Annotated in this window: 58 protein-coding genes, 12 tRNA genes and 1 riboswitch (1 of these 71 running past the window's edge); of the genes, 60 read left to right on the top strand and 10 right to left on the bottom strand. The window is 48.5% G+C overall.

The genetic code is table 11. The features are described from left to right. The 4 genes from ATH33_RS13000 to ATH33_RS12985 all read left to right on the top strand — a co-directional run. On the top strand, positions 1-7 hold the end of the coding sequence (locus ATH33_RS13000; protein ID WP_121874498.1) for a response regulator transcription factor. 701 nt of this gene lie to the left of the window's left edge; only the last 7 of its 708 coding nucleotides appear in the window; the start codon falls outside the window, past its left edge; its stop codon occupies positions 5-7. Next, positions 7-1092 (top strand): sensor histidine kinase, encoded by a 1086-nt coding sequence (locus ATH33_RS12995; RefSeq protein ID WP_121874497.1) that lies wholly within the window; start codon positions 7-9, stop codon positions 1090-1092. The genes ATH33_RS13000 and ATH33_RS12995 overlap by 1 nt, the downstream gene beginning before the upstream one ends. Before the next feature lie 170 nt (positions 1093-1262). Then, positions 1263-1493 (top strand): DUF5957 family protein, encoded by a 231-nt coding sequence (locus ATH33_RS12990; RefSeq protein WP_062843392.1) that lies wholly within the window; start codon positions 1263-1265, stop codon positions 1491-1493. A 35-nt stretch (positions 1494-1528) separates the two neighbouring features. Then, on the top strand, positions 1529-2053 hold the full coding sequence (locus ATH33_RS12985; RefSeq protein ID WP_062843391.1) for a hypothetical protein: 525 nt from the start codon (positions 1529-1531) through the stop codon (positions 2051-2053). A 12-nt stretch (positions 2054-2065) separates the two neighbouring features. On the opposite strand, the gene ATH33_RS12980 is transcribed toward ATH33_RS12985, so the two are convergent. Next, positions 2066-2662: a LysE family translocator gene (locus ATH33_RS12980; RefSeq protein WP_062843390.1), complete on the bottom strand. Its 597-nt coding sequence runs from the start codon at positions 2660-2662 to the stop codon at positions 2066-2068. A 185-nt stretch (positions 2663-2847) separates the two neighbouring features. Then, positions 2848-3044, top strand: a riboswitch (Lysine riboswitch). Positions 3045-3145: 101 nt separating this feature from the next. Here ATH33_RS12980 and ATH33_RS12975 point away from each other — a divergent pair. Beyond that, complete coding sequence (locus ATH33_RS12975) at positions 3146-4600, top strand: amino acid permease (protein ID WP_062843389.1); 1455 nt, start codon at positions 3146-3148, stop codon at positions 4598-4600. A gap of 42 nt (positions 4601-4642) precedes the next feature. Here ATH33_RS12975 and ATH33_RS12970 read toward each other — a convergent pair whose 3' ends face one another. Further along, positions 4643-5095 (bottom strand): DUF2269 family protein, encoded by a 453-nt coding sequence (locus ATH33_RS12970; protein WP_062843388.1) that lies wholly within the window; start codon positions 5093-5095, stop codon positions 4643-4645. A gap of 14 nt (positions 5096-5109) precedes the next feature. Then, positions 5110-5397 carry an antibiotic biosynthesis monooxygenase family protein gene (locus tag ATH33_RS12965; protein ID WP_062843387.1) on the bottom strand — a complete coding sequence of 96 codons (288 nt, stop codon included), beginning with the start codon at positions 5395-5397 and terminating at the stop codon, positions 5110-5112. Between the two features lie 155 nt (positions 5398-5552). On the opposite strand from ATH33_RS12965, the gene ATH33_RS12960 reads away from it, so the two are divergent. From ATH33_RS12960 to sigB, 13 genes are all read left to right on the top strand, one after another. Continuing rightward, positions 5553-6467: an ABC transporter ATP-binding protein gene (locus tag ATH33_RS12960; RefSeq protein ID WP_037997126.1), complete on the top strand. Its 915-nt coding sequence runs from the start codon at positions 5553-5555 to the stop codon at positions 6465-6467. A 7-nt stretch (positions 6468-6474) separates the two neighbouring features. After that, entirely contained in the window at positions 6475-7560 is a 1086-nt protein-coding gene (locus tag ATH33_RS12955) for an ABC transporter permease (protein ID WP_242062492.1), read from the top strand. Next, positions 7561-7941, top strand: coding sequence for a holo-ACP synthase (gene acpS, locus ATH33_RS12950; protein WP_037997131.1), 381 nt, complete (start codon positions 7561-7563; stop codon positions 7939-7941). Between the two features lie 42 nt (positions 7942-7983). Then, entirely contained in the window at positions 7984-9522 is a 1539-nt protein-coding gene (locus ATH33_RS12945) for an NAD(P)H-hydrate dehydratase (protein WP_121874496.1), read from the top strand. A 95-nt stretch (positions 9523-9617) separates the two neighbouring features. Then, positions 9618-10598, top strand: a complete 981-nt coding sequence (locus tag ATH33_RS12940) for a LolA family protein (protein WP_131470885.1) — start codon at positions 9618-9620, stop codon at positions 10596-10598. A gap of 40 nt (positions 10599-10638) precedes the next feature. After that, positions 10639-11136 carry a YdbT family protein gene (locus ATH33_RS12935; RefSeq protein WP_131470884.1) on the top strand — a complete coding sequence of 166 codons (498 nt, stop codon included), beginning with the start codon at positions 10639-10641 and terminating at the stop codon, positions 11134-11136. Continuing rightward, complete coding sequence (alr, locus tag ATH33_RS12930) at positions 11129-12337, top strand: alanine racemase (protein ID WP_232335531.1); 1209 nt, start codon at positions 11129-11131, stop codon at positions 12335-12337. Before ATH33_RS12935 ends, alr begins: the two co-directional genes overlap by 8 nt. Positions 12338-12560: 223 nt before the next feature. After that, on the top strand, positions 12561-12812 hold the full coding sequence (locus tag ATH33_RS12925) for a CopG family ribbon-helix-helix protein (RefSeq protein ID WP_175413226.1): 252 nt from the start codon (positions 12561-12563) through the stop codon (positions 12810-12812). A gap of 5 nt (positions 12813-12817) precedes the next feature. Then, on the top strand, positions 12818-13168 hold the full coding sequence (locus ATH33_RS12920) for a type II toxin-antitoxin system PemK/MazF family toxin (protein ID WP_037998060.1): 351 nt from the start codon (positions 12818-12820) through the stop codon (positions 13166-13168). Positions 13169-13441: 273 nt separating this feature from the next. Continuing rightward, positions 13442-14503, top strand: coding sequence for a PP2C family protein-serine/threonine phosphatase (locus ATH33_RS12915; RefSeq protein ID WP_062843383.1), 1062 nt, complete (start codon positions 13442-13444; stop codon positions 14501-14503). After that, complete coding sequence (locus tag ATH33_RS12910) at positions 14500-14835, top strand: STAS domain-containing protein (protein WP_037998057.1); 336 nt, start codon at positions 14500-14502, stop codon at positions 14833-14835. The genes ATH33_RS12915 and ATH33_RS12910 overlap by 4 nt, the downstream gene beginning before the upstream one ends. Then, a complete protein-coding gene (gene rsbW / locus ATH33_RS12905) occupies positions 14832-15320 on the top strand; it encodes an anti-sigma B factor RsbW (protein WP_037998054.1) in 489 nt (162 codons plus the stop codon). Before ATH33_RS12910 ends, rsbW begins: the two co-directional genes overlap by 4 nt. Beyond that, positions 15283-16068, top strand: coding sequence for an RNA polymerase sigma factor SigB (gene sigB, locus ATH33_RS12900; RefSeq protein ID WP_062843382.1), 786 nt, complete (start codon positions 15283-15285; stop codon positions 16066-16068). Before rsbW ends, sigB begins: the two co-directional genes overlap by 38 nt. 172 nt (positions 16069-16240) lie before the next feature. On the opposite strand, the gene ATH33_RS12895 is transcribed toward sigB, so the two are convergent. Then, positions 16241-17521, bottom strand: coding sequence for a Glu/Leu/Phe/Val family dehydrogenase (locus ATH33_RS12895; RefSeq protein WP_037998052.1), 1281 nt, complete (start codon positions 17519-17521; stop codon positions 16241-16243). Between the two features lie 688 nt (positions 17522-18209). Here ATH33_RS12895 and ATH33_RS12890 point away from each other — a divergent pair. From ATH33_RS12890 to ATH33_RS12865, 5 genes are all read left to right on the top strand, one after another. Further along, complete coding sequence (locus tag ATH33_RS12890) at positions 18210-18770, top strand: class I SAM-dependent methyltransferase (protein ID WP_062843381.1); 561 nt, start codon at positions 18210-18212, stop codon at positions 18768-18770. Between the two features lie 319 nt (positions 18771-19089). Continuing rightward, a complete protein-coding gene (locus ATH33_RS12885; protein WP_037998069.1) occupies positions 19090-19815 on the top strand; it encodes a response regulator transcription factor in 726 nt (241 codons plus the stop codon). Positions 19816-20011: 196 nt separating this feature from the next. Continuing rightward, positions 20012-21238: a HAMP domain-containing sensor histidine kinase gene (locus ATH33_RS12880; protein ID WP_170151268.1), complete on the top strand. Its 1227-nt coding sequence runs from the start codon at positions 20012-20014 to the stop codon at positions 21236-21238. Between the two features lie 74 nt (positions 21239-21312). Then, positions 21313-22287, top strand: coding sequence for a hypothetical protein (locus ATH33_RS12875; protein ID WP_231855205.1), 975 nt, complete (start codon positions 21313-21315; stop codon positions 22285-22287). A 326-nt stretch (positions 22288-22613) separates the two neighbouring features. Beyond that, a complete protein-coding gene (locus ATH33_RS12865) occupies positions 22614-24755 on the top strand; it encodes a Tex family protein (protein WP_121874495.1) in 2142 nt (713 codons plus the stop codon). 35 nt (positions 24756-24790) lie between these two features. Here ATH33_RS12865 and cmpA read toward each other — a convergent pair whose 3' ends face one another. Next, positions 24791-24925 carry a cortex morphogenetic protein CmpA gene (gene cmpA, locus ATH33_RS12860; protein WP_121874494.1) on the bottom strand — a complete coding sequence of 45 codons (135 nt, stop codon included), beginning with the start codon at positions 24923-24925 and terminating at the stop codon, positions 24791-24793. Between the two features lie 128 nt (positions 24926-25053). On the opposite strand from cmpA, the gene ATH33_RS12855 reads away from it, so the two are divergent. Next, a complete protein-coding gene (locus tag ATH33_RS12855; RefSeq protein ID WP_062843378.1) occupies positions 25054-25956 on the top strand; it encodes an NAD(P)-dependent oxidoreductase in 903 nt (300 codons plus the stop codon). A 25-nt stretch (positions 25957-25981) separates the two neighbouring features. Here ATH33_RS12855 and ATH33_RS12850 read toward each other — a convergent pair whose 3' ends face one another. Further along, positions 25982-27010: a ThiF family adenylyltransferase gene (locus tag ATH33_RS12850; RefSeq protein WP_062843377.1), complete on the bottom strand. Its 1029-nt coding sequence runs from the start codon at positions 27008-27010 to the stop codon at positions 25982-25984. Positions 27011-27141: 131 nt separating this feature from the next. Between ATH33_RS12850 and ATH33_RS12845 the strand changes: the two genes are divergently transcribed. The 23 genes from ATH33_RS12845 (at position 27142) to ATH33_RS12740 (ending at position 36032) form a co-directional block, all read left to right on the top strand. Continuing rightward, a complete protein-coding gene (locus ATH33_RS12845) occupies positions 27142-27471 on the top strand; it encodes a hypothetical protein (RefSeq protein WP_037998138.1) in 330 nt (109 codons plus the stop codon). A 116-nt stretch (positions 27472-27587) separates the two neighbouring features. After that, positions 27588-28292 (top strand): Bax inhibitor-1/YccA family protein, encoded by a 705-nt coding sequence (locus tag ATH33_RS12840; protein WP_231564650.1) that lies wholly within the window; start codon positions 27588-27590, stop codon positions 28290-28292. After that, positions 28292-28456: a hypothetical protein gene (locus ATH33_RS13655; RefSeq protein ID WP_170151267.1), complete on the top strand. Its 165-nt coding sequence runs from the start codon at positions 28292-28294 to the stop codon at positions 28454-28456. Before ATH33_RS12840 ends, ATH33_RS13655 begins: the two co-directional genes overlap by 1 nt. 28 nt (positions 28457-28484) lie before the next feature. Beyond that, positions 28485-28559, top strand: a tRNA-Asn gene (locus ATH33_RS12835). Between the two features lie 3 nt (positions 28560-28562). After that, a tRNA-Ser gene (locus ATH33_RS12830) sits at positions 28563-28656 on the top strand. Positions 28657-28663: 7 nt separating this feature from the next. Then, a tRNA-Glu gene (locus ATH33_RS12825) sits at positions 28664-28740 on the top strand. A 4-nt stretch (positions 28741-28744) separates the two neighbouring features. Beyond that, positions 28745-28820 (top strand) — tRNA-Val (locus ATH33_RS12820). A 17-nt stretch (positions 28821-28837) separates the two neighbouring features. Beyond that, positions 28838-28914, top strand: a tRNA-Asp gene (locus ATH33_RS12815). A gap of 12 nt (positions 28915-28926) precedes the next feature. Next, a tRNA-His gene (locus tag ATH33_RS12810) sits at positions 28927-29002 on the top strand. Between the two features lie 4 nt (positions 29003-29006). Next, positions 29007-29081, top strand: a tRNA-Gln gene (locus ATH33_RS12805). Positions 29082-29091: 10 nt separating this feature from the next. Then, positions 29092-29167, top strand: a tRNA-Lys gene (locus tag ATH33_RS12800). 154 nt (positions 29168-29321) lie between these two features. Beyond that, a tRNA-Leu gene (locus ATH33_RS12795) sits at positions 29322-29406 on the top strand. A gap of 12 nt (positions 29407-29418) precedes the next feature. After that, positions 29419-29505: transfer RNA gene (locus ATH33_RS12790), tRNA-Leu, on the top strand. Positions 29506-29523: 18 nt separating this feature from the next. Beyond that, positions 29524-29600 (top strand) — tRNA-Pro (locus tag ATH33_RS12785). Positions 29601-29611: 11 nt separating this feature from the next. Beyond that, positions 29612-29685: transfer RNA gene (locus ATH33_RS12780), tRNA-Gly, on the top strand. A 75-nt stretch (positions 29686-29760) separates the two neighbouring features. Beyond that, positions 29761-30759 carry a thiamine-phosphate kinase gene (thiL, locus tag ATH33_RS12775; protein WP_037998141.1) on the top strand — a complete coding sequence of 333 codons (999 nt, stop codon included), beginning with the start codon at positions 29761-29763 and terminating at the stop codon, positions 30757-30759. A gap of 5 nt (positions 30760-30764) precedes the next feature. Next, positions 30765-31223, top strand: coding sequence for a tRNA (adenosine(37)-N6)-threonylcarbamoyltransferase complex ATPase subunit type 1 TsaE (gene tsaE / locus ATH33_RS12770; protein ID WP_037998151.1), 459 nt, complete (start codon positions 30765-30767; stop codon positions 31221-31223). Beyond that, positions 31220-31945 carry a tRNA (adenosine(37)-N6)-threonylcarbamoyltransferase complex dimerization subunit type 1 TsaB gene (tsaB, locus tag ATH33_RS12765; protein ID WP_037998144.1) on the top strand — a complete coding sequence of 242 codons (726 nt, stop codon included), beginning with the start codon at positions 31220-31222 and terminating at the stop codon, positions 31943-31945. Before tsaE ends, tsaB begins: the two co-directional genes overlap by 4 nt. After that, entirely contained in the window at positions 31938-32435 is a 498-nt protein-coding gene (rimI, locus tag ATH33_RS12760) for a ribosomal protein S18-alanine N-acetyltransferase (RefSeq protein WP_037998146.1), read from the top strand. Before tsaB ends, rimI begins: the two co-directional genes overlap by 8 nt. Next, the gene (tsaD, locus tag ATH33_RS12755; protein ID WP_062843376.1) at positions 32398-33423 is read left to right on the top strand and encodes a tRNA (adenosine(37)-N6)-threonylcarbamoyltransferase complex transferase subunit TsaD; all 1026 of its coding nucleotides are present in this window, start codon (positions 32398-32400) and stop codon (positions 33421-33423) included. The genes rimI and tsaD overlap by 38 nt, the downstream gene beginning before the upstream one ends. Positions 33424-33573: 150 nt before the next feature. Continuing rightward, complete coding sequence (gene pxpB / locus ATH33_RS12750) at positions 33574-34326, top strand: 5-oxoprolinase subunit PxpB (RefSeq protein WP_069201568.1); 753 nt, start codon at positions 33574-33576, stop codon at positions 34324-34326. Next, the gene (locus ATH33_RS12745) at positions 34283-35086 is read left to right on the top strand and encodes a LamB/YcsF family protein (RefSeq protein WP_052186916.1); all 804 of its coding nucleotides are present in this window, start codon (positions 34283-34285) and stop codon (positions 35084-35086) included. The genes pxpB and ATH33_RS12745 overlap by 44 nt, the downstream gene beginning before the upstream one ends. Beyond that, a complete protein-coding gene (locus ATH33_RS12740) occupies positions 35079-36032 on the top strand; it encodes a 5-oxoprolinase subunit C family protein (RefSeq protein WP_062843375.1) in 954 nt (317 codons plus the stop codon). Before ATH33_RS12745 ends, ATH33_RS12740 begins: the two co-directional genes overlap by 8 nt. 42 nt (positions 36033-36074) lie before the next feature. Here the strand turns inward: ATH33_RS12740 and ATH33_RS12735 are convergent, their stop codons facing one another. Beyond that, positions 36075-38063, bottom strand: a complete 1989-nt coding sequence (locus ATH33_RS12735; protein WP_231855204.1) for an ABC-F family ATP-binding cassette domain-containing protein — start codon at positions 38061-38063, stop codon at positions 36075-36077. Between the two features lie 94 nt (positions 38064-38157). Between ATH33_RS12735 and ATH33_RS12730 the strand changes: the two genes are divergently transcribed. The 8 genes from ATH33_RS12730 (at position 38158) to xylE (ending at position 45938) form a co-directional block, all read left to right on the top strand. Next, positions 38158-38742 carry a 5-formyltetrahydrofolate cyclo-ligase gene (locus ATH33_RS12730; protein ID WP_037998281.1) on the top strand — a complete coding sequence of 195 codons (585 nt, stop codon included), beginning with the start codon at positions 38158-38160 and terminating at the stop codon, positions 38740-38742. An 89-nt stretch (positions 38743-38831) separates the two neighbouring features. Next, entirely contained in the window at positions 38832-39509 is a 678-nt protein-coding gene (locus tag ATH33_RS12725; protein ID WP_052186911.1) for a redox-sensing transcriptional repressor Rex, read from the top strand. Between the two features lie 33 nt (positions 39510-39542). Next, a complete protein-coding gene (tatC, locus tag ATH33_RS12720; RefSeq protein ID WP_037998282.1) occupies positions 39543-40289 on the top strand; it encodes a twin-arginine translocase subunit TatC in 747 nt (248 codons plus the stop codon). Between the two features lie 92 nt (positions 40290-40381). Next, a complete protein-coding gene (locus ATH33_RS12715; RefSeq protein ID WP_037998284.1) occupies positions 40382-40615 on the top strand; it encodes a hypothetical protein in 234 nt (77 codons plus the stop codon). A gap of 239 nt (positions 40616-40854) precedes the next feature. Next, positions 40855-41139: a co-chaperone GroES gene (gene groES / locus ATH33_RS12710; protein ID WP_037998287.1), complete on the top strand. Its 285-nt coding sequence runs from the start codon at positions 40855-40857 to the stop codon at positions 41137-41139. A 56-nt stretch (positions 41140-41195) separates the two neighbouring features. Then, the gene (gene groL / locus ATH33_RS12705; RefSeq protein WP_121874493.1) at positions 41196-42836 is read left to right on the top strand and encodes a chaperonin GroEL; all 1641 of its coding nucleotides are present in this window, start codon (positions 41196-41198) and stop codon (positions 42834-42836) included. 261 nt (positions 42837-43097) lie between these two features. Continuing rightward, positions 43098-44423 carry a xylose isomerase gene (xylA, locus tag ATH33_RS12700; RefSeq protein WP_037998292.1) on the top strand — a complete coding sequence of 442 codons (1326 nt, stop codon included), beginning with the start codon at positions 43098-43100 and terminating at the stop codon, positions 44421-44423. Between the two features lie 87 nt (positions 44424-44510). Further along, positions 44511-45938: a D-xylose transporter XylE gene (gene xylE / locus ATH33_RS12695; protein ID WP_037998304.1), complete on the top strand. Its 1428-nt coding sequence runs from the start codon at positions 44511-44513 to the stop codon at positions 45936-45938. A 92-nt stretch (positions 45939-46030) separates the two neighbouring features. Here xylE and ATH33_RS12690 read toward each other — a convergent pair whose 3' ends face one another. After that, positions 46031-47503, bottom strand: a complete 1473-nt coding sequence (locus ATH33_RS12690) for a glycosyltransferase (RefSeq protein WP_147437084.1) — start codon at positions 47501-47503, stop codon at positions 46031-46033. After that, positions 47421-49688 carry a polysaccharide deacetylase family protein gene (locus tag ATH33_RS12685; RefSeq protein ID WP_121874491.1) on the bottom strand — a complete coding sequence of 756 codons (2268 nt, stop codon included), beginning with the start codon at positions 49686-49688 and terminating at the stop codon, positions 47421-47423. The genes ATH33_RS12690 and ATH33_RS12685 overlap by 83 nt, the downstream gene beginning before the upstream one ends. A 455-nt stretch (positions 49689-50143) precedes the next feature. Here ATH33_RS12685 and ATH33_RS12680 point away from each other — a divergent pair, with 455 nt between their 5' ends. After that, positions 50144-51166, top strand: a complete 1023-nt coding sequence (locus ATH33_RS12680; RefSeq protein ID WP_052186915.1) for a murein hydrolase activator EnvC family protein — start codon at positions 50144-50146, stop codon at positions 51164-51166. A 31-nt stretch (positions 51167-51197) separates the two neighbouring features. Here ATH33_RS12680 and ATH33_RS12675 read toward each other — a convergent pair whose 3' ends face one another. Then, the gene (locus ATH33_RS12675; RefSeq protein ID WP_121874490.1) at positions 51198-52157 is read right to left on the bottom strand and encodes a phosphotransferase enzyme family protein; all 960 of its coding nucleotides are present in this window, start codon (positions 52155-52157) and stop codon (positions 51198-51200) included. A 225-nt stretch (positions 52158-52382) separates the two neighbouring features. Here ATH33_RS12675 and ATH33_RS12670 point away from each other — a divergent pair, with 225 nt between their 5' ends. From ATH33_RS12670 to ATH33_RS12655, 4 genes are all read left to right on the top strand, one after another. Further along, entirely contained in the window at positions 52383-53282 is a 900-nt protein-coding gene (locus ATH33_RS12670) for a cation diffusion facilitator family transporter (RefSeq protein WP_052186774.1), read from the top strand. 121 nt (positions 53283-53403) lie between these two features. Further along, positions 53404-55017 (top strand): thiamine pyrophosphate-binding protein, encoded by a 1614-nt coding sequence (locus tag ATH33_RS12665; protein WP_170151266.1) that lies wholly within the window; start codon positions 53404-53406, stop codon positions 55015-55017. 181 nt (positions 55018-55198) lie between these two features. Further along, positions 55199-56662, top strand: a complete 1464-nt coding sequence (putP, locus tag ATH33_RS12660; protein ID WP_121874488.1) for a sodium/proline symporter PutP — start codon at positions 55199-55201, stop codon at positions 56660-56662. 325 nt (positions 56663-56987) lie between these two features. Beyond that, the coding region (locus ATH33_RS12655) for a hypothetical protein (protein WP_211330151.1) at positions 56988-57374 on the top strand (387 nt) is incomplete at its 3' end.

The raw sequence follows: 57374 nt of genomic DNA, 5'->3' as shown, positions 1-57374 counted from the left end.
ACGGTGATGGATCTCAAACACAAAATATCCCTCCAGTTTGTGGCGGTTTTGCTCGCCATCGGAGGCGTTCTTTTGCTTTCGGGGCTGACGGTGGTTCCGGTTGTTGTCATGGGGATTCACAAACTTCTTCAGATCCCGGTGGGAACCCGTGTCCCTCTGTTGATCGGTTTGTATTTAAGTTCCTTTATCGTGATATTTATGATGATCGGGATCTTTTTGGGGCGGAAAATCAGCAAGCCGCTCTTTTTTCTGATTCAATGGATTGAGAACCTTTCGGAAGGGAATTATCAAAAGCCGGATTTTCCAGACCTGGCTGCCCGGAAGTTCGGGGTGTTTTTGGAATTGGAATCGAAACTGGACAATTTGACCGCCCGGCTTCATTCCGTCGAACAAGAGCGCAAAGCACTTGAAGAATCGAGGAGAAGCTGGGCCTCCGGCATCACCCACGATTTGAAAACCCCTTTATCTTACATCAAAGGGTATGCAGCGATGCTCCGCTCGGATCATGCTTGGGAAGAAGCAGAAGTGAAAGAGTTCAGCCGGATCATTGAGGAAAAATCGATCCATATTGAGCAGTTGATCCAAGACTTGAGCATCGTTTATCAATTGGAAGAAAGTCAAATCCCCTTGAATGAGCGCGTATTGGACTTGATTTCCTTTTTAAAACGGGTTTTGGGCGATCTTAAAAAACATCCCCTGGCAGACCGGTATGAAATTCAATTAAAATCTCCGCCCGGGGAGATCCGGTGGACGTTTGACGAACATTTGCTCAAACGGGCACTGGAAAACCTCATCATGAATGCCATCCACCACAATCCCCCGGAAACAACCATTCAGGTGACAACCGAATTGAAAGAAGACAGGCTTTTGATTGTAATTCAGGACAATGGCACGGGAATGGACCAAAAAACCATTCAACATTTGTTTGACCGTTATTACCGGGGAACCCCCACCGACCGGACCGCGCTGGGTTCCGGGCTCGGCATGGTGATTGCCAAGCAATTTATCGAGAGAATGCGGGGCATAATCCAAGTGGAAAGCAAGCGGAATGAAGGCACCCGGATCACTCTTTGGTTTCCATATAAAAATTAAGGTGCTGTTAAGGTTGCGTTTGAGTGGTGTTTATTTTGGTTTGCTAAACTGCATTTGAAGCGGTTGAGAGAAAAGCACCGCCCAGAATCAAAAGATTTTAAAGGGATCAGGCGTTTTTCATGCATCGCTTGCACCGCTTTTATGTCATAACCGGAAGGAGGGGAAAGGGGATGAGAACCATGATTGCCGCTGTCACGGGAATCTTTGGCGGATTTATCATCGGCGTTCTGTTGTCCAGCATCATTGGCATTCTCAGTTTCCAATTATTTTTCAAACCGTTTGGAATTCCGTTTCTTCCCTATCTCTGTGCGCTGGCGGGCGCGGTTGCCGTTCCCGTTATTGACCGGCGCCAATGGCAACATCGCCGTTCATCCAAGAATGGATCGGCTGAAAATAAGTGAAGTTGGAGGAATGAAGCAGAAAGGAGGAGATTTTAGTGCGTTACCGGTTAAATATGAGAAAAAAGAATTTATTGGTTTCCATTCATGTGCTGGGGGCCATGGCATGGTTTGGCGGTACGCTGGGGATGTTGATCCTGGGGATTTACATGGGAAATGCGGAAAATGGAGAACAGCTTTATTACACGCTTTCCAGTATGCACATGATTGATGGCACGCTGATCAAGTATCCGGCCATGGTGGTTCTGATCACCGGCTTGATGCTGTCGGTCTGGACCCATTGGGGGTTGACAAAGCATTACTGGGTATTGATCAAGTTGGTATCGACTTTCTTCATAATAATGCTCGGTATCCTGTTTCTGAGTGACGGGTTGTCTTTTTTGATCGCGACTGCGGAGAAGGATCATTTGGCGGCTTTGCAAAACGCCTCTTTTCATCGGACCAGCATTTCTTTGACTTTAGGCGCAATCTTCAATGTGGCGGCGATGGTCATGATGACCCTGGTCACCTATTATAAACCTTTCGGGAAGATTAAAAGAAAACCAAAACCTGAAAGCCGGTAATGACGGAAAGGATTATTGAACAAGCATTTTGAAGCCGAACCAAGCCAAAAAAATGCCGTAACCACAAAGAATGAGACCGGAAATTAGTTGGAATCCCCGGATAAAGGCCGGCTTGATATAATGCCGGCACCAACTGACCGACAAAGATAAGAGGAGGTTCCACATTCCGCAACCGATCATCAGATAAGCAAATGCCGTGATCAGAAACGACAGGGGTTGCTCATGAATGGTGCTGTACACACCGGACCAGGAGAGAAAATCCATGGGATTGATGAAACCAAGGACAAATCCCTTGGCAAGGAGATGGACAGGCCGGGGCCATGAGGAAATCGACACCTTGGTTTTCAGATTCGACGACCCCAAATAAATCAGGTAAGCGCCGCCTGCGATCGCTATGAACGACAGATACGACAAATCCATAATGCCGCTGGAAAAGCCGGAAAAAATGATGCCGACAATCAACAGATTGGAGATCACATCTCCCAAGCCGACCAGCCAGGAAGGATAAAAACCGCTTGAAATCCCTTGCCGGATCATCTCGATGTTGACCGGTCCGATTGGGGTGGACAAAGCAAATCCCAAGATAAAATAGCCCATCCACGTTTCCATGCATACGACTCCTTTATGACAACTTATCACTATATTTATGCTTGTCTTGGGAAAAAACAACAACAAAATCGATCAGCATGGACGGGATGGAAAGGGGGTTGAAGGAATTACCATTGTAAATTCATATGTTTTTATTTATACTAATAATAACTAACAAGTGCATATTCACCCTCATCGATTTCTCTCGGTGAGGTAGAGGTTGCGGCTTTTATCAGTACTTTGCACGAGAATTTGGAGTTTCATTTGATGACTGCAAGGGAAAGGAAAAGTCGCCGAAGTTTGTTCGCCCGCTCCAGGCGGACAAGCTGGGGCTGATTCCAAACAGGGTCAGCACTGTCACGTTTGTTCTTTGCCCAGACAAACGTGGTGCGCTATCTTGCGGGGGTTTGGTGTGGGTTTCATCATACCGTCCCATCCAGAAGTGACGGTTTTTTTGTTTTTTCCTGCCGGACCTCGGCTGAAGAAAGGGAGAGATACTTTTTTATGTCCAATTCAAGTGATGACCAACAATTAAAAAAAGGATTAAAGTCCAGGCATATGTCGATGATCGCCATTGGCGGATCCATCGGGACAGGGATCTTTCTCGCCAGCGGAGCGGCGATTCAGGAAGCCGGCCCGGGGGGCGCGCTGGTTGCTTATATGGCGATCGGCATGATGGTTTACTTTTTGATGACCAGCCTGGGAGAAATGGCTGCTTATATGCCGGTTTCCGGTTCTTTCAGCACGTATGCAAGCCGGTTTGTGGATCCGGCATTGGGATTTGCGATGGGATGGAATTATTGGTATAACTGGGCCATTACCATTGCAGTTGAATTGTCTGCCGGCGCGTTGATTATGAAATATTGGTTCCCGGATGTGCCGGGTGTGATTTGGAGTGCCATTTTCCTGGCATTGATGTTGGGATTGAATCTTCTTTCCGTCAAAGGGTACGGGGAGTCAGAATATTGGTTCTCTTTTATCAAAGTATCGACCGTCATCATCTTTTTGGTTATCGGATTTTTAATGATTCTCGGTATCATGGGAGGAGAACCGATCGGCTTCAAGAATTTCACCATCGGTGACGCTCCGTTTCATGGCGGATGGGTGGCCACTGTCGGCGTGTTTATGATTGCAGGTTTTTCATTCCAGGGAACGGAGTTGGTCGGGATTGCAGCGGGAGAAAGTGAAAATCCCGGCAAAAACATCCCGAAGGCGGTCCGACAGATTTTCTGGAGAATTTTGCTTTTTTATACACTGACCATCCTTGTGATCGGTTTGATTTTGCCTTACACCCACCCGAATCTGGCGGGCGGCGATGTGGATCAGGTTGCCAAAAGCCCGTTTACCATGGTTTTTGAACGTGCCGGTTTTGCCTTTGCCGCTTCGGTGATGAACGCGGTGATTCTGACGGCGGTCCTTTCCGCGGGGAATTCCGGCATGTATGCATCCACCCGGATGTTGTGGCAGTTGGCGAAAGAAGGAAAAGCGCCGAAAGTGTTCAGCAAGGTGAACCGGCGTGGAGTGCCTGTTTATGCATTGCTTTTAACGGCACTGGTCGGGGCGTTTGCGTTTTTGGCTTCGCTGGTCGGTGACGGAACCATTTACATCTGGTTGCTCAATGCTTCGGGGCTGTCCGGATTTTTGGCTTGGCTCGGCATTGCGGTCAGCCATTATCGGTTCCGACGCGCTTTTGTTGCCCAGGGAAAAAGCCTGGATGTCCTTCCTTACCGGGCCAGATTGTTCCCGTTTGGGCCGTTGTTTGCCTTCTTCCTGTGTTTGGTGGTGATCCTGGGACAAGATTATCAGGCTTTCACAGGAGAAGCCGTCGACTGGTACCGGCTCGTGGTCTCCTATATCGGTCTGCCGATCTTTATTTGCCTGTGGCTCGGTTACAAATGGAAAAATAAAACAAAAGTGGTTCCGCTTGAATCTTGTCAACTGGAACCGGATCAGGAGTAAGAAAAAACCTGCTGACTTTGGTCAGCAGGTTTTTTGGGGTCATCAGAGTTTGACCGATGCAAAGAATATTAAAACCGCCATGCACAAAACCGAAATATTCAGCAGCATGATATAGCGTTTGACGGTTCCGATCACTTGTTCTTTTTCGATGCCGTCGGATTGGACTTTTGCCAACGCCTTGCGGCCGTACAAGACAACGACGAGAATGAACGCAAGGATAAACAAACCTCCAAAACGTTCTTTCACCAACAGCCACAGCGGCTTGTCCACGGCGAATTGCAGCGTCATGTAGATCCCCGTCAGGAGAACAATGACAGAGATGGGGACAAACATGGTCAGATTCCAGCGTTGGGCTCGATTCAACGCATGATCCATCCGTCCCGTCTCGCCGGTGCGGATGGCATCCCTTAAAAGCATGGCCATCAGTGAGGCTCCGCCAAACCAAGTAGCAATAAAGGCGATATGCAAAAACTTGATGATACCGTAGGCAGTCACTGGATAAACCCCTTTCATTCCACGATGATATGATAAGCGGACAGTTCCTGCCGTTCGACATCCCCTTTGCGCCCACCGTGTGCTCTTTCGAAATGTTCGCTTTGGATCCAATTTATAAAATCCTCTTTGGAAGCAAAGACGGTTTCGGCAACGACATGCGATTCATCTTCAGACAGAAGCAGACGGAAAGAGACAAAACCCGGTACTTGTTTCATGGATTCAGGAGCCCGGCTGAAACCTTCCTTCAAGTGCTTCAAATGCTCTTCGGATTGGATCTTGATATGATTGTTGACCAGATACATGTAGGTCCTCCTTCCCGGGACAAAATTAGTCATTCATTTATAGTATATACCATTCTCCTCCCCATAATCAAAAAGATTTAAGAGAACAGAACCCATTTTTAAGAGAGACGGGAAAGTGTATACTGAAATAAAAAATGAAACAGAAGTGATGGGAATTGATCAAGGTTAAAAATTTAACGAAAAAATACGGGGATCAGGTGGTTGTCAACGGCATTTCTTTTACAGTGAAAGAACATCACATTTTTGGATTGCTGGGCCCCAATGGTGCCGGAAAGACAACGACCATGGAAATGATGGAAGGATTAAGGAATTCCGATGATGGAAGCATTGAAATTGCCGGGGTGGATGCGGTCAGAGACCGGGATCGGTTGAAGCAAATCATCGGTGTGCAACTGCAGTCCACCGCATTGTTTGAGCATTTGACCGTCCGGGAAAGTCTGGAGCTTTATGCCGGTTTTTACCCGAAAGCCCGTCCGGTTCTGGAACTTCTACAATCATTTGATCTTCAAGAAAAGGAAAAAACACAGGTGAAACATCTGTCCGGAGGGCAACGGCAAAAACTGGCGATTGCGATCGCGGTGGTGCATGATCCCAAAGTGATTTTTTTGGATGAACCCACGACGGGACTGGATCCCCAGGCAAGACGGCGTTTGTGGGATCTTATTTTTCAGCTTCGCGATGAAGGAAGAACCATTGTTTTATCAACCCATTACATGGAAGAAGCGGAAGTCCTGTGTGACCAAGTGGCGATCATGAGTCAAGGCCGGATGCTGGAGGTGGATTCTCCTGCCGGTTTGATTCGCGGCTTGGCTTCCCAAAGCCGGATCGAATTTGTGCTGCCGGACTCCGGTTTGGATCAAGAATTGTCTGAACTGCCGGGGGTGATGAAAGTCAGCCGGGAAGAAAATGAAGTCGTGTCCATCCACACCAATGATTTATCCCAAACCCTGCAAGAGCTGGTTCCATGGGCAAACCGCCATTTGATTCCGTTAACCGGGCTTCGCACAAGAAGCGCAACGCTGGAGGATGTGTTTCTCCATAAAACGGGAGAGAGGTTGAGAGGGAAATGAAAGCATATTGGCAGTTGGTGAGGGCGCAGCTTCTTTTGTTTTTCCGCAACAAAAACACAGTGATCTGGTCCTTTTTTTGCCGGTTTTGATGATGCTTGGCCTGGGATTGTTTTTAGGGGACGGGAGTTCCCAAATTTCTTTGAAAGCCGGAGTGGTGGATCTGGATCAATCGTCTCTGTCCGAAGAATGGAAGCAAAATTTTTTCCGGCAGGAAACCGTCAAACCGGCATCCGGGTCCGAGGCGGAACTGATGAAGAAGTTGAAATCCGGGGATGTTGATTTTGTGGTGAAGATTGAAAAAGGATTTGAAAAAGCTTATCAAACCAAACAAAGCGCGAAAAAAGTGTTGATCTACATGGATCCGGTGAACAAAACCCAAGCGGACATGGCCCGGCTGCTTGTGGATCAGACAGTGGATGCCATGAATAAAGAAAAAACCCGCTTTCAACCTGTAATTTTGACGGAAGTGGTATCCATTCAAAGCAGGACGCTGTCGTATATCGATTTTTTGGTGCCGGGCATCTTGTCTTTAATGATGATGAGCAACAATTTAAACGGTGTCGCCGCCACGATCGCGTCTTGGCGGGAGCGCGGGATTTTGCGCCGGATGCAGGGGACGCCGCTGAAAAGTTCCACTTTTATTGCAGGGCAAATGACGGCCCGGATTTTGTTGAATGCCATCCAGGTGATCGTGGTCTTGCTGGTGGCCTTCTTTCTGTTTGATGTTCATGTGTACGGATCCTGGGGCACTTTGATTTTATTGATTTTTCTCGGGACCCTGACATTTATGTCGATGGGTTTTATTGTGGCCGGTTTGTCCAAAACCCCGGAAAGTGCAGCCCCCATTGCCGGATTGATCTCGTTTCCGATGATTTTTGTGGGAGGCATCTTTTTTCCGGTCCGGGATTTGCCGGGGATTCTCCAGTCGGTGGTTCAGGTGATTCCAATCGTGCATTTGACGGATGCTTTGCGCAGTGTGATGAATGACGGCTTGGCACTCGGTCAGTTGATGGTTCCCGTCTCCATCCTGATTGCCTGGGCGGCAGGATCGTTTGCTATCGCGGCATGGACTTTTCAATGGGATGTGAAATGAATGATTGCCGGAATCGGAACGGACTTGATTGAACTGAACAGAGTGGAAAAAGTGATTTCCCGGTTGACAAAGCGGATTCTGACGCCAAACGAACAGGCCGCTTTGCCCGAAGCCCCCGGGCGCCGCTTGGAATTTGTCGCCGGAAGGTTTGCGGCCAAGGAGGCCGTATCCAAAGCGATGGGGTCCGGCATTGGCAAAATGTGTTCGTTTCAGGATATCGAAGTTTTAAACAATGAGCAGGGAAAACCGGTGGTGACCGTTTCTCCCCGGGTGCTTCAGGCATTGTACGGAACCGGTGCGGTTTCCATCCATCTGTCCATTTCTCACAGCGAACACTACGCCATGGCGATGGCGGTGATTGAAATCGATCATAACTCATAAATGGTGGACATACATATATAACGCGGTTAGGAGGGACAAACGTTGTATTTGGTCACGGCAGAAGAAATGCGGAGGATTGAGGAACGGCTCATGGATGAAACCGGCCTTCCCGGAACGGTGTTGATGGAAAATGCCGGGAGATCGGTCGCGGATGAAATTACAAAACGGTTTCCCAAACCGCAAAAAGCGGTGATCCTGGCGGGAAAAGGGAATAACGGGGGAGACGGTTGGGTGATCGCCCGTTATCTCTTGTACCGAAATTGGGATGTGGCTTGCTGGCTTGTCGGAGATCCGGATCAACTCACCCCGGATGCAAAGGTTTTCTATCACGTGCTGCAATCGTTTAACCCCATTCAAACGTATCATTCCGGGAAACGGGATGCATTGAAATCAGAGCTCAGCCAGGCCGATGTGATTGTGGATGCCCTTTTGGGGACAGGAGTGAACGGAAGTTTGCGTCCGCCTGTAAAAGAAGTGGTGGAACAAATCAATGCTTCCGGGAAATGGGTGGTTTCCGTCGATTTGCCGACAGGACTTCATACAGATGGAGCAAGCATTGATTCAGAAAAAGTAAAAGCAGACTTGACTGTCACGTTCCAATATCCCAAATGGGGGCATTTTTCACGGCAAGGAAAAGAATTGAGCGGCGAATTGGTCATCAAAGAGATCGGATTGCCTCCGGTATTAAAGCCGGAGTTGAAACCAAAGGGAAGGTTGAATGATCCGGTATGGTGGAAAAAAAGCTGGTCTCCCCGCGATCCTTGGTCACACAAAGGAAGCCACGGCCACTTGCTCCTGATCGGCGGAAGCAAAGGGATGCTCGGCGCCATATGCATGGCAGGCGAAGCGGCTTACCGGATGGGAGCGGGTTATGTGACCCTCGCCGTTCCGGAGTCGGAAAGACACGCACTGGCTGCCAAAGTCACGCAGCCGTTGATTTGGCCGTGGCCGGGAGAAGGCACCTTTCATCCCAACAGTGCTGACAGGTTCCAAGAAAAAGCCGGTCAAATTTCTGCAATGGCCATCGGTCCGGGGCTTGGAAGGTTTGAGGGGGAAGACAAATGGTTGCGGGACGTCCTTTCTTCCATGCAAGGACCGCTGGTGCTGGATGCGGATGCATTGAATATTTTGGCGGCTTATCCGGATTTGCTCGGAGATCTCCGGCACAGAAAGGCGCCGGCGATTATCACGCCTCATCCTGGAGAAATGGCCCGCCTGACCTCCCTGTCGGTAAAGGAAGTGGAGGCCGGCCGGGTGGATGTGGCCCGTTCATTTGCCAAGCATACCGGAATGATTGTTGTTTTAAAAGGAAGGTTTACATTGATTGCCCATCCTGACGGCACGGTGTTTCTGAATCCGACAGGAAGTCCTGCACTGGCCAAAGCCGGTTCCGGCGACGTGTTGACCGGGATGATCGGTTCCCTTCTGGCACAAAAGGTTTCGCCGCTGGAAGCGGCGGCCATGGCCGTTTACCTGCATGGAAAAGCCGCCGGGTTGAGCGGAACCCATCCGCACAGTATGGTGTATACTGATTTGCTGGACGGGATTCAACGCGCGGTCCGCCAGGAATTTGTCGAGTGATGTCCCTCGCTAGCCGACACATTTCCCGGGAAATTGACGAAAGGGATGGTTCTATGTGTCGGAAGAAACCATTTTTCTGTTTTTGGATCTGCCTCATGCTATTGGCAGTGGCCGGATGTGGTGTCAAAAATGAACAAGATGTGGTCAGTGAACTGGCACAGCGGACGGAAAAAATGGAGTCATACATCAGCCACGGGAAAATGACGATTTTAACCAGCTCCGAGCCACAAGTCTATGACATTGAAGTCTGGTATAAGAAACCTTCTTTTTATCGGGTTTCCATTAAAAATGTAAAGAAAAACATCACTCAAATTATTTTGCGGAATGATGAAGGGGTCTTTGTGTTGACTCCCCATCTGAAAAAAAGCTTTCGTTTTCAAAGCGACTGGCCGCAAACGAACGGGCAGATTTATTTATACCAATCCATCATCCAAAGCATTATTGACGATGAAGAACGTATGTTTCAGGCAGAGAAAAAAGCATATCAATTGGAAGTATCCGCAAAATATCCGTTTAATCAGGAAGCCGCCAAACAAAAAATCTGGTTGGATTCCAAACTGTTGCCGACCCGTCTGGAAGTTCTGAGTGAACAAAACCAAAAGCTGATGCAAGTGCAATTTGACCGTTTCCGATTGGATGCGACCTTTGACGACGATGCTTTTGATACGGAGCGGAACATGAAGGATCTCCCGTCAATGGAAAAACAAGTCGTCGCTCCCGCGAAACCGGATAATAACGAATTGGCGTCCGTGTTGCCCGGCTATATTCCGGAAAAGAGCCATCTGGTGAGTGAACAAACGATCCAAACCCCGGAGGGACCGGTTCAAATCATGCGTTTTCAAGGGGAAAAAAATTTTACTTTGACCCAACGGAAGCCGCAAACCGTCGCCACCAGCCTGCCGCTGATGGGAAAACCTGTTGAATTAAAAAGCGCCATCGGAGTCTTGTTGGAGTCCGGGGAGATGAAACGGCTGGCATGGACTTATCAAGGGGTGGAATTTGAAATGATTGGAAAGCTGGCGGAGGAGGAAATGGTGAAAATCGCCAATTCCACCTTTGATCAGCTGGTCAAATAATGATTCCTGCTGAAACGGCGGGTTTCTGAGAGAAGCCCGCATGCATTCATTTTTCTTTCAAGAAGAAAAGAAAGCTGGTATAATACTTTCTAGCGTTTGCGGTAAAGGGATGAAGCAAATCATGAACCGACAGATTGTAAAAGAGCACACTTCGTACTGGACCCTTCTTTATCGGAAAAAGCGCTGGATGCGGATGATGGAGTCGTTTGCTTTTGTTTTGGGGCTTCTCGTCATCCTCATGTTTTTTCCCTTTCGCAGTCAGCCTTTCATATTTTCGGTCATTGGACTTGCCATGGTCGTTTTCTTTGGTTTTCCCTGTCTTTACCGATGTTGGTTGCGCCCGCACTACACGCTTTATCCTGACCGTTTGGAAATTCGGATGAGATCCCGCACCGAAACGATTCCTTTGCAGGAGATGACAAAAGATTTTGATTTACCGTATGGATATGTAATTCGTGGCAAAAGGGAATACTTACTGGTAAGCAATCATTTTTTAGAAAAGTTAAACGGTCAATTGGAAGTGATAAAATATGGCTGAATTGAATTGGGCAGATTATATGGGCAGGGATACAGTCGTTGAAGTGGATTTGGATGCGCTTACACACAACATTTATGAATTTCGCAGGCATTTGGAGAAACAAGTCAAAATGATGGTTGTCGTGAAAGCGGACGCTTACGGGCATGGAGCGGTGGAAGTATCCAAAACTGCTTTGTCGGCAGGGGCTTCTTATTTGGCGGTAGCCTTTGTGGATGAAGCGGTTGAACTGAGGAATGCAGGGATCACCGCCCCCATTTTGATTTTGGGTTATACGCCGCCGCATGCGTATCAAACGGCGGTTGATTACGACTTGACCTGCACGGTTTATTTGCCGGAGCATTTGCGGAAGATGGAAGAGGCCGCGATCAAAGCGGGCAAACCCTTGCGTGTTCATGTCAAAGTGGACACCGGCATGGGAAGATTGGGACTGGCTCCGGAAGAAGTGTTGTCTTTTGCACGGAAACTGGAACAGTCGCCACACATTGAATGGGAAGGAATCTTTACCCATTATGCGACGGCTGACGAGGCCGACAAGGATTACGCTCTGAGCCAGGAGCAAAAGTTTCGGAAAGTGATTGAAATCTTGTCCGAAAATCATCTCCGGCCGCCGCTGGTGCATATCGCCAACAGCGCAGGGGCCATTGATCTCAATGAATACGCATACGACATGGTGCGGTTGGGAGTCAGTGTGTACGGTTTTTACCCTTCGGCGGAAGTGAACCGCAAATCGGTTTCGCTAAAACCGGTTTTGACTCTAAAAACCAAAGTTTCTTCCGTCAAGAAACCGCCCGCCGGCACCGGAATCAGTTACGGAAAAACGTATGTCGTCAACGGGGAAGAGTGGATTGCCGCGATTCCGGTTGGGTATGCCGACGGGATCAACCGCCACTTGTCCAATCGCGGGCATGCACTGATTCACGGGCAAAAGGTGCCGATTGTGGGCCGCATCTGCATGGACCAATTGATGTTGAATGTGACCGGGGTGATGCCTGTTGAAGTCGGACAGGAAGTGGTGCTGTACGGAAGACAACAGCAAAATGTCATTTCGGTGGATGAAGTGGCCGATATGCTTGGAACCATTCATTATGAAGTCACCTGTATGTTGAGCCACCGTATTCCGAGGGTTTACTTGCGTGACGGGAAAGTGACGGGAATCGTCAACCGGTTGCGGGAGCCGGTGCGGATGCAGTGTCTTACTTGACAGCATGGACAACTGTTAATATTTTATGTATAAACATGTTGAGTGAAGGAATTTTATATACTTGAGCGAATAGATTAAACTAGGTTTTTGCTTTTATGTTGGTTTATTGATGAATGATAAGTATATTTTTGCAACATCTTCATCATAATGGTAGTATTGATAGGGGAATTTAAACGGTGATGATTGGTTGGGGGTGCTTCATTTGTCCGGTACAAAAAGAATCATGATCAGCCTGCCAACAAAATTGCTTCAAGAAGTGGATGGCGTTGTGGCGAGGGAAAATTCCAATCGGAGTGAGTTTATCCGCCAAGCGATGAGAATGTATCTCCAAGAGCGGAAAAAGCGTCTGATTCGTGAAATGATGCAACGCGGCTACATGGAGATGGCACGCATCAATCTCAACATCGCTTCGGAAGCATTTGAGGCAGAAGAAGAGGCTGAAGATACTTTGGATCGATTGGTTAGTGGGGTGTAATTGATTTGATTGTGAAACGTGGCGATGTTTATTTTGCTGATCTATCCCCTGTGGTCGGATCCGAACAAGGTGGGGTTCGGCCTGTTTTGGTGATTCAAAATGATATTGGCAATCGGTTCAGCCCCACCGTGATCGTCGCCGCGATTACAGCTCAAATTCAAAAGGCCAAATTACCTACGCATGTGGAAATCGATGCCAAAGCATACGGGTTTGATCGTGACTCGGTCATATTGTTGGAACAAATCCGAACGATCGATAAGCAAAGGCTGACGGATAAAATCACTCATCTGGATGATGAAATGATGAATCGTGTCAATGAAGCGTTAATGATCAGTTTGGGTATGATTAACTTCTAGCAAAGAATGGATGGAGCCGTCCATTCTTTTTTTGTGCGAAAATCGGGGAAGGCCCCGGTTTTTTTCTTTGCGGGATGGTGTTTGCCGGGTTTTTTTCGCATGGTTGATCTCATCCGTTTTGCAATCCTTGGATTCAGCCAACAAAAGAAAAGGGTGGTATAATAGAATCGTTCAGCAAGTCGTGTGCATATTTTATTTCTTTTATATCTGTGTTATTTTATTTCCAAAATGGATTGTTCTGTTTAATATTGAAGGCGGATCAAGGAGACCAATATGGACATTCATTTAAAAAAGTTATATCAGAAGCTTTTGGCTTCATATATTACTTCAAAAAAAGAAGATCATTTGTATAGTGTGCAGCAGCTGAGTAAATGGTTTTTGGAAAAGCGGATTCCTCCGGACGAAGTGGTAAACATGCATGTCAATGCCATGAAAGAGCAATATCCCGATATGTCGGATGATCTGAAAGCCTCGTTTGATCTGTTGATTGAGATCATGATCGGTTACGGCATTTCTTATCGTGAAAAAGAGAAACTGGTCAATCGGCACCGGGAATTGGAAAATGAGATCGAAGTGGCGGTCGGAATGCAACAAACTTTGTTGCCGGACGGGCCTCCGAAGTTGGGAGGCGTCGATATTGGCGTGGTGAGTGTGGCCGCCAAACAGATGAGCGGCGATTACTATAACTTCGTTGATCATGGTTCGGGATCGCTGGGCATCGCTATTGCCGATATTATCGGAAAAGGGATTCCCGCGGCTCTTTGTATGTCGATGATTAAATATGCGATGGACCGGCTGGATGATCAACCGTCCGCTCCTTTATCGCCGTCCCAGGTTTTGCGCGATTTAAACACCGTGGTGGAGCGCAATGTGGATCCGAGTATGTTTATCACCATGGTTTACGGGGTATATGATTCGTTGAACCATCATTTTCGGTATGCTACCGCCGGGCATGAACCCGGGCTCTATTATTGCCATGAAACCGGCGAGTTTGTTGATCTGGAGACCAAGGGGCTTGTGCTTGGCGTATCCAGGGAAGTCAGGTATCCGGAATATAAAATCCGGTTATCACCTCAAGATGCGATTATATTATTTTCCGACGGGGTAACGGAGTGTAAAGTGGATGGCCGATTTATTGATCGGGATATGTTGAAAGAGATTATCCGCACGCATATTCATCTCCCGGCGCAAGAATCTGTTGAAACCATTCACCAAGCACTTTATGATATGTGTGGTTATAAAATTCGAGATGATCAAACGATTGTTATTTTAAAACGTGACGCAGATGAAATGGATACGGGGGACCCAGAGCAGAAGGAGGTCGTGGGTGAATGAATCTGGTTGTGCACGAAAAAAAGGAGAAAGAGAATCAGATCACAGTCATGGTGGAAGGGGAAGTTGACGTATATACTGCTCCCAAGTTAAGGGAAAAGTTACTGCCTCTTTGTGACGGAAAAAAACGGATCACGGTCAATTTGTCACAAGTGGATTATATCGACAGCACCGGGCTCGGCGTTTTAATCGGGGCATACAAAGCACAAAGGCAAACGGCAGGAAAACTGATCATATCCGGTATGAATCCCCGGTTGTCCCGTCTTTTTAAAATCACAGGTTTGTATGAGATTATGGAAATTGAAGATCAAGCGCAGGAGGATGGCCGCAAATGAGTGATAAACCCTTGGATTTGGTTAATTTGATGATTCCCGCCAAACCGGATTATGTTGGGATTGCAAGATTGACTGTATCTGGAATTGCCAATCGCATGGGGTTTTCTTATGATGACATCGAGGATCTGAAATTGGCAGTTTCCGAAGCTTGCACCAATGCTGTCGATCATGCTTATTGCGGCGGTGAAGGCGAAATTGAGGTGACTTGCAATATTTTCCCCAACCGCATTCAGATTGAAGTGATCGACCGCGGAAACAGTTTTGATCTGGATGAAGTGCAAAAGAGAACCGGCCCGATTAAAATGAGCGGTTCCATGAACGGGATCCGTGAACGCGGGTTGGGGTTGTACTTGATTAAATCCTTGATGGATCACGTCGATATCAAAGGTGATAACGGAGTCATTGTGAGAATGACCAAGTATATCCGAAAGGACGTGGTGGAAAATCATGTCGAAACGTCCACATCCTTCCCCACTAACCGATGACCAAATACTGGATTTGATCAGCCGCTTTCAGAAAAATGAGGATTCAAAAGCACAGGAAACCTTGATCCATCATTATCGCGATCTGGTCGAAACCATTGCGCATAAATTTGCATACGGCAATGAACCGTATGAAGATTTGGTGCAAGTGGGAATGATCGGATTGATTGCATCGCTGAAACGATTTGATTTGTCCATGGGGCGGAACTTTGAAAGTTTTGCCGTCCCTACCATTGTAGGCGAAATCAAACGGCATATGCGGGATAAAACCTGGAGCGTTCACGTTCCCAGGCGGATTAAGGAGCTGGGGCCCCGGATCAAAAAGGCGGTGGAAGACTTGACGGCTCAATTGCAGCGTTCGCCTCGTGTGAATGAGATCGCGGAGTATTTGGGAGTCAGTGATGAGGAAGTCTTGGAAACGATGGAGATGGGACGAAGTTATCATGCGGTTTCTGTGGATAACCCCATCGAGGCAAGCAATGACGGAAGTCAGGTGACCCTGCTGGATCTGGTGGGAACAGAGGATAAAGAATTCGAACAAATTGACCGGAAATTGTTATTGGAGAAAATTTTTTCAGCTTTAAGTGAAAGGGAACAAGAGATATTAAAATTAACCTTTTTTGAAAACCTCAGCCAAAAACAGGCAGGGGACCGGTTGGGAATTTCCCAGATGCATGTATCCCGTTTGCAGCGCCGGGCCTTGCAAAAATTGAGGCAGGCAATCCGGATGGAGCCTTCCGAAGTGATATGAAGTGTACCTTGTTGAGGTATGCTTTTTTATTTTGGGAAAAAAATGCTCCTCCAGGTTCCGGGTTCGATCAGAGGAGCCTGGAGGAGCCGTGCTTTTCAGAAACAGACAGAGGGATGAAGCGTGAGGAATGACCGGTTCCCGCTTTCAAAAGAGGGAAGGAGAGAACGCTTGATCAGATCCAGCCTCTGGCTTCAATGGCTTCCGTAATCCGTTTGATGGCCACCATATATGCTGCCGTGCGCAGATCCGTGTTTTCTTTTTGGGCAAGATCGTAGACCTCATTGTAAGAACGCACGATTTTTTCTTTCAGTTTGCTGTTGACTTCTTCTTCGGTCCAATAATAATGCATCAGGTTTTGCACCCATTCGAAATAAGAGACAATGACTCCTCCGGCATTGGCCAGAATGTCGGGGATCAAATGCACTCCTTTTTTGAATAAAACTTCGTCAGCTTTGGGGGTTGTCGGTCCGTTGGCTGCTTCGGCGACAACCTTGGCTTGGATGCGATCAGCGTTTTTGCGGGTAATCACATTTTCCAGTGCGGCCGGAACGAGAATGTCCACATCCAATTCCAAGATTTCTTCCGGATTTTCGAGGATCTGTGCATCGGGGAGATCGGTGATTTTGCTGTTTTTGTCATCCTTCAATTTTTTGACTTCTTGAAGGTTTAAACCGTCTTTTTGGTAAATGGCGCCCGAGGTGTCACTGACGGCAACAATTTTGCAACCTTTTTCGGCCAACAAATCGGCAACGATGCGGCCGGCATTTCCGAATCCTTGCACCGCCACAGTGGCGCCTTGGAGGGGGTTGTTTAACTTTTCCATTGCCTGCTCAATGGCAAAGGCACAACCTCTTGCCGTTGCTTCATTGCGTCCTTTGGATCCGCCCAGGCTGAGGGGTTTTCCGGTGATGACTCCGGGGCTGAATTTTCCTTTCATCCGGCTGTAAGTATCCATCATCCAACCCATGGTTTGGGCATTGGTATAGACATCGGGAGCAGGAATGTCTTTTTCCGGCCCGACGATATCGGCAATGGCTTCAATGAAGCCGCGGCTGACACGCTCAATCTCACCTTTGCTCAACTTGCGCGGATCGCAGATGACGCCTCCTTTTCCGCCGCCATAAGGAACATCGGTCACCGCACATTTGAAACTCATCCACATGGACAAAGCTTTGACTTCATCCATCGTGACATCGGGATGAAAGCGGATGCCCCCTTTGGTCGGCCCCATGGCATCGGTGTGCTGGGAGCGGAATCCTTCAAAGACACGGATGGAACCATCATCCATTTTGACGGGGAAGGAGACACTCAAAACGCGTTTCGGCTTTTTAAGAATATTAAGAATATCCTCGGAAACCCCCAGCTTCTTGCCAGCTTGATCAATCTGAATCTGAACAATTTCATACGGATTCAAAGACTCAAGTTTGTCAGACGTAACGGTGGATACTGGCAATGTTGAATCATCCTTTCATTAGTAAAATTGTTCACAAAAAACTTTTAGATAATAAATTTTTTGATTAATAGAATTAATAACATTCTATTAATCAAAATGAATAAATATTTATATAAAATAGTTTACCAAACATCCATGGGTTTCTTCCACACTTAATTTCTAATTGTATAATTTTTCTTTTTCAAGCAAAGGATTGCACGAGAGAACCCGTTTATTAATGTTTTCCAAAACCAGAAGTTATAAGCATCACAGCGTTTACCACATATTTCCTTTGTTTTGGTCTTTAAAAAAAGCAGTTTTATGAAAGAGCCGGTTCGAATGAAAAATGAATTTCAGTCCGTATGATTTTTTAATTGATTTGTATTTTTATGAGTTTTGTTTTGGAATGATAAATTTTATTTATGAATGCGCTATCATTGGTATGTGCTGAGTTGAACAATCTCCTGTTTCAAAAGGGGACTTGCCTGTTCATAATGGCTTCTCCCTTTTTAACATTGTCCGGCATAAAGGAACGAAGGCGTTTCATCTTCGTTTTTTAAGAATATTAAGATGATTGGTTGGGACAAGCTGACGAAGAAGGGGCTTTGCGCAAGAAAATGTTTCTTAAGGAAATGATAAGAAAAAAGCTTTATTTATTTTAAGAATCATGATTTATCTTGTATTCAAATTCACAAAAAGGGGATGCGAAATGATGCAATCGCTCATGCAAAGAATCCTTTTTTTCTCGAAATTCATGTCTTCGCCAAGAACCATCGGCAGTATCACCCCGAGTTCCAAGTATCTTGTCAATTCCTTGTTGAAACCGGTAAATTGGGACCAAACCAAAACGGTATTGGAATTGGGAGCGGGAACCGGAGTTGTGACCCGGGAAATTGCAAACCGGGTGAATCATTCCTGCCGGGTGATCACTTTTGAACTGGATCCTGAACTCCGCCGGTATTTAAAAAATCAATTTCCAAGGTTTGTTCACTGTTGTGATGCAAGAAATCTGAAACAGGAATTACGCCTGCAGGGAATGAATGAGGCGGATTGTGTGGTTTCTTCGTTGCCTTTTGCCAATTTTTCCAAACAAGATTGCTTGAAGATATTGGATGAAATACAGAAAGTATTGTCTTGTAACGGGGTGTTTGTGGCTTATCAATATTCTTTGCACATGTTGCCAATGCTCAGAAGTTGTTTCGGAAAAGTGGAAGTGCGGTTTGTACCCGCGAATTTGCCCCCTGGTTTTGTTTATGTATGTTCAAAATAAGGAGGAGGATTTATTGGATCCAAGAGAAGTGATTTATTGGGGGGTGGGTGTTGAATAAGATCATGCTGCTCTGTTTTTTTCTGTTATGGCCGGGGAGCGTGTTTTTTCGGATTGTCACCGGGTCACAGGGGAGAATTTGGGGGCCGTTGGAAAAAGGATCTGACAGAATGCGGGGAACGGTTTTCCTCGACAGATGATGCCCTGTTTGAGGGGGTGTTCATGGAAAGTTTCATCTCTTCCTGCAAGCGCTGTGCTGTTTTTTTGGCACTTGACACTTGGATGGTTCAAACTCAAAGAAAAAGGCGGTTGGAAAAACACGATGAGAAATGATCAACCGGTGATTCTGCTCGTCGATGATGATCAAGAAATCCGACAGTTCATGCAACTTTATTTACACAACGAAGGATATCGCATTTTACAGGCGACCAATGGAAAGGAAGCATTGCAGTTGGCCGATTCCCATGCCATTGACTTAATGGTGTTGGACTTGATGATGCCGGAAATGGACGGGTTGGAAGCCTGTATCCGCATACGGGAAAAATACTGGATGCCGATTATCATGCTGACTGCGAAAACGAATGACTTGGATAAAATTCAGGGGTTGAGTATCGGGGCCGACGATTATGTGACCAAACCTTTCAATCCATTGGAGCTGGTGGCCCGGATCAAAGCTCATTTGCGAAGGTATCTTCATTTTGATACGAAAAGTTTCCGTCAAGATGATGTGATTACGGTTCAGCATCTGACCATCCATCTGCTTTCAAGACAAGTTTTTGCCAATGAAAAAGAAGTCCGGCTCACCCCCAGAGAATTTGATATCTTGGTTTTGCTGGCCCGCCATCCCGGAGTGGTTTTTACCGCTGAACAAATTTATGAAAGGGTATGGAATGAACCGATGTTGACATCCAATAACACCATTATGGTTCATATTCGAAAGATTCGGGAAAAGGTTGAACTGGATCCCAAACGGCCAATGGTGATTCAAACAGTATGGGGGGTTGGTTATAAAGTTCAGTCATCACCGGCCCGGGATTCCCGTGGTTAAAAAGTGGATCCCTCAAGCTTTTCTATATTTGTACCAAAGGATTGCGGGCAGTTTCAGGATCCAAATGGTCGGGATGGTCCTGATAAGCGCGGTTTGTGCATGGCTTTCATTTGGATTCACAAAATATATTTTTTATACGACTGAACCCTATTATACTTATCCGTCTAACTTTGGATTACAACAAAGAATCAAAGGTTTGGCTCCCGTCATTCAACAAATGCAACCGGATGAAATCAATCATTCCTTAAACCGGCAAATGAAAAAAACAGGCATGAAGCTGATGATTGTAAGCAAGGAAGGGGATGTTCTTTATCATTCGGGAAATGTTTCGGAAACCAAAGTGGATCTTTATCAAATACAGATGAAGATGGCCCGACAAGAAGAAGCCGTCCGTCATGACTCGGGATCAAGAGAAATTGTTGCATTGTACCCTTTTTCGTTAAAGAATAAGGATGTTTATTTTATTGCCGGCAAGAAGGATCGTCCGGTCACCGGGGCTTATCAAAGAGTTAATTCTGTCCTGACGTCGCTTACCGCTGTTCTTATCTTCATCATGGTTTATTTCCTTCTGACAAATAAGAAATTAAAGCAGATAAAAATGGTTGTTCAAGGAATGAATGAGATTGCAGCAGGGAACTTCAGCTGTCGTTTGCAAGAGACGGGACGGGATGAAATTGCCTCGATGGCGGTTCATGTGAACCGGATGGCGGAACAATTGGAAAAAAACCGGGAGCAAGAACAAAAAGCGGAGCGGGAACGCACCGGACTCATCACCGGCATTTCCCATGACCTTCGGACTCCTCTGACTTCTGTCATCGGCTATTTGAGATTCGTGCAGGACCATTCAGACATGAAAAAAGAAGAATTGGTTTCATCTGTTAAGATCGCCCTTTCAAAAGCTGAAAAGATGAAACAAATGATCGATGACTTGTTTGATTATGCCAGGTTGACGCATGATCAAATCCAAATCCAAAAAGAAACCATATCCTTAAATACTTTGTTGGAACAGTTATTGGAAGAATCATTCATGTTGAGGGAGCAGAATGACTTGGAAATAAAAAAGATGTTATGCAACGGGGAACTGCGAGTCAAAGGAGATCCGCTTTTGATGGTGCGGTTGTTTGACAATCTCATTCAAAATGCCGTTCGCTATGCAAAGAGGCCGGGGTTTTTGGAAATCATGACACATCAACAAGAAAAGAAAGCGGTGATCGAAATCGGGAATCCGGCTGAACCGGTCGATCCGGACACGTTTCAACAACTGTTCGGGATGTTTGTCACGGGGGATCCCTCCAGGTCCAAAGGCGGATCGGGATTGGGGTTGGCAATCGTGAAGCGGATTGTGGAAATGCATCAAGGAACGATTCAAGCCTGTCAAAGGGAGGGGATGATCCGGTTTCATATTCGTCTTCCTGCAGAGTAAATATCGTTTGTTTATTTTGAATATAAAGAGGAATTAGAGAAATGCATAGAATATTATTCATAAGGGGGGTCTTTATGAAAACAGGAAAGATGAAGCGTTTTCTGATGTTTGTGGTGATTACCTTGTGCGTTTCGATCCTGCTTCCGGACACGGCCGGGGCTGCTTATTACAACACGTATACCACCGTTTCGCTTCTCGGCAATGCCAACAGTTGTTACGCCGCGCAAGGATTTGCCGTGGGATCGACTTACACCTATTCCATCAAAATCAACAATGATGAAACCAAGGCGGTGATTTACCGGACGAGAATGAGTGACGGAACCACGACACTCATGACGAACGGGGATAACGGAACCACTTATGCAAACTACCTTGGCCACGCCAATGACATTGCCCTTCACAGCAACAACGGAAATTATTATATGTTTGTTGTCACCATGAAAGCCGGCAGTATGAGTCTGGTGAAACTGAAGTATGAAGGGACGAAGTATTATAAAGCCGGAAACTACACCATCAAATACAATGGCGAAAATAAAGCGATGTCGGGAGTGGCGATCACCGGAAAAGATGCCGACAACATCCACTTTCTCTTTAAATCCGGAACCACTTTTTACCGGGGTTCACTTCCTTTGAATGCAACCAGCGGCACGATCAACGTGACCAAGGCTTTTCAAATAAATATTAAAGATGCGTTGGTCAATCATCAGCCCGTCCCTACAGAAATCACGGAATTCGCCACTCAGGGAATCGGTTATTACAACAATACATTATATTTCCCTTTGACTGGCAATACGGTGGAAAAATACAAGAACGTCAGCATCATCCTCGTTTACCGGAATATCTCCACGGCTTCCGGCACGATCCATGCCGATGATGATCTGTCTTTCCGCATCACGTCCGGTCAATATCCGGATCTTTTCGAGATTGAGGGGGTCGGAATTGCCAACGGGGATAAACTCTGGTTCCATGCCAACCGGAGAAAATCTTCCGGAGACACGGCTTCGGACAATGTCGCTTATTTTAACGATTACAGCGCTTCAAAAGAATAATTCCCGGATCAAAAAACAATGCCACGGCTTTATATGGGACTTGCCAAACCATATGAAGCCGTTTTTGCGTTATCGGGCTTTCCGGAAGGAGAAGGCGGATTTTATGGATTTTATCCGGGGGTGGCAAGAAACCCGGAGGGGTCGTCCGCCGTTGAGGCAGGTATTTCCGCAGGGGCCGGAGAAATCGTTTTATTGTTTTGTCAACGAATCTTCCATCTTTTGTTCCAGGCTGCGGACCGGTCCGGTTGCATTTTCGTTACAATAAATAAAGTTGGGCCGTAAATGCTCGGTTTTGTTTGAGAGGAAGAAAGCAGGTGATAGAAGTTATGGATCAACAACGAATGTTTTCCCTGATCGCCAAAGAGATGGGGATTTTGACAGAACAGGTGCAAGCTGCTGTCCAATTGATGGAAGAAGGAAACACCATTCCTTTCATTGCCCGTTACCGCAAAGAGAAGACCCGGGAACTGGACGAAGAACAATTACGGCAGATTGAAGAAAGATATCATTATTTAACGCAACTTGCCACCCGCAAAGAAGAAGTGATCCGCCTCATTGACGAACAAGGAAAGTTGACCGAAGAGTTGCGGCAAAAAATTGAGCAGGCGACCAAGTTGCAGGAAGTGGAGGATTTGTATCTTCCCTATCGGCCGAAGCGAAAAACCAGAGCGTCCATTGCCCGTGAAAAAGGGCTGGAACCTCTGGCGCGCATCATGGCGGAGACGACCGATCCTTCTGCGATTGAAGAAGCCGCGCTTCAATTTATCAATGAGGAAAAGGAAATTGATTCAAAAGAAAAAGCGTTGCAGGGAGCGATGGACATTTTGGCGGAGGAATTGTCCGAGGATGCGGAGATCCGCAAATGGGTGCGCGAATTCACCTGGAAGACGGGCATTCTGGTTTCCGCCGCCAAAGATAAAGAAACCCGGTCCGTTTATGAAATGTATTATGATTATTCGGAGCCTGTACATAAGATGCCGTCCCACCGGATCTTGGCGGTAAACCGGGGAGAACGCGAAGAAATCCTCAAAATCAAGATCACCGTGGACGAAGAAAAAATTTATGAGCGGTTGGCCCGGTGGTTTTCCATTCCGGTCCATCCTTTTTTAGAATCGGTGATTCAAGACAGCTACAAGCGGCTGATTGCCCCGTCCATCGAGCGGGAAGTGCGTTCCCGGATGACGGAGGAAGCGGAAGAACACGCCATTCAGATTTTTTCCGAAAACCTGAGGCATTTATTGTTGCAGCCGCCGGTCCGCGGAAAAACGGTATTGGGGATCGATCCGGCTTACCGTACCGGTTGCAAATGGGCGGTGGTGGATGAAACGGGAAAAATGCTCGAAGTCGGCGTGATCTACCCGACCAAGCCCCAGGAAAAGGTGGAAGAAGCCAAAGCCACGGTGTTGGCGCTGATTGACCGGTATCCGATTGAAGTCATTACCATTGGAAACGGAACGGCATCCCGCGAAACGGAGGCTTTTGTCGCCCAAGTGATTCAAGAAGCACCGCGCCCGGTTTATTATGTGATTGTCAATGAAGCGGGAGCAAGTGTTTACTCGGCATCCAAATTGGCCAAAGAAGAGTTTCCGGATTTGGATGCCGCCCGGCGCAGCGCGGTCTCCATTGCCCGCCGCTTTCAAGATCCCTTGGCGGAATTGGTGAAAATCGACCCGAAATCGGTGGGCGTGGGACAATACCAACATGATGTTTCGCAAAAAGAGTTGAGCCGCAGTTTGACCAATGTGGTGGAATCGGTCGTGAACTATGTGGGGGTGGATGTCAACACCGCTTCCCCGTCACTTTTGCAATATGTATCCGGGATCAGTACGTCGGTTGCCAAAAATATTGTGAAACAAAGAGAAGAAAAAGGCCGTTTCATGGATCGCACCGAGTTGAAAGACGTTCCCCGCCTGGGGGTCAAAACATATGAGCAATGCATCGGGTTTTTACGCATTCATGACGGGAGCAACCCGCTGGATCAAACCCCGATTCACCCCGAGTCTTACCATATTGCAGAAGGTCTTTTGAACCTGTCGGGATTAAAGCCGGAACAAATCGGTACCGATGAATGCAAAGAAATGTTAAAAAAAGTGGATGTCGAAAAAACGGCCGCTGAGTTAGGCTGCGGGGTTCCCACATTAAAGGATATCATTGAAGCTTTGTTGCGTCCGGGTCGGGATCCCCGCGATGAAATGCCGAAACCGCTTCTCCGTTCGGATGTGTTGAAGCTGGAAGACCTCAGTCCCGGCATGCATTTGAAAGGAACGGTCCGGAACGTTGTGGACTTTGGCGCCTTTGTGGATATCGGGCTGAAAAATGACGGTTTGGTTCATATCTCGAGAATGAGTGAAAAGTATGTGAAAAACCCGATGGATGTCGTCACGGTCGGTGACATTGTGGACGTGTGGGTGACCGAAGTGGATATTGAACGGGAAAGAGTCGGATTGAGCATGGTTCCCTTAAGCTGAAAAAAGTGCCCGGTTGCGGGCGCTTTTTTTAAAAATCAGGCTTGTGGCGAATCAAGCCGGATTTTTCCTTGCTTGTGGTATTCAAACCAACATTGGTTTAAAAAAATAATTTGCCGGCGGTCTTTGTTGAAAAAAGCTTGCATGAGTTGCTTGATCAGCCACTTAGGCATTGTTTCCGGTCCCCCTAAAAAAACTTTTATTTATACATATGTAAAAATGAGGTCGATGTGCTCCGCTTCCCGGACGGATTTTGTAAGATAAAAAGTGTGAATATTGGTTCGAAGAAAGGAAGAGGATGATGGATCAATCGTGGAAAATCGGTTTTATCGGTTTGGGGATCATGGGACGGTCAATGGCTTATAACCTTTACCGCGCAGGGTTTGACGTTACGGTGTGGAACCGGACGGAGTCCAAAGTGAAAGAAGCTGAAAAATGGGGGGCAAAAACCGCTTCTTCTCCCAAAGAGCTGTCCAAAACCTGCCATTTGGTGATCACCATGGTCGGGGACACCGATGACGTGCGGCAAGTGGCGGAAGGGGAAAACGGATTGATTCACGGGGCCCGGCCGGGGACTTATTGGATCGATATGAGCACCATCTCTCCCGATGCCACCCGGGACTTTGCCGAACGGGCCAAAAAGAAAGGCATCATCATGATGGATGCCCCCGTCAGCGGCGGGGACACCGGGGCGAAAAACGGGACGTTATCGATCATGGTTGGCGGAGAAAAAGAAGATGTAAAGCGGGTGATGCCGGTTTTTCAAGCGATGGGGTCTTCCATCACCCATTGCGGGCCCGTGGGTGCCGGGCAAACCGTCAAAGCCTGCAACCAGATTTTGTGCGGATTGAACTTGCTGGCCATGGTTGAAGCGTTTGCGTTTGCCAAAAAGTCCGGGGTGGATTTGGAAAAAATGTTGGAGGTGACGACCCGGGGGGCCGCTGGATCCTGGGCTTTGTCCAATTACGGTCCCCGGTTGATCAAAGGGGATCTCTCGCCCGGATTCACGGTCCGGTTCCAGCAAAAAGATTTGCGGATTGTTTTGGAGGAAGCGGAAAAAATGGCATTGCCCCTTCCGGGGACGGCCGTGGTTCAACAACTTCTCCGTTCGGTCCAAGCCTATGGAGGAAATGAGGACGGGACCCAATCATTGATCCGGGTGATGGAAAAGCTGGGGAATGTCGAGATAGTGGATAAAAAATAAGGAGCGGCATCCATCCGCTCCTTTTTTAAATGCCCACATAACGGGCGACCACCGCTTTGGCCGTCTGAATGTCCGTGGTTCCTTGCACCAAGATGCGCCCGTCCGGAAAGATGGCCAATTCGTGCCCGTCTTCAGACAGATCTGCTTTTAACAAAAAGGGATTTCTGTTGGTCTTTCCCACTTTTTGCAGCCGGCTTTCCAGAATGTCCAGATCCAGAGGTTGGGAAAGCGTGATTTGCACCGACTGTCTTCCGCACATGGATACTTCTTGCGGGCCTTTGCGGGCCGGATGAAGGAAATCCCATTGTTTGCGGCCGCATGCCGGGCAGTCTTCGTCTTTTTGATGGCTGACATCCAAGGATTGAAAATGGTTGGACCACAAGTCGATATGGCGCAGGTGCGTTTCGCAAGCCTCTTCATTTCCGGTCAACAGTTTGATCGCTTCCGCCCCTTGAAAAGCGGTAATCACTTGCACGGCCGGACCGATGACGCCAGCGGTGTCACAAGTTTCCGCGGCTCCCGGAGCAGGCGTTTCCGGAAAGAGGCAACGCAAGCAAGGCGTTTTTCCCGGCCGGATCGTAAAGGACATTCCCCGGGAACCGACGACGCCTCCGTAGATCCAGGGGATTTGATGTTTGATGCTCAAGTCATTGATGAGATAACGCACGTGAAAGTTATCCGTTCCGTCCAAAATCAGGTCCACATCGGACAACAATTCTTCCGCATTGCGCCAGGTCAGATCGGCGATGTGCGCTTCCAGTTCAAGATCGGAACGGATGGCTTGCAATTTGTTTTTGGCAGCGATCACTTTCGGCAAATGTTGCCGGGAATCGGTTTCGTCATAAAGCATTTGCCGTTGTAAATTGCTCGCTTCGACAAAATCCCTGTCGATCAGGCGCAAGAATTTGACGCCGGCCCGGGCCATGTGGTTGGAAAGGGCGGTGCCGAGCGCCCCCATTCCCACGACGGCCACCCGGGCTTGGGACAATTTTTTTTGTCCTTCTTCACCGATCGGGGCAAAAAGAATTTGTCTGGAGTATCGTTGCTGGTCCACTTTCCTGATGTTCCTCCTTTGATTTTCGCATATCCTTATTTTCTCACAGAAGGATGAAACTGAGAATGGAGAGTTTGGGTGCATCAATGTTTAGAGAAAAGGAAACAGTGAAAAAGAGAGGAGGTGATCAGGTGGAGCAGGAAAAAAGAAAATACTATGTATCGCTTGAGTTCGGAACGCACACGGGCGAAATACAGGCACAAAAAGATGAAAACAGCCCTGTTTTCCAATATGAGATTGAAGCCACCCCGCAAGAGGTTGAGCAGTTGGAAAAGTTATTTGCCGAGGCCCAGGAAACGGAGTTGCAGTTTTTCGCCAAAGCCCATGTTCCGTTTTTGGATAATGAAGCGGCGGAAAATGCGGAAGAAGACAGAGAAATCAACAGGATCTACCAAATGATTTACCAATTGGGAACCGAAAAGACCCGGGAGCAATTGCGGGAAATCGGGGTGATCCGGTAAATCCTGACGGGAAAGAACGGGATCCTTGCTTTCTTTGCCGGGGAAGCCGGCTTGATTTTATGGGGGATTGGAAATATACTAATTTTTTGATAAAGATCAAGATGAGGGGGATTTCCGTGGAACAAACCCGTTTTCCCGGTATGAATGAAACCACTGCGGTACAAATTCAACAACGGTTGATGCAACGTGTGTTTTCCTGGATGTTTGCCGGTTTGTCCATGACCGCGATTATCGCGATGGCTTTGTACAGCAATCCGGATGTGCCGTTCTTTTTGGCTTCCACTCCCGGAGTTTTCTGGGGGATTTTGATTGCCGAATTAATTGTGGTGTTCGGATTGTCTGCGCTTCTTCACAAGCTGACTCCGTTTATGGCCACCTTCGCTTTCTTTCTCTATGCCGCTTTAAACGGGGTTACCTTCACATTGATCCTGGCGCAGTTTGGTTTGGCCCTGGTCGGGACGGCATTTCTCATTGCGGCCGGGATGTTTGGTTTGTTTGCGTTCATCGGTTATGTGACCAAAATCAATTTGACCAAAATCGGTTCTATTGCCATTATGGCGGCGATCGGCCTCGTTTTGGCGTCACTGGTCAATTTGTTCTTCCTGAAAAGCTCCGTTGTGGAACTGGTGATTTCTTATCTCTTGGTTTTGGTCTTTTGTATTGTCACGGCTTATGACATTCAAAACATCAAAAGAATGAGCGAAAGGGCATATGATGAAAAAACGGCAACCAAATTGGCCATTTTCGGCGCGCTGATGTTGTACCTTGATTTTATCATCATCTTTAAAAACCTTTTGTCGATCTTAAGCAGTGATGACTGATGGCAACAAAGGCCCTCTTGCGAAAGCAGGAGGGCTGTAAAATAAAAATTATTTTTTTAAAAAAACTCTTGACGAAAGATGTGGAGCGTGGTAATTTATTAATTGTCACTGATGAGGACGAAAGAAAAATAAAAAAATCTCTTGCCATTTGGCTGGGGATTTGATATAATACAATCCGTCTCTTGTTGATGATCCTCAGTAGCTCAATGGTAGAGCGCCCGGCTGTTAACCGGTAGGTTGCAGGTTCGAGTCCTGCCTGAGGAGCCACGCGGAGAGATACTCAAGTGGCTGAAGAGGACGGTTTGCTAAACCGTTAGGGGGTCTTACTGGCCCCGCGAGGGTTCGAATCCCTCTCTCTCCGCCATTCACGTGGCCCGTTGGTGAAGCGGTTTAACACACCAGCCTTTCACGCTGGCATGCAGGGGTTCGAATCCCCTACGGGTCACCAAAACGGACGCTTAGCTCAGCTGGGAGAGCATCTGCCTTACAAGCAGAGGGTCGGCGGTTCGATCCCGTCAGCGTCCACCATTTCAATATGATGATGCGGAGCTGTGGTGTAGAGGCCTAACATGCCTGCCTGTCACGCAGGAGATCGCGGGTTCGAATCCCGTCAGCTCCGCCAATTTTATGCGTGGCGGCCGTGGCGAAGTGGTTAACGCACCGGATTGTGGCTCCGGCATTCGTGGGTTCGATTCCCACCGGTCGCCCCATTGATGGGGAATAGCCAAGCGGTAAGGCAACGGACTTTGACTCCGTGATGCGCAGGTTCGAATCCTGCTTCCCCAGCCATTTCAAATTTGAGCCATTAGCTCAGTTGGTAGAGCACCTGACTTTTAATCAGGGTGTCGAAGGTTCGAGTCCTTCATGGCTCACCACAGTGTTTGGCCTCCTTGGTGGGGTTTTCACTGAGGAGGCTTTCATGATGAATGGACATGCGATAAAAAATAAATTTTCTATTGACTTTATCCCGAAAGCATGTTATTCTGTTTTTTGTCGATATGAGAGCTGACAGTGCGTAATAGCAGTCATGCGGGTGTGGCGGAATTGGCAGACGCACTAGATTTAGGTTCTAGCGCCTTCGGGCGTGGGGGTTCAACTCCCTCCACCCGCACCAAACGTCAACCGGGCGGTCGTGGTGGAATTGGCAGACACGCTATCTTGAGGGGGTAGTGGCCCTTTGGCCGTGCGAGTTCGAGTCTCGCCGACCGCACCAAGCAAAGAATTCTTATATCGGGGTGTGGCTCAGCTTGGCAGAGCGCCTCGTTCGGGACGAGGAGGTCGCAGGTTCAAATCCTGTCACCCCGACCATTTTTATATTTGCGGGTGTAGTTCAGTGGTAGAACATCGGCCTTCCAAGCCGAATGCGAGGGTTCGATTCCCTTCACCCGCTCCAAAATAGAGATGAGAAACACGGATCGCGGTGACTGCTGCGATCCTTATTTTTTTACCGTCAAAGGAGAGATTCAAGGTGCAAGACGAATTTGCGCTCATTCGGTCTTGGTTGAGCCGGCGTCCGACTCCCGACAGGCACATCGAAGTGGATATCGGGGATGATGCGGCGGTTGTCCAACCTCTTTCCGGAAATTCCATGGTCTTGACTTGTGATACGATGGTGGAAACCGTTCATTTTCGCAGGGATACCCTTTCATTTAAGGAAATCGGGCGCAAACTGCTTGCCGTCAATGCAAGTGACATCAATGCGATGGGCGGGGTGCCGGTTTATGCCCTGATCAGTGCATCGGTTCCGGATGGATGGCAGGAAGACGAATTGCTCCAAATTTACGAGGGATTGTATGCGTATGCAGAAGAAATCAAAGTGGCCCTGATCGGCGGGGACACGACCCGTACCGACGGACCTTTGACCCTCACGTTGACCTTGACGGGGGAAGTGGAGAAAGGGCGTGCGCTCCGGCGTTCGGCGGCAAAACCGGGGGATATTTTGTTTGTCACGGGCACTTTGGGGGATTCTGCGGCAGGATTGGATTTGTTGTTGAAGAACCGGGCAGCTTCTGACGGGGAGAAGCTGTTGATTGAGGCGCACCGTCGCCCTGATCCCCCGCTGCAAATCGGACCTTGGCTCTCGGATTCTCCTTTTTACAGCCGCGTGTCCCTGAATGACATCAGTGACGGGCTGGCGCGGGAAGCTTGGGAAATTGCCGAAGCCAGCGGCGTCAAGATTGTGATTGAAGAAGACAAAATCCCTTTGTCCCCGGCTTTGCTCTCTTATGCGGAAAGTTCCGGGCAAGATCCGTATCAGTGGGTATGGAGCGGAGGAGAGGATTTTCAATTGTTGGGAACCGTTCCGTTCCAGCACTGGGAGGCTTTTGAATGGGAGGCAAAGAGAAGAAATTGGAAAATCGCTGCCATCGGACAAGTGGAATCCGGGGAACCTGGTGTTGAAAAAATAGTGGATAAACAAAGGTTGAAAGTGGAGAAATCCGGTTACAATCATTTTGCAAACAGGTGATATTTGTGGAAAAAGAATGCACGGTTGACACGTTCAGCGAAGAAGAGACGAAGGCATTGGCCCGAACCATTGCACGGTATTTGAAACCCGGGGATGTCATTGCGCTGGAGGGGGATTTGGGAGCCGGCAAAACGACACTTGCCCAAGGGATTGCCAAAGCGCTGGGGATTTCGGGACCGGTGGACAGCCCGACCTTTACCATTATCAAAGAATATGAAGGAACGCTTCCCCTTTATCACATGGATGTGTACCGCATTGATTCCCCGGAAGAAGAGTTGGGATTGGAAGAGTATTTTTACGGGGACGGGGTTTGTCTGGTGGAATGGGCATCCCATGTAAAGCCGCTCCTGCCGGATTCCACGTTGTGGATGTTTTTGACGGTAAAGCCGGACCGGAGGAGCATCCGGATTCGATCCAAAGATTCGCGTTGGAATTCATTGATGAAGGAGTTGGCAGCCCGATGAAATTACTCGCCATGGATACCTCCACGCTGGTGATGGGTGTGGCCGTGATGGATCTGGAAAACCAAAAAATTTTGGGAGAGACGGTGACCAATTTACACAAGAACCATTCGGTCCGCTTAATGCCCACCATTGAGCAGCTGTTAAATGACCTGGATCTCGCCGTGGATGATCTCACCCATTTGGCGGTGACACGGGGACCGGGTTCTTACACCGGCATTCGCATCGGAGTGACCACCGCCAAGGCCATGTCCTGGGCAAGACAAATTCCGCTTTACAGTGCGTCCAGCTTGGCGGTGTTGGCGTTAAACGGTGCCCGTTTTGGCGGATGGGTGGTTCCCATGTTTGATGCGCGCCGGCGCAGGGTTTATACCGGGGCATTTCGGATGGACAACCATGAAATCCGTGAAAAATTGCCCCAGCAAGTGATTACCTTGAATGCTTGGTTACAACAATTGAAAGAATCCGGCGAACCGGTTTTGTTTTTGGGGGATGACGTGGTTCGCTTTGAAGAAGAAATCCGGTCCACGCTCGGCAAACAGGCATGTTTCGGCACCCCGCAGGAGAACATTCCCCGCCCGGCATCGTTGGCCTGGTTGGCTTATCAAAAATGGAGCCGGCAAGAACAACCGGAACCACCGGATTTCTCCCCGGAGTATTTGCAGATGACCGAAGCCGAGGCCAATTGGTTAAAAAAACAACGGAAGGAAGGGGCGAATGGCTAAACAATCGCTGGGTCCGGTGGCTTTTCGTCCGATGGAAATCATGGATTTGCCGCAGATTGAATTGGTGGAGAAAAGCTCATTTCCCACCCCTTGGCCGCGCAAGGCGTTTTATAATGAGTTGATGTTTAACCAGTTTGCTTACTACACCGTTGCCACGTACGATGAGAAAGTGATCGGCTACTGCGGGTTCTGGCTGATTTTGGATGAGGCGCACATTACCAACATCGCCATTCACCCGGATTACCGGGGCAGAGGGATTGGTGAAGCGACGTTGAGTTATGTGATGGATTTGGCGAAAAAATTGGGTGCGGAAAAAATGACCTTGGAAGTGCGGGTATCCAATGAAGTGGCCAAAAAAATGTATGAGAAACTGGGATTTGTCCGCTCGGGAATTCGAAAAGGCTATTATACTGACAATAAAGAAGATGCGATGATTATGTGGGTGACATTAAATGAACGAGAACAGAAGGACCATCATTCTGGGAATTGAGACAAGTTGTGATGAAACATCCGCCGCCGTCGTGGAAAACGGAACCACTGTGTTATCCAATGTGATTTCATCACAGATGGACATCCACCGCAAATTTGGCGGCGTGGTGCCGGAAGTGGCTTCCAGACGCCATGTGGAACGGATCACGTTGATTATTGAAAAAGCTTTGCATGATGCCAAGGTCAGCATGGAGGAAGTGGACGGGATTGCCGTGACCCAGGGCCCGGGGTTGGTCGGGGCGCTGTTGATCGGGGTGGCTGCAGCCAAAGCGTTATCGTTTGCCACCGGAAAACCGTTGATCCCGGTGCACCATATTGCAGGGCACATTTATGCCAATCACCTGGTGCAACCGCTCTCCTTCCCGTTGGTCGCACTAGTGGTCTCCGGCGGACATACGGAATTGATCTACATGGAAGAACACAATCGGTTTCAGCTTTTGGGAAAAACAAGGGATGACGCCGCCGGGGAAGCGTTTGACAAAGTGGCGCGGTTGATGAATCTCCCTTATCCGGGAGGGCCGCACATCGACCGTCTGGCGGCAATGGGAACGCCTGAATATGATCTGCCGCGGGCCTGGCTGGAACCGGATTCTTTGGATTTCAGCTTTAGCGGGTTGAAATCGGCTGTCATGAATTTGGTGAACAACGCCAAGCAACGAGGGGAAGAAATCAATGAAGCCAATTTGGCGGCCAGCTTCCAGGAAGCGGTGCTCGAGGTGTTGATTGAAAAGGCGATGCGGGCGGTTCATCAAACCGGAGCGAAACATTTGTTGCTCGCCGGCGGGGTTTCGGCCAACAAAGGCTTGCGGAAACGTTTGCAGGAGCGGGCCGGACAAGAAGGCATCCGGTTTCAAATGCCTCCGTTGGAACTTTGTACGGATAATGCGGCCATGATTGCTGCGGCGGGAACCTATCAGCTGATGGACGGGAAAACGGCCGGTTTAACCTTAAATGCCGATGCCAACCTCCCGCTGATTGGGGAAAACTAAATATAGACAAAAAGAAGACTGACCAATGTCCGACGACATTGGTTTTTTTATTTTAAAGATAAGGATAAGAATAATCAGATTTTAGGTAAAATTATGTTAAAATTAAAATAAATTACGAAGTCAGATGAAGACTGGTCAGGGAGGGGGAACATGATCCGGTTTCGATGCTTGGGAGAACAAGCCCTGATTGTTGAACTGGGGGATCGGATTGATCCGGCCGTTCACCGGAAGGTGCTGGCTTTTTGCAAATGGCTTGAGCAACAAAAGATCAACGGGGTGGTGGAATGGGTTCCTTCGTATACAGGGGTGACCATTCATTTTGATCCATTTTTATTATCCTCTTTTGAACTTCAATCAAAGTTGGCGGATTTTTCCGCCGAATCCGCCGGCGACGGGCAAGATCGGGTGCGGATGATCGGAATCCCGGTTTGTTATGGAGGGGAATTTGGCCCCGATTTGGAGGAACTGGCCCGCTTCTGTCGGATGGATGCCAAAGAGGTGATCCGGATTCATGCCGGCGGAACTTACCTTGTCTATATGATCGGATTTGTTCCGGGGTTCGCTTATTTGGGAGGGATGTCTTCCCGGATCGCGATGCCGAGGCGGGATTCGCCCCGCCCGAAAATTCCGGCCGGTTCCGTCGGGATTGCCGGCGAACAAACCGGCGTTTATCCACTGGAGGTGCCGGGCGGTTGGAGGATCATCGGCAGGACGCCGCTGCCTTTGTTTCTCCCGGATCAATCTCCTCCATCGTTATTGCGCGCCGGGGACCTGGTGCAATTTGTCCCCATTGACGAGCCAGTGTACCACGCCATCAAAGAGAAATGCAATCATGGGGAAATTCCCGTTGAAATTCGTTATGTCAAAGGAGGGAAGGGAAGTGAATCGTCAAGCATCCGTTGACTTAAATTGTGATCTGGGGGAAAGTTTCGGGCATTACCGTCTGGGAAACGATGAAGAAATCATGAAGTGGATTACTTCCTGCAACGTGGCCTGCGGTTATCACGCCGGAGATCCGGAAACCATGTATCACAGCGTCAAACTGGCCAAACAATACGGCGTGTCCCTGGGGGCGCATCCGGGATTTCCCGATTTGATGGGATTCGGGCGGCGTGAGTTGAAGATGTCGGCAGACGAGGTGTACCATATGGTGATTTATCAGGTGGGGGCATTAAAAGCATTTGCCGATGTGGAAGGGGTTCGGGTGAGACATGTGAAACCCCACGGAGCGTTGTACAATCTTGCCACCGTCCAACCCGAACTGGCCCGGGCGATTGCCGAAGCCGTCCGCGATTTGGACAAGCAGTTGATCTTGTTTGCACTGTCCGGAAGCGAACTGGTCAAAGCCGGACGACGGGCCGGATTGACAGTGGCCGAAGAAGGATTTGCCGACCGCACTTACCAGCCGGACGGATCGTTAACCCCCCGCCGCCATCCGAAAGCCGTGATCCATGACATCCGTTCAGCCGCCCGGCAAGTGATTTCCATGGTGAAAGACGGAATGGTGACCACGGTCGAAGGAACCGCTGTTCCGTTAAGAGCGGATACAATCTGTGTGCACGGCGACCATCCGGGGGCGGTTTTTTTCGTATCCCGTTTGCGCAAACAATTGGAGGACGAGGGGATTGTGCTTCGTCCGGCAGGGGAACGTTTGGATGATTGAAGTGGTGGATCCGGGACTCTTGACCACGGTGCAAGACGGGGGAAGAACGGGTTACCAGGCATGGGGCGTGACGGTCGGTGGGGCCGTGGACCGTTTTTCGTTAAACACCGGAAATTTGTTGGTCGGAAATCATCCCGATGCCCCCGGCATTGAGATGAACCTGATCGGAGCGGTTTTCCGTGCGCATGAAACATTGGCGGCCACCCTGACCGGGGCGGATTTTTCGGCCAAGCTGGACGGGAAGGACATGCCGCTTGGAACCGTCTTTTTGTGGCCGGAAGGAAGTCTGCTCTCCCTGAAAGGAAAACCGGATGGTGCCCGCTGTTATCTCACCGTGTCCGGAGGAATTGATGTGCCCGAAGTGTTAAAGAGTGCGTCCACGGATCTCATCGCCGGAATCGGCGGAACCGGCGGACGGGCTCTTAAAAAAGGGGACAAGCTGAAAGTGGGGGAAAAGAGGATGGATCCTTCGGTTTTAAAGGGGCGAAGGCTTTCGCCGGTGTGGTTCCGAAAGAAAAAAAAGAAAGAACCGGAAAAAGTCCGGGTGGTTTTCGGTCCGCATGATGATGCCTTCACCCAAAAAGGAAAAGAACGGTTTACTTCCGCCACATTCCAATGTTCTCACCGGATGAACCGCATGGGCCTTCAATGTTTGGGTGAGCCGGTGGAACACAAAAACGGAGCGGATATCATATCCGCCGGGGTCACGTTTGGATCCATTCAAGTTCCGGCGGACGGACAGCCCTTTATTCTGTTGGCAGATCGCCAGACGACCGGCGGTTACACACAAATTGCGACGGTGATTCGTGCGGATTTCACGAAGATCGCCCAGTTGATGCCGGGCGACCGGATCCGTTTTTGCCCCGTGTCCCTTGGGGAAGCGAGGGAAGCGTTGGTGGAACAAGACCGCTTTTTAAAACAATTAAGCGCCCATAACCAAAAATAAGGCTGCCATCTTTTTCAGATGGCAGCCGCAACCGTTGTTTGACTAAGATTCATCCGCCAAGTCCGCCCATTCATTGGTGGTTTCCTCCAATTTTTCTTCCAGTTTTGCCAGTTTCTGTTGCAAAGGCGCACTGGCGGACGGATCGTTATAAATTTCCGGATCGCACAACTTGGCGTGAATCTCTTCAATTTTTGATTCCAGTTGTTCGATTTCTTGTTCCAGCCGTTCCAACTTCTGCCGGCGTTGTTTTTGTTTGCGTTGCTTTTCTTTTTCCCGCTTCCGGTAGGCATCTGCTTCAGTCCGCGAAGGGGCGGATGAAGTGCCCTGCGCGGGAGGGGCGGTTTTGTCTTCAAATTGCTCCAATGCCTTTTTCTCCAAGTACCAATCATAATTCCCCTGATAATCCCGTATGCCGTCGGGGGTCAATTCCCAGATGCGGGTGGCCAGGCGCCGGATGAAATACCGGTCGTGCGAAATGAACAGCAGGGTTCCCGGAAATTCTTCCAAGGCTTGCTCCAACCGTTCTTTGCTGGGCATATCCAAATGGTTGGTCGGTTCATCCATCAGCAAAAAATTTGCCTGGTTTAACATGCGTTTACATAAGGAAAGGCGCGCTTTTTCCCCGCCGCTCAAACTGCTCACCTTTTTAAAAACATGGTCCCCGTAAAACAGAAACTGCCCGAGTGCTGAACGGATGGTGGTCTGATCCAGGCGTGGGTGATCATTCCACAATTCGTCAATCACTGAAAGATCCGGATTCAACTCTTGTTGTTCCTGGTCATAATAGTCCATTTCCACTTGCGTTCCCCACTTCCACGTCCCGCTGAGCGGAGGAAGCTTGCCGGCGATGGTTTTTAACAATGTTGATTTTCCCAGCCCGTTCGGACCGATCAGTGCAATGTGTTCTCCCCGTTCGATGCGGAAGTCGAGGTTTTGGATGAGCGGCTTTTCGTATCCGATGGTTAAATTTTTGACTTCCAAAATCTCTTTGCCGCTTCGGACGGCCGGTTCAAACCGGATGGCCGCTTTGCGCGGGCGCGGGGATGGCGGTTGGATGCGTTCCATTTTTTCCAGCGCTTTGCGGCGGCTTTGTGCCCGCTTGGTGGTGGAAGCCCGGGCGATGTTTCGCTCGATGAATTCTTCCATCCTTTTGATTTCGGCTTGTTGCTTTTCATATAGTTTTTGTTGTTGTTCCCATCTCGCTTCTTTCTGTTTCACATAGGAAGAATAATTCCCCACATACCGGGTGATCTGATGGTGTTCCAGTTCATAGATGATGGTGACCAGACGGTCGAGAAAATACCGGTCGTGGGAAACCAAAAGCAAAGCCCCCGGGTAATTGGCGAGCATTTGCTCCAACCAGGACATCGCGTCCATGTCCAGATAGTTGGTCGGCTCATCCAGGATGAGTAAATCCGGTTCTTCCAAAAGCAATTTGGCCAGCGCCACCCGGGTTTTTTGCCCTCCGCTCAAGGATTGGACCGGTGTCGCTTTCCAGTCAATGCCGCCCATTCCCAATCCGGTTAAAGCTCTCCGGATTTTGGCTTCATAAGCATATCCGCCTTTTTCTTCGAATGCGGATTGTAATGAGGAATATTTTTCCAACGTCTTTTCATAGATGTCCGGCCGGGTGTATACTTCTTCTTTGCCCATTTCCGTTTCCAACAGGCGGAGCTGCTTTTCCATCCCGATCAGTTCTTGAAACGGGAGCAAAAGTTCATCCCAGACCGTTTTTTCAGACTGAAGTCCGCTGTTTTGCGCCAAATAGCCGACTCTGGCTTTTTTGGAAAGATGGATTTCGCCTTCATCGGGAAGCAGTTCCCGGATCAAAATTCTTAAAAGCGTGGATTTGCCGGCGCCGTTCGGGCCGATGAGTCCGATATGTTCACCTTCATTGATTTTCAGGTCCACATTTTGAAAAATGATGTTTCCTCCAAATGTTTTTTCTATGTTTTTCGCTTGTAACAGCATTCGGTCCACCTCGCTCATGTCCAGTGTAATCGAGTCTTTGCCGCAGGGCAAATTATTCATGACGGCCCTTATATCCGGTGGATTATTGAAAAAAGAAAGGTTATAATGTAAGAATCAATCACTGTTTTTTCATTGCCTTGAAGGAATGAATAACATGAAAAATAAAAAGGAACTGCGCCGGCATTTGCTTGAAGTCCGCAGCCGTCTTTCTTCTGCATATAAGAAAGAATGTTCTGATATTATCTGCCGGAAGGTGACGGGCCATCCGGCTTACAAGCAGGCAAAGACGGTGATGTTTTATATGCCGGTTCGTGGTGAAGCGGATGTTTTGCCTGCCCTGAAAGAAGCGCTTTCATCCGGCAAACGGGTGATTTTGCCAAAAACCGAAAAAGAAAAGAAGTCCATCCGTTGCTTCCGGATTCGGGGATTGAAGGATTTGACCGAAGGAGCCTACGGCATTTTGGAACCGGACGCATCCCTTTGTCAGGAGATTGTCGTTCAGAAAGTGGAATTGGTGATCGTACCGGGCGTCGGCTTCGATGTTTCAGGGTTTCGCCTGGGATACGGCGGCGGATATTATGACCGGTTTTTATCCCGGCACCCCGGAGCGGTCCGTATGGGCGTCGCTTATGATGAACAAATTGTAAATGATGTGAAGGCAGAACCTCATGATTGCAGGATGGACTGGTTGGTTTCCCCGCGGAAAATATTGGAATTCACCCGGTTAAAAATTAAGTGAACCACCCGAATTTACAAGTTTTATGGTATGATGTTTTTTGCAAAACTTTTGTGCGTTGATTCACATTTATGGAGGTGTATGTTGGCACGATGCCTGAAAATAAAATACCGCAGGTGACGGCAAAGCGGTTGCCTTTATATTACCGTTATTTGGAGAAATTGCATGCGATCGGGAAACAACGCGTTTCTTCAGCGGATTTGAGCGATGCATTGCATATAGATCCGGCGACGATTCGCCGCGATTTTTCTTACCTGGGTGAGCTCGGGAAAAAAGGTTACGGTTATAATGTTACTTATCTGCTTCAATTTTTACGGGATTTCTTGAAACAAGACGAGGTCACCAATGTGGTGTTGGTTGGAGTGGGAAATCTCGGAACGGCATTATTGAGATATAATTTTTATCGCAGCCACAATACCAAGATCGTTGCCGGTTTTGACCAGGATCCGAACAAAGTGGGAAAAGATGTGGATGGCATTCCGGTCTATTCCATGGATCGCCTGGCGGAAGTGACCCAGTTGCACAATGTGGAAGTGGCGATTTTGACTGTTCCGCTGAATGCGGCTCAATCCACGGCTGATTTTTTGGTCAAGAACGGGATCCGGGGGATTTTAAACTTCACGCCGGCCCGTTTGACGGCGCCACCTTATGTGCGTATTCACAATATCGATTTGACGATCGAACTGCAGACATTGATTTACTTCCTCAAAAACTTTCCGGAAGGGAACCCGGGGGACAGCGAAGAAGAGTCTTTGACGACGGAAAAATGATTGCCACAGATGATTGTAAGGGAGCATTGGATCATGAGCGATGAACAACAGCCGATCACAGAGCATTTAGGGGAGCTTCGACGCCGTATTATATGGAGTCTGGTCTTTTTTTTCGTCGCCTTAATCGGAAGCTTTTTTTATTCGCAGGATGTGTTCTTGTTCATTAAGCAGGACTTGTTTTCCGATTACAAAATCGTCATCTTGAATCCGGTTGATCCGATTCGTATTTATATGCAAATATCGGTCATTATAGCCTTGGTGATCAGTTCGCCTTTCTGGATGTATCACCTTTGGCGCTTTGTCCGCCCGGGTCTTCACCCGAATGAACAAAGGGCCGCGTTGATTTATATTCCGGTCTCATTGGGATTGTTTTTAACGGGCGTTGCTTTCGGGTATTTTGTCATTTTTCCTTATATCCTTGATTTTTTGGTGTTGCTTGGCGGACAGATGGGGTTGCAGGAAAACTTCAGCGTACAATATGCTTTCAGTTTTTTGTTCGGAGTGATCCTGCCGCTCGCGCTGTTTTTTGAATTGCCGGTGATCACTTTGTTTTTGACGCGCATCCGCTTGGTGACGCCGGATTTGTTGCGCAAAGTGCGGCGTTATGCATACCTGGGGCTGGTGATCGTCGCGGCTTTGATCACGCCACCCGAGCCGATCGCCAACATCCTCGTCTCCATTCCGCTGATCTTGTTATATGAAGTAAGTATTTCCATTTCAACGATTTTGTCACGGCGCATGGAGCGCCAAGATGCTGAGTGGGAAAAAGAAAATCAATGATTGGCGAAAAACTCCCGTCCTCTGACGGGAGTTTTTGCGTTACATAGGTTGATATGGATTGGGGAACAATTCCTGATGGAAGGAGGAGTACCATGAGTTCATGTTCAAAAGACCGTTTCCCAAAGGTGTATTTTTTCGCCTTTGTCTTGATGACGCTGTTGGCCATACCATCGGTCAGGCAGTGTGTCTCCCAATTTTTTGAAGACCGGTTGCTCTCTTTGTTCAAAGGCGGAAAGCGCCAGGATGGCGGTTCTTCCGGCCATTCGTCATCGGGCGGCCCGGAAGATGATTTTAAAATCCGTCTTGATTTAAACCAGTCAATATGAGATGTTTATTTATTATAAGGAGCATTTCACAAACAAAAAAGCAGACCGGGATTTGGAAAGCGATTCGGGTTGGGAATCGCTTTCATTTTTGCCTGAACGGGATTTTTGATAGTTTTTTTGGCTCCCCACTTGAAAAATGAAGGCGAGAGGAATATTATATTTAATGGATGTTAGCACTCGGCTTTGATGAGTGCTAACAATATGACAAATTCATCCACTGAACAAAGGAGGGTTTCGCAATGATCAAACCTTTGGGTGATCGTGTTGTCTTGGAAGCAGTAGAAAAAGAAGAAAAAACAGCCAGCGGCATCGTTTTGCCGGACACCGCCAAAGAAAAACCGCAAGAAGGACGCATTGTTGCGGTTGGAAGCGGCCGCTTGGATGACAATGGAAACCGGATCGCATTGGAAGTCAAAGAAGGAGACCATGTGATCTTCTCCAAATATGCCGGAACCGAAGTAAAATACGGCGACAAAGAATACCTCATCTTGCGTGAAAGTGATATCCTCGCAATCGTTGACTGATCTCAGTCATTGAGATATAAAAATTTCACTTACATATGGAAAGGGGACGGTGAGTCATGGCAAAAGAAATTCAATTCAGCGAAGAAGCCCGTCGTGCAATGCTGCGCGGAGTGGACGCACTGGCGAATGCGGTAAAAGTAACCCTCGGACCGAAAGGCCGCAACGTGGTGTTGGAAAGAAAATTCGGTTCTCCTTTGATTACAAATGACGGTGTAACCATTGCAAAAGAAATCGAATTGGAAGATCCTTTTGAAAACATGGGTGCACAGTTGGTGAAAGAAGTAGCAACCAAAACCAACGACGTTGCCGGAGACGGTACCACCACAGCCACCGTTTTGGCACAAGCCATCATCCGTGAAGGATTGAAAAACGTAGCTGCCGGTGCAAACCCGATGATTCTCCGCAAAGGGATCGAAAAAGCGGTTAAAAAAGCCGTTGAACAAATTCATGAAATTGCAAAACCGATCGAAGGAAAAGACTCCATTGCCCAAGTTGCAGCCATTTCTGCTAACGATGAAGAAATCGGTAAATTGATTGCCGAAGCCATGGAAAAAGTGGGTAAAGACGGCGTCATCACCGTGGAAGAGTCCAAAGGATTCGCCACCGAACTCGAAGTGGTGGAAGGGATGCAATTCGACCGCGGTTACATTTCTCCTTACATGGTAACCGACACCGACAAAATGGAAGCTGTTTTGGATGAGCCGTACATCCTCATCACCGACAAAAAAATCAGCAGCATCCAAGAAATCCTGCCGATCCTGGAAAAAGTGGTACAACAAGGCAAACAATTGTTAATCATTGCCGAAGACATGGAAGGGGAAGCATTGGCCACCCTCGTTGTGAACAAATTGCGTGGAACGTTCACCGCTGTGGCTGTAAAAGCTCCCGGATTTGGTGACCGCCGCAAAGCAATGCTCGATGACATTGCCATCTTGACCGGTGGGCAACGCATTTCCGAAGAATTGGGTCTCGACCTGAAATCCGTCGGACTCGAAGTGCTCGGCCGTGCCCGCCAAGTACGCGTCAACAAAGACGACACCATCATCGTTGACGGTTACGGTGAACCCAGTGCCATCCAATCCCGTGTAAACCAAATCCGTCAACAACTCGAAGAAACCACTTCCGAGTTTGACAAAGAAAAACTGCAAGAACGTCTGGCCAAACTGGCTGGCGGTGTGGCCGTCATCAAAGTCGGTGCTGCAACCGAAACCGAACTCAAAGAGAAAAAATTGCGCATTGAAGACGCGCTCAACTCCACCCGTGCCGCTGTGGAAGAAGGAATTGTTGCCGGTGGGGGAACCGCGCTTGTTAATGTGATCAATGTTGTGGGAGATCTGGAAAGCTCTTTGCCGATTGGCGACGAAAAAACCGGTGTTTCCATCATCAAACGTGCACTGGAAGAGCCGGTACGCCAAATCGCTTTCAACGCCGGATTGGAAGGTTCCGTCATCGTGGAACGTCTGAAAAAAGAAGAAGCCGGAGTCGGATTCAACGCTGCAAGCGGCGAATGGGTCGACATGATCCAAGCTGGTGTTGTGGATCCGGCGAAAGTAACCCGTTCCGCACTGCAAAATGCAGCATCCGTTGCTGCCATGTTCCTCACCACGGAAGCCGTTGTGGCTGACAAACCGGAAGAACAAAAAGACAGCGGTTCTCCGGACATGGGAGGAATGGGCGGAATGGGCGGCATGATGTAATCAAGCCCTGAAGCCCGTTGATCTGAAAAAGAGGCCTCCATTCATTGAATGGAAGGCCTCTTTTTCTATCCGTTTTTTGATATGAATAGTTTAACCGATGAATAAAGTCGACAAGAAATATCTGGTGTGTATAACGGAATATCTTTGTTTATATGAGTATTTTATATTGACAACGTTTTCATTTTGCGATTAACTTAATTTAAAGAATAAACAAAGTTTGAAGTTTTTTTCCATCGCAGATCATGAAAGGAGAAGAGGTAGATGAGCTTTTTCCCTAATATTGAAAAAATCCGGTATGAGGGTCCGGGGTCATCCAATCCTTTTGCATTCAAGCACTACAATCCGGAGGAAAAAGTCGGCGGCAAAACCATGGAAGAGATCTTGCGGTTCAGTGTGGCTTATTGGCATACCTTTACCGAAGATTTATCCGATCCGTTCGGGAGCGGAACGGCGCTCAGGCCATGGGACCGGTATCAGGGGCTGGATTTGGCCAAAGCGAGGGTGGAAGCGGCCTTTGAATTTTTTGAAAAACTGGGGGTTCCTTATTTCTGCTTCCATGATGTGGATATCGCGCCGGAAGGAAGCAATTTAAGAGAGACCAATCGAAATCTGGATATCATTGTGTCGATGATTAAGGATTACATGAAAGACAGCAAGGTTAAATTGCTGTGGAACACCGTGAACAACTTTACGCACCCGCGTTTCGTGCACGGGGCGGCCTCTTCCAACCAGGCGGATGTGTTTGCCTATGCAGCAGCCAAAGTGAAAAAAGGGTTGGAAATTGCCAAAGAGCTGGAAGCGGAAAATTATGTGTTTTGGGGCGGGCGCGAAGGATATGAAACGCTTTTGAATACCGACATGAAGCTGGAGTTGGACAATTTGGCCCGTTTCTTCCGCATGGCGGTGGATTATGCCAAAGAAATCGGCTTTGAAGGGCAGTTGTTGCTGGAGCCGAAACCCAAAGAGCCGACCTCGCACCAATATGATTTTGATGCGGCCAGTTGCTATGCGTTTTTGCAACATTATGACCTTCAAGATGATTTCAAATTAAATATCGAAGCCAACCATGCCACCCTTGCCGGCCACACCTTTGAACATGAACTGCGCTATGCACGGATTCACGGCTTGCTGGGGTCTGTGGATGCCAACCAGGGGCATCCTCTGTTGGGTTGGGATACCGATGAATTTCCGTCGGATTTGTATGCAACAACCCTGGCCATGTATGAAATTCTGAAAAATGGTGGCTTGAAGCCGGGCGGATTGAACTTTGACGCCAAAGTGCGCCGTGGTTCGTTCGAACCGGATGATTTATTCCTGGCCCATATCGTCGGAATGGACAGCTTTGCCGTGGGGCTCAAAGTGGCACAAAAATTGATTGATGATCAAGTGCTGGATGGATGGATCGAAAAACGGTACGCGAGTTATCGGGATGGAATCGGAAAAGAGATTGTCGAAGGGAAAGTCGATTTCCACAAATTGGAGGAATATGCGCTGGGCTTAAACGAAATCCGGAATGAATCCGGGCGGCTGGAACAGATCAAAGCCACCATCAACCAATACTTGTTAAATATTGTTGCCCAAAGGTAAAGCAGGAGGTTTCTTCCGGTGAATGCCTTGACAAAGAGAGGAGGCGGAGGGCCGGCCCCCGAAAAGGGGGCTTGTTCCTCAAAACGGATGAAGGATGGCACGCATCGCTTTTATATTTTATCGCTTACTTTGACCGCGGCATTGGGAGGACTTTTGTTCGGATATGACACGGCTGTCATCTCCGGGGCGGAGCAAGCCATTGAAGTATACCTGATCCAAAGTCTCGGGCTTGGTTCATTCGTCCACGGGTTAACCGTGTCATCCGCATTGATTGGTTGCATCCTTGGCGCCATGATTTCCGGATGGATTTCCAATTCCATCGGACGCAAAAATGCATTGTTGGTATCGGCTGTTTTATTTATCTTGTCGGCTTTGGGGTCCGCGTATCCGGAGTTCTTGTTTTTCCAAGCGGGGGAGCCCACGATGGGATTGCTGTGGATGTTTAACTTCTACCGGATTCTTGGCGGGGTCGGGGTTGGAATCGCATCTGCCGCTTCACCGACGTATATCGGGGAAATCGCCCCTGCATCCGTCCGGGGAAGGCTTGTTTCTTACTACCAATTTGCCATTATTTTCGGGCAATTGGTGGTATACATTGTGAACTGGATGATTGCCAGCGGCCATTCGATGGAGTGGATTGTCGACCGTGGCTGGAGGTACATGATGGCATCCGAACTGGTTCCGGCCACCCTGTTTTTGGTTTTATTGTTTTTTGTTCCGGAAACTCCGAGGTTCCTGGCTTCCAAAAGCCGCAGGGATCAGGCGTTTGGCATCTTAAAGAAAATCTATGGCTCCAAAGACCGGGCGCAGGGAATTTTGGCGGAAATCGAAGCGTCGTTGCGCCAAAAAGTGAAAGCCGGCCGCCTGTTTTCCTACGGGAAGCTTGTGATTGCCGTGGGGGTTTTGCTTTCGGTTTTCCAGCAATTCGTCGGAATCAATGTGGCGCTCTATTATGCCCCGCGCATTTTTGAAAGCATGGGTGCCGGCCAAAATGCCTCCATGGTCCAAACCGTGGTCATGGGGACTGTCAATGTCATTTTCACCATCGTGGCCATTCAAACGGTGGACAAATGGGGAAGAAAACCTTTGCTGATTACCGGTTCAATCGGAATGGCCGCAGGCATGTTCGGAATGGCGGCGTTTGCATCACTCCAATGGTTCGGCATCTGGGCATTGTTTTTCATGGTATTTTACACCGCGTCGTTTATGATGTCTTGGGGACCGGTTTGCTGGGTGATGTTGTCTGAAATTTTCCCAAACAAAATCCGGGGGCAGGCCATGGCGGTGGCCGTTGCCGCACAATGGCTGGCCAATTTCTTCATTTCTTCGACTTATCCGGCCATGATGGAATTCAGTGGTGCGTTCACTTATGGTTTTTACGGAACCATGAGCGTACTGTCCGCGCTGTTTATCTGGAAGATGGTTCCGGAAACCAAAGGAAAAACACTGGAGCAGATGGAAGCATTGTGGAAAAAAGAAAAGCAAAGTCCGGCAGGCAAAGCGGACACCGTTTAAAAACCTCCGTTTTCGGAGGTTTTTTTTGTGTTTGTTGAAATGAAACAAAAAACTCTCCTGATCCAAGTGGCCAGGAGAGTTTTTGATGCTCATTATCCGGTCCGTTTGACGGGCTCTTTCATTTCCAGCTGCACATTTCCGTTCCGGTTCAGTTTGTTCCAACCGACTGAGACGCCTTTTAATGCATAGTAGAACGAACGGAGGACGACGTAAGACATGAGTTGCCGGTAGACAAACCGCTGGATAAACAGCCATTTCAACGGTTTGGGGCTTTCCTTTTCCAATTGGAAGGCGAAATAAGCCGCCAAAAGGTCAAACAGCAGGAATCCGGCATAAAACATCATGGTGGTGACGGCGTGTTCCGTAAACAAACTCAACAGGCAGAGCAAGTCGACAAACAGCGAGAAAGTTTGCACCCCGTATTGAAAGATCCACATATTGGGGAGGGAAACAAATCCCAGTGCTTTTTGCTCTCTGGAGAAAAGAGCGCCCCGGTGTTTCCACAAACATTGCAACGTTCCGTAAATCCAGCGGGTCCGCTGTTTGATGAGGCTTTTTAAGTCTTCGGGCGCTTCGGTGTAAGCAAGCGCGCGCACTTCGAACTCCACTTTGTAGCCGTGGCGTAACAGGGTGATGGTGATGTCGGTGTCCTCCGCCAAGGTGTCATGCTGGAAATAACCGACTTCTTCGACGGCTTTTTTGCGCCAAGCACCGATGGCTCCCGGAACGACCGGGATGCAGTTCAAATCGTCAAAAGCCCTCCGTTCCAAGTTAAAGCCCGTGATATATTCCACATGTTGCCACAGCGTGATCAGGTTCCGGACGTTTCCCACTTTGACGTTCCCGGAAACTGCCGCCACCTTTTCATCCTGGAAGTGCCGGACCAAAAGCGGGATGGTGTCTTCCGTAATCAGGGTGTCGGCATCAATCGACACAATGATTTCCCCTTTGGCCAGACGGTATCCCCGGTTGATGGCCGTTGTTTTTCCGCTGTTGGGCTGGGTGATCACCCGGACTCTGGGATCATGGTAAAACTCCTGTTTGATCACCGCTTCGGTCCGGTCGGTGGATCCGTCATTGACGATGATCACTTCCAACTGGTCGTAACGGCTTTTCAATACTGAATGGATGGTTTTGTTAATCACTTTTTCCTCGTTGTAAGCGGCGATCACCACGCTGACCATCGGATGGAAATCGACGAGTTCCGCTCCCCGGTTCAGCCATTTGACCCGCCTTTTGAATTTGATCCGTTGCCGGAAGGAGAAATACATCAAAAAGGCGACCCGGACAAACCCGATGCCGATGCCCGCATAGATGAGAAAGGTGAAGCTGTGTTGAAACAATCCCCATACGGTATACACGGCTTTGACAAACGGCATGTAAATCTTTTCTTCCGGCTGGATGGAAGGCATGGCTTCCTCCCGCGTTTTTCCGGTCAACTCGCTGACGGTGACAAATTGATACCCTTCTTTTTTCAGGGTTTCAATCAAGCCGGGCAGTGCACGGACCGTTGCCGAGCGGTCCCCGCCGGCATCGTGCATGAGCGCGATATGTCCCAGATTCAACTGGGATAAAACGCGTTTTTGGATTTGTTCGCTGGGGGGGGTTTTGCCAGTCGAACGTTTCGATGTTTTTGCTGATCATCGTATATCCGTATCCGCTTCCCCGCACCATGGCCCGGATTTCATCCAAGGTTTGCGGTTCCGACTCCACTTGATAGGGAGGGCGGAACGTGGTCATGGTGTGGTCGGTAAAGGCTTGGAACAACCGTTGGGTTGCATGCAACTCCAGCTGCACGCGCAACGGATGGACTTGTCCCAAATGAGGGTGAAAGTACGTATGGTTGCCGACCTCGTGCCCTTCCTCATACAACCGTTCCACCAGATCCGGGTGTAACACGGCATTTCTGCCGGTAATGTAAAAAGAAGCTTTGACGTTGTGCTCTTTTAAAATGTCCAGGATTTTCCCGGTATAGGTGCCGTCGGGACCGTCATCAAACGTGAGTGCGATTTTCTTCCCGTCCACTGAGCCAAACCGCTGAATCAGAAGCGGGGAAGACGGGTGACGGTAGTCGACGGATTGGATCCATTTTTCGTTTTGCATGGTGATATCACGGGTTCCCTTTTTTTCGGTGTCCGCGACAGACAATATTTCCCCGTTGCCGATGTATTCAGGAATGGGGCTGGAGATTTGCTTGATGTCGGCCAAGGCATCGGGATCCCGGTTGATCAACGGCCAAATCGCTTGGTCTTCCGAACCCAGCCGCCAAAAGGCAATTCCCTCGGCGCCATATTGCCGGATCAGGCGCAATTGATTGTAAAAGGCCGGCGCATCCAAAAACCAGACAATGTGTTCTTCATTTCCTTTTTTGTAACGCAGGGTGGGATTGTTGCTTGCCCGGTCCCATTCAATATTTAAATTATGCTGTCGGGCCAGCAACATGACTTGGTCGAAAGTCAAGGATTCAGCTGGCGTTTGCTTTCCAACCGTCCAGTCGTATCCGTAAGTCCCCAGACTGATGATCCGTTTGGAAGGAGGAACCGGCAAATTCTCCAGGGATTGTTTCACCCAGTCAAAGGAGGCAACCGGCCCCGGAGACCCTTCTTTATGATGTTCTTCATGCAAAATGACATCCAGATAATCGGCATATTTGGACAGCGCGAGGAGATCATAAGCAGGATCGCGAATCGGGACGCTGTGGATCACCTTGAGCCCGTCCTGATGAAAGGCAAAAGACAGTTCTTTGATGAATTGGGTAAACCGCAGTTTGTCTTCAGCCCGGACCTTTTCAAAATAAATGTTGATCCCGGCATAACCGTGTTTTTTTACGTCCTGGCGCAGATTTTCTATCAATGCGGCGCGCTTTTGCGGCGAGGCCAGCAGGCGCCGGACCGCCGGTTCGTCCCACTCTTGACCGGAAAAATTATTCAGTCTTGGAATGATTTTGACATGATGTTTCTCAGCCAGCTTGTCCACATTCTCGTCCCGTTTGATGTCCAGCGTCAAATCGGGGGTGAGCGAATACCACTCCGGAATCAGCACGTCGATGTCTTTGATGTGCCCCAGTGTGTTCAAATCAAACCAGCCTTTGGAATCCCAAGGGACGTAATAGGCATAAGTTGTGAAATCTTTTGCTTCTTGTGTTCCGATTTCCCCGGGGAACACAGGCGATTCGCCGTCGGAAGACACGTCATTCCGTTCAGCCGGCTGAATGGAAGATTTCGCCCATGAGTTTGAATAGAGCGGAGGAACGACCGGATGATCATACAGGCTGATCCCGAATACGGCCAGGCTGACCAAGGAAAGAAGGCTTAAAATCAGGAAAGCCCGCTTTAAAAATCTCCACCTTCTGCCCCGGTCATGGAAGACAAACATTTTTTCTTCATTGGACAGCGTCCGGATATGTACGTCTTTGTAAAGAAAGAGAAAGATCCCGTGGCATACAAGCAAAAACAGGGCGCCGGTCAAGAGATAAAGAATGGTTTCATCCGCGGTGGGAAAAAACCGGTCCATCCCCATCCGGTACACCGCCACATGCAGAAGCGGATATAAAAGCGAAACACAAATTCCCACACAGACCGCCAACAGATTCAGACGAAAGACCAGGCTGAGGATGAGTCCGATGATCCATGCCGTGTGTCCGATCGGCAGGATCCCGAGCAATACACCGAGTGTTCCGCCGGCGGCTCTTTTCTGATACGAACCGACAAAAAACAAGGAAAAGATGATATTGGCAATTTTTCGTCTCATTTTGCAATACCTCTTCAGGTGTCTTTCATGAAGTTGGTAAAGAATGAATGGTTTTGCAGGTTTTCCGTTTTTTAAAAATAAAATTATATTTCATTTAGCAATCCTACGTTTATATTCGAATTAAAATATTGGATTAAGTGCAACTTTTCTCTTGTTCAAAGGATCGACACAATCGCCGGGAAATTCACCAGTGAGCTTGCTTTGAAGGAGGTCATGAACCGGAAGGGGCTTTGACAAAGATTGGATTAAAAGATATCCTTGATCTGTCAAAGAGTTAGAGTTTCTGGAAAGAGAATAAGATTCTGTCATGGATGGATCTGGTAAAAAATACTTGAAAAAGGACAGATTGGTATCACTAATCTGTTATAAATTTTGGTAATTGGTGTTTGGATTATTTTTGCTAAAATAGTAGAATAGTAAAAGCTTCAAAAACTGAGAATAAAGAGGAGAGACAGATGGTCAGGAAGCTGCTTTCCATTTTACTTACGGCCTGTATCCTGTCCGCATCCTTCATCACCGGTGCCCAACAGGTGAATGCGGAGTCCGGAAAAAAAGAACTGGAAGAAGTGCGTGACCAACAGAAGAAGTCGGAAAGCGAAATCGAAAAAATTCAGGACATGAAGGTAGAGACCCAGAAAGAATTGGCGAAAGTGGAACAAGAAATCACCCAATTGGACCAACAAATCGGTGAGATCAACAAGAAAATCGAAGCCAATCAAACGTACTTGGAAAAGCATGAAAAGTCGTTCGGGGAAAACTTGAGACGCATGTATCTACAGGGGGACGGGACGCATTTGGCTCACCTGTTCACTGTGGATTCGTTCTCCAGATTTTTGGAACGGTTTGAAGTGATGCGCATTCTCATGAAAGAACAGGCCAACGAACTCAATGTTTTTGTGAAGGCAAAAATGGATCTGGAAAAAAACAAAAAAGAGTTGGAAGAGAAAAAGAAAGCCCAATCTGAACTTTTGGAACAATCGGAAGCAAAAGTAAAAGAAATCGAGGCGCAACTTCAAAAACACCGGGAAGAATTGAACAAGCTGGAAGCCAAGGAAAAAGAGCTGATGCAAAAATACGCCGGTTCTGGCGGGGGAGGCGGAATCCTTGCCTTTCCAAGCACGCGCGGAACGGTTTATTGGAACTTCTCCCAAAACCGCGGGACACACATGCACGCGGGAATTGACATTCCCCGTCCGGTGGGGACACCGATTTACGCCGCAGAATCCGGCGTGGTTCAATCGATTAAATCGAACCCCGGTGGGTACGGAATTTACGTGATCATTAATCATGGCAACGGATTGAGCACCCTTTATGCCCATATGTACCGTTACCAAGTAAATGTCAGTGTCGGACAGCGCGTTTCCAGAGGGCAACAAATTGCCGCCGTCGGGAACAACGGGCGGTCGACCGGCCCGCACTTGCACTTTGAGGTACATAAAAACGGGACGCCTGTCAATCCGAGGAACTACATTCAATAAAAAAAAAGCCACCCGGCGAGGTGGCTTTTTTTTATTCCGTTCGGACCAAAAATTGCCGTTTTTCCAACCGGCTTTTCAAACGAAGGAGTTGTTCCTTTTGCCAGTGGTTCAATTTTTCGGTCGGAATCAAGGTGAGAAGGGAAATATACAAGAAAAACAGCCGGTATTCCAAGAAAAAGCTCACTTGTTCCTGCCAGCCGTCTTCCAGATGGTGTTCCAAAAAATATCCTTCCATCAATGAGTGGAGGAACGAATCTTTCAGTGTTTCATGATTTTTTTCGGGAAACCCTTCCAATGCGTGGAAAAGAAGGGTGGCAATCTCGTATGTAAAGAAATGGTGTTTTATGTGCTTGAAGTCAAACAAAATCACCTGATCATGCGGATCGACCAAAAAACCTCCGGGCTGAAAATCATTGTGGATCAAACCGTAAGATTGGCTGTTTTTGGGGAAGGAGCGGACCTTTTGCAAAAATAAACTGAAGCGGTCGGCGATCCAGCCGTCCACAAAAGAGAAGTCCCGGTAAAAGATCTCTCCTTCGTTCCATTCTTCATATGCCGGGATGGCGGCCCGTTGCGTAAACCGGGATGACAGCGAATGGATCTTTCCCATCGTTTGTCCGATCCGGCGCAGCAATCGGGGGTTCCATACATACGGATTGGATGCATGGATTTTTTCTCCTTTTTCCTTTTTATAAGATATGATGCAGCAGGGGATGGGCAATCGAATGATCGTTTCAACGGGCCGGCCGTTTTCCGACAAGACGGGTTCCGGCAGCCGGACGCCGTTGGACCGGAGATAAGAGATCCATTGCTGTTCCAGATTCAATTGGCCTTCGTCTTTTCGAGCAATTGGAATTAGTTTTAAGATGAACCGTTCCCCGTCCCGCTCATACTCATAGACATTTTCATGAAATCCACCCAGGAACCGGAGTGAATCTGCATTTCCCTGAAATTTGCGACATGCTTCTTGTACGATTTCTTTTTTCCACATACCAATAACCCACCTATCTCCATTCAGTCAATACTGTCTCCATCATACCATTTGTCAACGGGAAAGTTCTATCAAAGCCTGGTGACAATCGGGCAATTTGGACGCATCCAAAAAAGATGAGGGATGTCAGTTTTTCTTGCCAAGGCAAAAAACGTTGCTCTGGACGAAAAGCCGGTTTGCCTTTTATGATAAGAATGCTTTGGCAGGGAAAAGGAGTGGAGAAATTTGTTGAATTTATCCGGACCGGACCCAAGGAGTGCCCAAAAAGGGGCATGGCTCAGCATGGCCACCTACTTGGTTTTGTCTCTTTTGAAATGTTGGACGGGGTTACATATCCAATCGGAAGCGATGTTTGCGGACGGATTGAACAATGTTTCCGATTTGTTGCTTTCCTTTGCCATCCTGATCGGATTAAAAGTTTCACAGCAACCGGCAGACCATAACCATCCGTTTGGCCATCGCAAGGCGGAAACCATTGCCACCCTGGTGGCGGCTTCGTTCATGGTGTTGGTGGCGGTGGAAATTTGGGTGCGTGCGCTTCAGGCCCTGTGGCGTCCGCCACAAAATGAGGCGCATCCGTGGGCCTTTGCCGTGTCGATCGGTTCGGCGCTGATCATGTTCGGCGTGTCGTATGTCAATTTTTCGTTGAGCAAAAAAACCGGCAGCCAAGCCTTGGAAGCCGCCGCCTGTGACAACCGGTCCGATGGATTGGTCAGTCTCGGGACAGCGGTGGGCATGGCGGGAGCTTATTGGGGCTGGCATTGGATGGACCCGCTTCTGGCGGTGGTGGTCGGAGGTATGATTTTTAAAACCGGTTGGGAGATCGGCCGCCCGGCCGTTGACGAACTGATGGACGGATTTGATCAAGAGAAGCTGGAGAAAATCGAACAACAGGTGCTAAAGATCAGCGGAATTGACCAGGTCCGGGAACTCCGGGCACGCTATCACGGTCCGTATGTTTTCGTGGAAATCACGATCGCAGTGAATCCTTTTTTGTCAGTGGAAGAAAGCCATGAGATCACGGAAAAGGTGGAAAAACAGTTAATCGGCTTTGACAACATCCGCCATGTGCATGTTCATGTGGAACCGGCCGGCGAGTTGAAAAAATGTATCCGATCGCTCTGACAACCCCCATGATCCAACGCAAGGTGACCAACCGGTCATCTTTTTTTGTTGCAGGCTTTCGGGATAAAGGGTTCTGAAAATGGAAATAAATGGGGTTAAAAAGTGTTGAAGGATGATCGGGATGGAAGACAGAACCGTTGCCAAACATTTGTTGGATCAGTTGACAGAATGGGGATGCGAGCGCATCTACGGGGTGATCGGCGATGCAAATTTGGAGTTGTTGGATGAACTGGCCAAACAAGACCGGATCCGTTATATCGCTTGTCGCCATGAGACGGCCGCCGCTTTGATGGCTTCCGCCGAAGCGAAACTGACCGGAAAGCTGGCGGTGTGCATGGCCACCAGCGGCCCGGGGATCGCATTGCTCATAAACGGGTTGGCCGATGCTTATTTTGACCGTGCACCGGTATTGGCGGTGACCGGCCAAGTGGCGACGAAAAACATGGGCACGGGAAGCCATCAGGAAATCGACCAACAACGTTTGGTTCAACCCGTTGTGCAATATTCGGCAACGACGGTGAACCCTGAAGCTTTTCCCACCCAACTCAATCTGGCGGCAAAAACTGCATTGGCCAGAGGCACCGTGGCGCATTTGAGCATTCCCAAAGATCTGTGGAAACAAACCGTCCGGTCCCGCCTGTTTCCATTGCCACCTCCGGATCCGTCAGTGATTGCTTACCAGGAGGAGTACCAAACGGTGCTGAAGCTCTTGGAGCAGGCCGGGCGGCCTGTATTGCTTGCAGGCAGGGGAATCCGAAATGTGCGGGAGGAAGTGGTCCGGTTGGCGGAAAAATTGACGGCTCCCATCATTACCACTATGCCGGCCAAATCCTGCGTCCCCAATGATCATCCTTTGTTTGTCGGCGGTTTGGGGCAAGGCGGATCGGAAGCTTCCACCCAACTTTTGCATGAGGCGGATTTGTGCCTCATTCTGGGAGCGACGTGGTGGCCGGAGGATTACGTGCCCCAGGATCTTCCCGTGATCCAAGTGGACAGTGTTTCGGAAAACATCGGGCGGACCCATGTCCCGAAAGCTGCACTGGTTGAGAACCTCGGCTCGCTTCTCCCGGAACTGGTGAACGATGTCTCCACGAATTCCAATCCGGAGTGGGAGCAAACGATTCAGGAGAAAAAAGCGGCGTGGGATCTGAAAGTGGCCGGCGAAATCCAACAAATTCAATCGCCGTTGGCCCCGCAGCGCGTTCTTTACGCCATCAATCAACAGGTGGATCCAGATGCCGTGATTTCCGTGGATACGGGGGATCACACCCTATGGTTTGAACGGGTTTTTCATTTTGCGGAACAAGAGATTTTGCTGTCCGGCAAGTGGAGAACGTTGGGATTTGCTTTGCCGGCGGCCATTGCCGCCAAATTATGCGCCCCCGGCCGGCAATCGGTCGCCATTGCCGGGGACGGCGGAATCTTGCAAACCATTGCCGAGTTGAACACGGCGGTGAACCAGCAGTTGGCGCTGACCGTCTTTGTGCTGAAAAATCAGGCATATGCCATGGAGCGAAACAAAATGCTCGCCGAAGGGCTGGAAACGCTCGGCGCCGAACTTGCCCATATCGACTTGTCCACGGTTGCCGTCGGACTGGGGGCAAAGGCTTACCGGGTGGAGACCGAAGCGGAGTTGGAACCGGTCATTCAACAGGCTCTCTCCGAACCTTGTGTCACCTTGGTGGAAATCGTATGCGAAGCCAAAACGGTGCCACATACCAAAATCGGGAAATAGGATGGAACAAATTGGGGCGAAATGCACAAATGTTGACGAAATGTCACAAATATGACATACTGTTGCATTAAAGAAAAGTATTTATATGTGAAATTGCTTTGGCGGTACCGCTGAACCTTTTTCTTCGGACTTTTCTTTGAGATTGAAAACGCTCACAAATCTAATTCCAGGGGGAGCTTGGATGAATGCAGGTGTCATTGTCTCATTAAGCATTTATATGATTGGCATGTTGGTAATTGGTTATTTTGCTTACCGCCGGACACAAGATTTGTCGGACTACATGTTGGGCGGGAGAAACCTGGGGCCGGCGGTCACCGCGTTGAGTGCCGGGGCATCGGACATGAGCGGATGGTTGTTGATGGGATTGCCGGGCGCCATGTACGCCGCCGGGCTGAGCAGCGGCTGGATTGTGGTCGGACTGACGTTGGGGGCATATCTGAACTGGCTTTATGTGGCACCCCGTCTTCGGACTTATACGGAAATTGCAAATAATTCCATCACGATTCCGGACTATTTCGAAAACCGCTTTCAGGATTCCTCGCGGGTTCTCAGAATCGTCTCTGCGCTGGTAATTTTTATCTTTTTTACCTTTTATACCTCGTCGGGCATGGTTTCCGGCGGCGAATTGTTCAAAACCGCATTTGGCATGGATTATGCGTGGGGCGTCTGGTTAACCGCCAGCGTCGTCATTTTGTACACCTTGTTTGGGGGATTCCTGGCGGTCAGCTGGACGGACTTTGTGCAAGGAACCATTATGTTTATCGCCCTCATTCTGGTGCCGCTGGTGACCCTGTTTGAAATCGGGGGATGGGGAACCACCGTTTCGGAAATCAAATCCATTGATCCGGCGTTGCTGGATGCGTTCAGAGGAACGAGCGTCATTGGCATTTTGTCTTTCCTGGCCTGGGGATTGGGTTATTTTGGACAACCCCACATCATCGTCCGCTTTATGGCCATCACTTCGGTCAAGGAAATGAAAAGTGCCCGCCGGATCGGAATGGGTTGGATGATTTTCTCCATCGTCGGAGCGATGTTTACCGGATTACTCGGGATCGCTTACTTTCATCAAAACGCACAAAATCTGGCCAATCCGGAAACCGTGTTTATCGTTTTGTCGGACGTATTGTTCCATCCCCTGATTTTCGGTTTCATGCTGGCGGCCATTTTGGCGGCAGTGATGAGCACCATTTCTTCGCAATTGCTGGTGACCGCCAGTGCGTTGACCGAAGACTTTTATAAAGCGTTTATGCGCCGTTCGGCATCGGATAAAGAACTGGTGCTGGTGGGACGGATTTCCCTGTTGATTGTCGCCTTGATCGCTTTGTATCTGTCCTTGAATCCGAACGAAACCATTTTGAATCTGGTCGGATATGCCTGGGCCGGATTCGGTTCAGCGTTTGGCCCCGTGGTATTGTTGAGCTTGTATTGGAAACGGATGAACAAGTGGGGGGCCTTGGCCGGAATGATCACCGGGGCGGTTACGGTCATCATTTGGGAACAAATTGAAGCTTTTGCAGAAGTTTACGAAATGATTCCCGGATTTATCGCTTGTACCATTGCCATCATCGTGGTCAGTCTGCTCACCGCCAAACCTTCCGCGAAAGTCTTGGAAGAATTTGATCAAGCCGTCAAACAATCCGGATGACGTCCGTATCCCAAAAAGCCGTTCTCATGTTGAGGCGGCTTTTTTGCTTTTTTAGAATCGCATTGGCCATTCATTCCCTTCCCGTCGGGAATATGCTGGACATACGTCTCGATCCCTAACTTCCGGGTTTTGGATTGCCTGGCTCTTGAAGAGATATACCCTCCACTTGAAATCTTCTGTCATTCCTTCTGATCAATTTGCAATATTTTAAAAAAAATGACAACCCCTTGAAGACCGAATATATTCGGTATCCTTCTAATGTTACATAAAAATTGAAGGGAACCAAAGATCAACAACGAAAAGGTTTCACGGGAGGTTTGACAGCGTGAACAGGTTTTTGCGCTCGTTTTTTGTCCTTCTGATTCTGTTGGCCGGGTCATTCGCATTGGTTGGCGGCACGGGTTATGCCGAACCCGGGGGATTTGATGTTCCCAAGGTGAATGAAGATTTTGATCAGTTTGAACACACTCCCGCGCCGCAAAAGCAACAACCGATCCATAACACAGAAGTGCAGGCTGAAGAAAAAGGATTCTGGGACAAGACGACCGAATTTTTCAAAGACGGCTGGGAGTGGGTCAGCGAGAAAGGTTCAGAGTTCATCCATTGGACCAAGGAAAAAGTAGCGGATTTCTTGGAAGCATTTGAGAAAATCTTGTCCTTGTTAACGTCGGTTGTGATTGTGGTCGGCAGCTTCTTTAAAGGATTGGGTAAA

It is taken from the genome of Thermoactinomyces vulgaris (assembly GCF_003688725.1).
GTDB lineage: Bacteria > Bacillota > Bacilli > Thermoactinomycetales > Thermoactinomycetaceae > Thermoactinomyces > Thermoactinomyces vulgaris.
This window is presented reverse-complemented; position numbering and strand designations above follow the sequence as displayed.

Excerpts from the sequence above, each read along its gene's own strand:
- ATH33_RS12995 (WP_121874497.1), top strand. The coding sequence starts at position 7 with ATGGATCTCAAACACAAAATATCCCTCCAGTTTGTGGCGGTTTTGCTC.
- ATH33_RS12990 (WP_062843392.1), top strand. The coding sequence starts at position 1,263 with ATGAGAACCATGATTGCCGCTGTCACGGGAATCTTTGGCGGATTTATC.
- ATH33_RS12980 (WP_062843390.1), bottom strand. The coding sequence starts at position 2,662 with ATGGAAACGTGGATGGGCTATTTTATCTTGGGATTTGCTTTGTCCACC.
- ATH33_RS12975 (WP_062843389.1), top strand. The coding sequence starts at position 3,146 with ATGTCCAATTCAAGTGATGACCAACAATTAAAAAAAGGATTAAAGTCC.
- ATH33_RS12965 (WP_062843387.1), bottom strand. The coding sequence starts at position 5,397 with ATGTATCTGGTCAACAATCATATCAAGATCCAATCCGAAGAGCATTTG.
- acpS (WP_037997131.1), top strand. The coding sequence starts at position 7,561 with ATGATTGCCGGAATCGGAACGGACTTGATTGAACTGAACAGAGTGGAA.
- ATH33_RS12940 (WP_131470885.1), top strand. The coding sequence starts at position 9,618 with ATGCTATTGGCAGTGGCCGGATGTGGTGTCAAAAATGAACAAGATGTG.
- ATH33_RS12935 (WP_131470884.1), top strand. The coding sequence starts at position 10,639 with ATGCATTCATTTTTCTTTCAAGAAGAAAAGAAAGCTGGTATAATACTT.
- alr (WP_232335531.1), top strand. The coding sequence starts at position 11,129 with ATGGCTGAATTGAATTGGGCAGATTATATGGGCAGGGATACAGTCGTT.
- ATH33_RS12925 (WP_175413226.1), top strand. The coding sequence starts at position 12,561 with ATGATCAGCCTGCCAACAAAATTGCTTCAAGAAGTGGATGGCGTTGTG.
- ATH33_RS12915 (WP_062843383.1), top strand. The coding sequence starts at position 13,442 with ATGGACATTCATTTAAAAAAGTTATATCAGAAGCTTTTGGCTTCATAT.
- ATH33_RS12910 (WP_037998057.1), top strand. The coding sequence starts at position 14,500 with ATGAATCTGGTTGTGCACGAAAAAAAGGAGAAAGAGAATCAGATCACA.
- rsbW (WP_037998054.1), top strand. The coding sequence starts at position 14,832 with ATGAGTGATAAACCCTTGGATTTGGTTAATTTGATGATTCCCGCCAAA.
- sigB (WP_062843382.1), top strand. The coding sequence starts at position 15,283 with ATGTCGAAACGTCCACATCCTTCCCCACTAACCGATGACCAAATACTG.
- ATH33_RS12890 (WP_062843381.1), top strand. The coding sequence starts at position 18,210 with ATGATGCAATCGCTCATGCAAAGAATCCTTTTTTTCTCGAAATTCATG.
- ATH33_RS12885 (WP_037998069.1), top strand. The coding sequence starts at position 19,090 with ATGAGAAATGATCAACCGGTGATTCTGCTCGTCGATGATGATCAAGAA.
- ATH33_RS12875 (WP_231855205.1), top strand. The coding sequence starts at position 21,313 with ATGAAAACAGGAAAGATGAAGCGTTTTCTGATGTTTGTGGTGATTACC.
- ATH33_RS12865 (WP_121874495.1), top strand. The coding sequence starts at position 22,614 with ATGGATCAACAACGAATGTTTTCCCTGATCGCCAAAGAGATGGGGATT.
- cmpA (WP_121874494.1), bottom strand. The coding sequence starts at position 24,925 with ATGCCTAAGTGGCTGATCAAGCAACTCATGCAAGCTTTTTTCAACAAA.
- ATH33_RS12855 (WP_062843378.1), top strand. The coding sequence starts at position 25,054 with ATGGATCAATCGTGGAAAATCGGTTTTATCGGTTTGGGGATCATGGGA.
- ATH33_RS13655 (WP_170151267.1), top strand. The coding sequence starts at position 28,292 with ATGGCAACAAAGGCCCTCTTGCGAAAGCAGGAGGGCTGTAAAATAAAA.
- tsaB (WP_037998144.1), top strand. The coding sequence starts at position 31,220 with ATGAAATTACTCGCCATGGATACCTCCACGCTGGTGATGGGTGTGGCC.
- rimI (WP_037998146.1), top strand. The coding sequence starts at position 31,938 with ATGGCTAAACAATCGCTGGGTCCGGTGGCTTTTCGTCCGATGGAAATC.
- tsaD (WP_062843376.1), top strand. The coding sequence starts at position 32,398 with ATGAACGAGAACAGAAGGACCATCATTCTGGGAATTGAGACAAGTTGT.
- pxpB (WP_069201568.1), top strand. The coding sequence starts at position 33,574 with ATGATCCGGTTTCGATGCTTGGGAGAACAAGCCCTGATTGTTGAACTG.
- ATH33_RS12745 (WP_052186916.1), top strand. The coding sequence starts at position 34,283 with ATGTCAAAGGAGGGAAGGGAAGTGAATCGTCAAGCATCCGTTGACTTA.
- ATH33_RS12740 (WP_062843375.1), top strand. The coding sequence starts at position 35,079 with ATGATTGAAGTGGTGGATCCGGGACTCTTGACCACGGTGCAAGACGGG.
- ATH33_RS12735 (WP_231855204.1), bottom strand. The coding sequence starts at position 38,063 with ATGAATAATTTGCCCTGCGGCAAAGACTCGATTACACTGGACATGAGC.
- ATH33_RS12730 (WP_037998281.1), top strand. The coding sequence starts at position 38,158 with ATGAAAAATAAAAAGGAACTGCGCCGGCATTTGCTTGAAGTCCGCAGC.
- ATH33_RS12725 (WP_052186911.1), top strand. The coding sequence starts at position 38,832 with ATGCCTGAAAATAAAATACCGCAGGTGACGGCAAAGCGGTTGCCTTTA.
- tatC (WP_037998282.1), top strand. The coding sequence starts at position 39,543 with ATGAGCGATGAACAACAGCCGATCACAGAGCATTTAGGGGAGCTTCGA.
- ATH33_RS12715 (WP_037998284.1), top strand. The coding sequence starts at position 40,382 with ATGAGTTCATGTTCAAAAGACCGTTTCCCAAAGGTGTATTTTTTCGCC.
- groES (WP_037998287.1), top strand. The coding sequence starts at position 40,855 with ATGATCAAACCTTTGGGTGATCGTGTTGTCTTGGAAGCAGTAGAAAAA.
- groL (WP_121874493.1), top strand. The coding sequence starts at position 41,196 with ATGGCAAAAGAAATTCAATTCAGCGAAGAAGCCCGTCGTGCAATGCTG.
- xylA (WP_037998292.1), top strand. The coding sequence starts at position 43,098 with ATGAGCTTTTTCCCTAATATTGAAAAAATCCGGTATGAGGGTCCGGGG.
- xylE (WP_037998304.1), top strand. The coding sequence starts at position 44,511 with ATGAAGGATGGCACGCATCGCTTTTATATTTTATCGCTTACTTTGACC.
- ATH33_RS12685 (WP_121874491.1), bottom strand. The coding sequence starts at position 49,688 with ATGAGACGAAAAATTGCCAATATCATCTTTTCCTTGTTTTTTGTCGGT.
- ATH33_RS12680 (WP_052186915.1), top strand. The coding sequence starts at position 50,144 with ATGGTCAGGAAGCTGCTTTCCATTTTACTTACGGCCTGTATCCTGTCC.
- ATH33_RS12675 (WP_121874490.1), bottom strand. The coding sequence starts at position 52,157 with ATGTGGAAAAAAGAAATCGTACAAGAAGCATGTCGCAAATTTCAGGGA.
- ATH33_RS12665 (WP_170151266.1), top strand. The coding sequence starts at position 53,404 with ATGGAAGACAGAACCGTTGCCAAACATTTGTTGGATCAGTTGACAGAA.
- putP (WP_121874488.1), top strand. The coding sequence starts at position 55,199 with ATGAATGCAGGTGTCATTGTCTCATTAAGCATTTATATGATTGGCATG.